We start from the raw sequence: 57081 nt of genomic DNA, 5'->3' as shown, positions 1-57081 counted from the left end.
GTCGGCGCCGGCGGGGCCGGTCGCCTCGGGGGACGGGGGGTGGGGGCTCTGGGGGGCGTCGGCCTCGGTGGCGGCGGCCTCGGCGGTGGCGGGCTCGGTCGCGGCGGCCTCGGCGGTGGCGGGCTCGGTCGCGGCGGCCTCGGCGATGTCGGCCTCGGTCGCGGCGGCCTCGGCGATGTCGGCCTCCGCCTCCGCCTCCGCCTCCGCGACTGCGGCGCGGCCGGAGCCGGTGCCGTGCTGGAGCGCCTGCCAGCGGGCGGCCGCCTGCTCGGGCGTCCGCACCGGGCGGACGGCGCCGGGCGCGGGTGCCGCGGCACCGTCGGCGGGCGAGGGCTGCGCGGGCACCGGCCGACGCCGGCGGCGGCTGGGCAGTCCGGTGCCGTCGTCCGGCGCGGCGGGCTCGTCCGGCACCGCCCGCACCGGCGGGACGGCGTGCACCGACGGTCCGTCGAACGGGCGCGGCGGGTCCGACGGGCCCGGCAGGTCCGGCACCGGGGGGACGACATGGATCGCCGGGACACCCTCGCGGGCGCGTCCGCCCGCGGTGGGAGCCGGACCGGCCGGACCGGCGCCGGACCGCAGCGGCAGCGGGGTGAGCACCGACAGCGGCTGCTCCTCGTCCACCACCGTCAGCAGCCCGGCCGGGATCCGGACCAGGGCGCGCATCCCCCCGTACGGGGAGGGCTCGACGTGGCAGGAGAAGCCGTACTGCCGGGCCAGCTTGCCGACCACCGCGAACCCGGTCCGCGGCGGGTTGCCCAGCTCGGTGAGCAGCACGTCGGACGGGCCTGCCAGCAGTCGGCGGGCCCGGCGGAGCTGGTCCTCCTCCATCCCGATGCCGCTGTCGTCGACGATCACCAGCGCGCCCCGGCCGCCCTGCTGGAGGGTGACCGGGACGTCCGTCTCGGGGTGCGAGTAGGCGGTGGCGTTGGCGAGCAGTTCGGCGACCGCGATGGCCACCGGCTCGGCGGCCCGGGCCACCACGGCCAGCCGGCCCTCGCGCAGGTGGTTGGCCACCTTGATGCGGGCGTAGCCGGGCACCCGGGAGAGCGCGCCGACCACCACCTCGGCGAGCGGCGAGTCGGTGCGGGCCAGGCCCGGCCAGGCCTCGCAGAGCACGGCGACGGTCTGGATCCGGCGCAGCGCGACCTCGTTGCGGAAGTCGACCTCCAGCAGCCGGGGGTCGTCGTTGTCGTCCTGGAGCTGCTGGACCAGGCTCTGGATCTGGTAGAGCAGGGTCTGGATCTTGGAGGTGGCACCGCGCATCGCGGAGCGGGCGGCGGCGTCGACGCGCTCCCGCTCCTCGGTGACGGCGGCGGAGGCCGCGTCCAGGACGGCCTGCAGGGCCTGCACGGCGGCCGGGCCGACGGCGGCGGCGTCGAGCGGCCGGGCGATCGGCGCGTTGGGGTGGCTCAGCCGCAGGGCGGCGGCGGCCACCCGCTCGGTGGCGAGGTGGCCGATCTCCGCCAGCAGGGCGGCGACGCCGGCCTCGGCCGCCGCGGCGCGCTGCTCGGCGGCCTCGGCCCGGTGGTCGGCCTCGGCCGTGCGCTGTCCGGCCTCGGCGGCCCGGTTCTCCGCCCGGTGGGCGCGGTCCTCGGCGGCCAGCGCGCGGTCGGCCGCGCCGCTGGCCTCGACGGCCGCCTGCCGTGCCTCGGCCGCGGCCTCGCGGGCCTGCTGCTCGGCCCGGGCGGTCTGCCCCTCGGCGGCGCGGGCGCGTTCGGCGGCCAGGCCCGAGGCGGCCTCGGCGGCGTCGGCCCGGGCCACCGCGCGCGAGCGACCGCGCGCCAGGAGCGCGGCGGCCACGAGCGCGGCGAGCGCGATCAGCGCCAGGGCCGGTACCAGGAACTGCGTCATCGACGTCCTCGGAGTTTCCTTGTACGAAGAACGGGCTCGGTCGGGTTGCCGCCGGCCGGCTGCCGCGGGCCGGGGCTCAGGTGCCGTGGGTCAGGTGTCGTGGGTCAGGTGTCGTGGGTCGGGGCTCAGGCCGTGGTCGGGGCTCAGGCCGTGGCGGGGCTGTCCGCGCGCGGGCGGGGCGCCCGGCGGTCGGCGTCCTCGTCGATCTCACGGGCCACCAGCGCCACCTGGTTCATCGCTTCCAGGATGTTCGGCACCTCGTTGCCGTCCAGGTGCCGGTACTCGGCGGCGACGGTGAGCACCAGCCGCTCGGGCAGGCCGAGTTCGGGGTACCGCTGCTCGGCGATGATCCGGCGGGCCGCGTCCAGCGCGGTGAGCCCGGCGGTGTGCAGGGCGTGGGTGCGCTCGCGGACGTGACCGAGGTAGGCGATGTGCTCGTGGACGCCCGGGCGGTCGAGCACCGGTCCGTGGCCGGGCACGATGATCCGGGCGCCGGTGGCCAGGATCCGCTCGCAGGCGGCGATGACGTTCTCCAGCGGACCGGCCCAGTGCGAGGGGTGGTCGCCGGGCTGGGCGGCGGTCGAGCCGAAGATCACGTCACCGGTGAACACCGCGCGCTGGTGCGGGAGGTGGACGATGAGGTCGCCGCCGGTGTGGGCGGCGGGCAGGCCGGTGATCTGCACCGGGTACTCCCCCACCCGCAGTTCCAGTTCGCCCCGGAAGACGGTGTCCGGGTGGACGGGATCGGTCCCGGACCAGTCGAACTGCCCGAAGTGGCGCCGGAGGTAGTCGCCGAGCGGCGAGTCCGGGTCGCTCCCGGTGACCAGCGCGTGGGTCTGCTGGGGCGTCGGCTCCCAGTGGATGTGCTCCAGCGCCTCGCGGGTGGCGATCACCTCGGCGTCCGGCAGCACGCCCGCGCCCCAGAGGTGGTCGCCGTTGGCGTGGGTGACGACGATCCGGTCGACGTCCACGCCGTCGGCCAGCCGCTTGCGGCTCTCGGCGAGGAACTCGGCGGCCAGCGAGGGGTCGTAGGGGGTGTCGATCCACAACGCGGTCCGTTGCCCGGCGAGCAGTCCGCAGTTGGCCAGTCCCCAGCCCCGCTTCGGCGGGAGCCAGACGTACAGGTCCTCGGCAATCGCGCTCACGTTCGCACGGTTGATCGTCATGGGCGCGATTATGCCGATGATGTGACAGCGGTGGAGCGAAACCCTGGCGTTTTCGGCCATTCCCCGACCCGGACTCTCCCGTCCCGCCCCTTTCCTCCCGGTTCGCCGCCCGCGGCCGTTCCGGGATCCGGTCAGCGCGTGCCCGGGCGGACGGCCGACGCCCGGTCAGCCGGACGGCAGGACGCGGCAGACCTCCACCGTCACGTCCACGGTGTCCAGGCCGATCACCCGGCCCTCGACGGCGACGAATCCCTTCTCCCCCGAGCGGAACAGCACGGCCAGCGGGGACTGCCGCCCGGCCGCCGCGAGCGCCTCCACCGCCATCGCCGAGCCGAAGGCGAAGACCCCGCAGAGCACCACGCAGGGCGCCTGCCGGGAGGTCCGGGTGACGAACACGAAGCCGTGGTCGCGGACGAGTTCGTCGGCCGCGTTGTACTGCGCCTCGAAGGCCATCCCGCCCCAGCGGGCCCGGGCCGCCTGCGGGTGCTCCAGGCTGAAGTCCGGGAAGGCGGTGGCCAGGACGCCCGCCGAGTAGGCGTTCACGCTCGGCCCGCCGACCGAGAAGGTCGGCATCCGCGGGTCCTGCGCGCCCGCGGTGACCAGCTCGATGGTGGCCTTGCGGTTGATCTTCCGCAGCAGGTCGGTGAGTTCGGCGATGGCCCGCGCCTCGGCCATCGGCATGAACAGCACGTTCCGGGGCCCCCGACTGGTGAGCCGGCAGCCGTCCTTGGCGTAGGCGAACTCGCCCACGTCGATACTCGGGGTGACTATCTGCACCCGGCTGTACGGGCCCAGCAGCGCGCGCAGGAAGCCGTAGCGCAGGAAGAGCCGGGTCCGGGCGAGCGACCGTGCCGCGAGAAAGCCGATCACGGCCGGAACGAACCCGACCAGGATCTGGAGCAGGATCTCCATGGCACCCCCGCGATGACTCGGGCACGAACTGTCGGCGCCGATGTGATGCCCCGTAGAGCCCCGGGAACTCCCGAGCCGGGCCGAGACCCGGCGCCCGCGCCCGGCCGCGCACCCGATTCACCCGTCCGGCTCAGTCCGCCGGCCCGGCGAGCGTCACTCTCCGTCGTCCCCGGCCGGGACGGGGTCCGCCCCCGGCCGGGACCGGCCCCCGTCAGCCGTCCAGGCGCTTGATGAACTTCCGCTCGCTCGCGCAGCGTTCGTAGCCCAGCCAGGCGTTGATCGCCAGCATCGGCGCATTGGTCGCGTCGTTCGAGGTGTACGCGTGCCGCAGACCGGCCTCCCGGGCCAGGCGCAGCGACTCCAGCTTGGCGAGCTTGGCCAGCCCCCGGCCGCGGAAGTCCCGGTGGCAGGCGGTGAACGCCGACCAGTACCGGTCCGCGCCGTCCGTGTGGACGGCGGTGAACGCGGCCGGCCGGCCGTCGACCGCGGCCACGACGCTCAGCGCGGCGTCGAAGGCCGGGCGGTGCCACTCGCCCGCCAGCCACTCGTCGTAGTCGGCGGCGTCCATCACGACCTCGCCCGGCTCGTCCCGGATCGCGTCCGCCTCGACCAGGAACACCGGGTGCGGGTCGGCCGCCCAGGCGCCCGCCGGGCGCAGCTCGACGCCGGCCGGCAGCGGCGGGGCCTCCGGCAGCGGACGGGCGAGGTCCCGGGCGCCGAAGTGGGCGATCCGCCCCTCGGCGAAGCCCCGGGCCGCGGCGAAGGCGCGCGGACCGGGCTCCTCGTCCACCCAGCTGTGCAGTTCGACCACGCCGTGCGCGGCGAGGTGCCGCTCGGCGGCGGCCAGCAGCGCGGTGAAGGCGCCGCGCCGCCGGTACTCGGGCAGGACACTGCCGTTGGCGTGGCCGACGCCGGTCGTGGTGGTCCCGGTCACCACCCCGCAGCGGACCGAGCCGACCACCCGGCCGTCCAGCTCCGCGACGAAGGTGCGGTAGTGGCCCTTCGTCTGCTGGGCGTTCAGCCAGACGAACATCTCGGGCGCCTCGACCAGGTGTTCACGCCCGGCCCGGTGGGCGGCCGCCACGGCATCGGCGTCCTCGGGGCGGAAGTCACGAATCCTCAGCGGTGTCATAGCTGCGTCACAGTAGCCACCATCGGTCCGCCTGCGAACCCGTTTTCCACCGCAACCCTCCCCACCAGCGGCGATGCGGGAAATTCGGGCCGAGAACGCGGATTGACTCAACGCCAAGCTCAAGTAATGCTCTGAGATGACCGGCCGAGGCTTGGCAGCCGCACAGTCCGGGGACATGCTCAGCACCACAGCCCGGTGGCCCTGGCGACGAGGCCCGCGCCGACCGACGGCTTTCCACCCAGCCCTCCGAAGGGGGCGCACCGATGACTTCCCCCGCCCTGCGGACCGCTCCGCAGCCGCCCGCAACGACGACGGGCACCACGACCGGCACCACCACTGGCACCGGCACCGGCACCGGCACCGGCACCACCGCAACCGCGCGCCGGCTCGGCGTCGGCCTCGGCTGGCGCAGCGAGATCGACACCGTGGTCGAGCGGCAGCCCGGCCTGGACTGGGTCGAGGTCGTCGCCGAGAACATCTGCGACGGCCACCTCCCCGCATCCCTGCGGATCCTGCTCGACCGGGGCCTCACCGTGGTCCCGCACGGTGTCGGGCTCGGCCTCGGCGGCGCCGACCGGCCCGACCCGGCCCGGCTGGCCAAGCTCGCCGGGACGGCCGCGCTGCTCCGCTCCCCGGTGGTCACCGAGCACCTGGCGTTCGTCCGGGCCGGCGGCCTGGAGGCCGGCCACCTGCTGCCGGTGCCGCGCTCGCGCGACGCCCTGCGGGTGGTCGCCGAGAACGTGCGGATCGCCCAGGACCAGCTGCCGGTGCCGCTGGCACTGGAGAACATCGCCGCCCAGCTGGCCTGGCCGGACGACGAGCTGACCGAGGGGCAGTTCCTGGCCGAGCTGGTCGAGCGGACCGGGGTCCGGCTGCTGATCGACGTCGCCAATCTGCACACCAACCGGGTCAACCTCGGCATCGACCCGGCCGCCGAACTGGACCGGCTGCCGCTGGAGGCGCTCGCCTACGTGCACGTCGCGGGCGGCACCATGGTCGACGGTGTCTGGCACGACACCCACGCCCACCCGGTCACCGAACCGGTGCTGGAGGTGCTGGCCGAACTGTGCGCCAGGGTCGCGCCGCCCGGGGTGCTGCTGGAGCGCGACGCCGCGTTCCCGCCGCCGGCCGAGCTGGCGGCCGAACTCGACGCCGTCCGGCGGGTGCTGGAGGGCGGCCGGTGACCGCCGCCCTCGGCGCGGACACCGCCGTGTCCGGCACCGACACCACGTCCGGCACCGACTCCGCTCCCGGCACCGACACCGCTCCCGCCACCGACACCGCTTCCGCCACCGACGCCGCGCGGGCCCGGCTGGCGGCCCGGCAGACCGAACTGCTCACCGCCCTGGTGGCCGGCGGCCCGGTGCCGCCCGGCTTCGACCCGGCGCAGGTGCGCGCCCAGGCGACCGGCCTGGCCGCCAAGCGACGCGACACCGCCGCCAAGGTGGCCCCGGACCTGCCCCGCCTGCTCGGCGCGCAGTACGGGCCGCTGTTCCTCGCCTACGCCCGCAGCCGTCCGCAGACCGGCGGCTACCGCGCCGACGCCCGGGCCTTCGCCGAATGGGCGCTCACCGAGCGCCCGGAACCGTCCGAGGACCAGCGGCGGGCCCTGGAACGCTGGCTCCACCCGGCGCCCGAGGAACGGTCCGAACGCCGGCCCGGCCCGCTCGCCCGCCTGCGCCACGCCCTGCGGCCCGGCCGGGACGCCTGAGCCCCGCACCCGCGCCCGCACTCGTAACCGCACCACTTCCTCAGCACCCGTGCCCGTCCGCCCCGACGCCGCGCCCACCCGGGCCGCGCGTCCGTCCGGACCGCACGCCGGAACCGCCCCACCACCGCCCCACGACGGCGCCACGCGCGCCCGAACCATGTCTCACCACCCGGGGGAACCACTCATGTGGCACAACACCTACTACCTCGTGCCCGGCGTCCTGCTGGCCGCCACCGCGCTCCTCGCCTGGCAGGCCAAGCAGGCCGCACGGCGCGTCAGCAACCCCAAGGGCCTGCCCGGCCGCGGCATCGCCCTGCTCGAAGCCGCCTTCCTGGCCGGGGGCCCGGGCCGGGTCTTCGACACCGCCCTGGTCCGGATGCACCGGCGCGGCCACATCGTGGTCAGCCGCTCCCGACTGGTCACGCTGACCGCGACCGAGCCCGCCGACGAGGTCGACGGCGCGATCGTCGACGCGATCGGCCCGTCCCGCAGCCGGGACCTCGACTCGCTGCGCGTCGCGGTGATGCGCGCGCCCGCCGTCCAGGCCATCGGCGACGCCCTGGCCGCCCGGGGACTGCTGCGCAACCCGGAGCGGCTGCGCCGGGCCCGGACCGCGCACCGGAGGATCTGGCTCGCCCTGGCGGTCACCGCGGTGTTCGCCGTCGCCGCCCCGCTGCTGGACTCCGACGAGCCCGGCAGCGACCACGCCGCACTCTGGATCCCGCTGCTGCTGCTCGTCCTCGGCCTGGTCTCGCTGCTGGTCACCCGGCCGCCCAAGGGCCGGGTCACCCCGGCCGGGCGCCGCCAGCTCGGGCTGATGGACACCGGCAAGCCCTGGCAGCCGCACCACGGCGCGTTCGTGAGCGGCGCCGACGCCGTCCTGCTCGGCGCCGTCGCGATCGGCGGCCTGGCCCTGCTCGGTGCCGACGGCCTCGGCGACGCGGAACTGCACGAGGCGATGCTCGCCGCGGCGGCCGCCGACCAGTCGGCCCGGGCCGTCGCCGCCTCCACCGGCACCGGCTCCTCGTCCTCCGGCTCCTCCTGCTCGACCGGCCCCACCGCCTGGTGCGGCTCCTCCTCCGACTCCTCGGACTCCTCCGGTTCCTCGGGTTCGGGCTGCGGCAGCTCCTTCAGCTGCTCCTCCGGCTCCTCCGGCTCCAGCTGCTCCTCGGGCTCCTCCGGCTGCGGCTCCTCCTCGGGCTCCAGCTGCGGCGGTGGCTCCAGCTGCGGCGGCGGCGGGGGCTGCGGATCCTGAGCCCCGACCGGAGCCGACGGCCCACCGGACGTCACAGTTCGGTATCGCGCTCCGGGAAGGCGTTCCGCGTGCGGCGCGGCCGGGACTACAACAACCCCATGTGGTTGCTCTTCCTCCTCCCGGCCTGCGTCGCCGCGGTGCTCTCCTGCGTCCGGCTCGTCCGGACGACCGCCACCGCCGACGCGCTGTCCGGTCAGGAGGGCCCCCGGCCGTCCGAGGCGGTCGGGATCGGGCTGTACGAGACGGCGTACCTGGCCGGCGGACCGGACCGGGTGGTCGAACTCGCGCTCGTCCTGATGGCCTCCCGGGGGCGGCTGCACCTCGCCCACACCGGCTGGACCACGGTCGTCGACCCGCGCGGCCGCAGCCGGCTGGAGCGCGCGGTGATCGCCACCGTCGGCCCCGAGGGCCAGTGCCGCACCGACGACCTGCGGCTGGCGATGGCCGCGCACCCCACCGTGCTGGAGATCGGCAGCCGGCTCTCGCTCGCCGGACTGGCCACCCCGGCGACCGTGCGGCGGCACACCGTGCTGGTGGTCCGGCAGGTCCGGCAGGCGCTGCTGCTCTCAGTCGTCCTGCTCGCCGTGGCGCTGGTCGTCGGCGGCCTGGCCGACGGTGACGTGCTGACCCCGCTGGCCTGGTTCTCGCTGCCGCTGGTGCTCACCTCGGGCACCCTGCTGATGGCCCGGGTCGACGTCTACCCGTACACCCGCTGGGCCTCGCCGATCGGCCAGGAGGTGCTCCGCGAGGTCCGCCCGCCGCGCCAGCACGGCCTCACCGACGACGACGAGCGCGAACTGCTCACCGCCGTCGCGATGAACGGCCCCGCCGTCCTCCCCGACGCCCGGCTGCGCGCCGCCCTGCGCCGCCACTGACACGCCGAAGGGCCCCGTCCGGTACGGACGGGGCCCTTCGCGGCCGGGCTCAGACCAGGCCGTTGAGCAGCTCGGCGACCGGCTTGCGGCGGCCGGTGAAGAACGGCACCTCCTCGCGGACGTGCAGCCGGGCCCGGGACGGGCGCAGGTCGCGCATCAGGTCCACGATCCGGTGCAGCTCGTCCGCCTCGAAGGCGAGCAGCCACTCGTAGTCGCCCAGCGCGAACGAGGCGACCGTGTTGGCCCGCACGTCGGGGTAGCCGCGCGCCATCTGGCCGTGCTCGGCGAGCATCGCGCGCCGCTCGGCGTCCGGCAGCAGGTACCACTCGTAGGAGCGCACGAACGGGTACACGCAGACGTAGTCGCGCGGGCGCTCGTCGGCGAGGAACGCCGGGATGTGCGACTTGTTGAACTCCGCCGGGCGGTGCAGCGCCATGTTCGACCAGACCGGCTCCAGCTGCCGGCCCAGGCCGGTGCGGCGGAAGCGGTTGTACGCCTCCTGGAGGTCGTCCGAGTCGGCGGCGTGCCACCACACCAGGATGTCGGCGTCCGCGCGCAGACCGGACACGTCGTAGGTGCCGCGCACCGTGACGTCCTTGGCGTCCAGCTGGGCGAACAGCTCCTCGACCTCGGTGACCAGGCCGGTGCGGTCCTCGGGCAGCGCGCCCTTGAGCTTGAACACCGACCACATGGTGTAGCGGATGACCTGGTTCAGGTCCCGCGCCTTCAACTTGGCGGGCTGCTCGGCGGCCTGCTGCTCAGCGGTCTCAGTCATGCGCCCATTGTCCTCTCGGTGACGTTCGCCCCGGCCAGCGGGGTCAGTACTCGGTCGAGCGCGGCGACGGCCGCCCGGGCGCTCGCGACGCACGCCGGGATGCCCACGCCGTCGTACGCGGCCCCGCACAGGGCCAGCGCTCCCACCCGGTCCGCCGCCGCCCGGATCCGGGCCACCCGGTCCAGGTGGCCGACCGGGTACTGCGGCAGTCCGGCCCGCCACCGGGTGACGGCGGTGTCGTACGGACGGGCGGTCAGACCGATCGCCTCACCCAGGTCGGCCAGCGAGCGGGCGACCAGTTCCTCGTCCGCCAGCTCCAACGGCTCCTCCTCGCGCAGCCGGCCCAGCGAGGTGCGCAGCACGAAGGTGTCCGGCGCGGACCGCTCCAGCCAGCCCCACTTGTTGGAGGAGAAGGTGGACGCCTTGATCCGGCGGCCGTCCACGGGCGGGACGAGGAAGCCGCTGCCGGCCGGTGTGCGCGCCAGGTCGGCGCGGCGGAAGGCCAGGGTGACCAGCGCCATCCCGGCGTACTCCACGGTGTCCAGTTCGGCGGCCGCGGCGGGCGCGTCGGCGCGCAGCAGCCGGGCGGCGGCCGGCGCGGGCACGGCCAGCACGACGGCGTCCGCGGCGAGCACCTCGCCGTCGCCGGTGGTCACCCGCCAGCCGTCGGAGGTGCGGCGCAGCTCCGTCACCGCAGTCCGGGTGCGCAGCTCGACGCCGGCCCCGGCGCAGGCCGCGGCGACCGCCTCCGGCAGGGTGCCGAGACCGCCGCGCAGGCCCTGGAACACGGGGGTGCCGACGGTCGTCGGCCGGGTGGCCAGCCGGTGCACACCCTCGACCAGCGATCCGCCGCCGCGGGCGACCGGCAGCAGCGCGGGCACGGCGGCGCGCAGCGAGATCTCGTCGCTGCGCCCGGCGTAGACACCGCCGAGCAGCGGTTCCACCAGCCGGTCCACGACCTCGCGGCCGAGCCGGTCGGCGACGTAGCGGCCGATCGCGACATCGTCCGCGACCGCCTCCCCGACCACCTCGTGCCGGGCCCGCTCCAGCCCCTCGGGGCTCAGCACACCGGACTCCGCCAGCGCGGCGAGGTCGCCGGGGACACCCATCACCTGTCCGCCGGGCAGCGGCCGCAGCGCGCCCCTGGTCCAGATCGCGGCCTTGGCGGTGGTCGGCGGCTCCAACTGCTCAGCGAGCCCGACGGCCCGCGCCAGCTCGACCGCCTCCGGCCGCCGGGCGAGCATCGACTCCGCCCCGAGGTCCACCCGGACCCCGCCGACCTCGCCGCCCCACAGCTTCCCGCCCAGCCGCTCCGACGCCTCCAACAGCGTCACCCGCGCCCGCGCCGGCTCCCCCGCACCCCCACCGACCACGGCGGCCGCGGTCAGCCCCGCGATCCCGCCGCCGATCACCACGACATGTGCTTGCGCCATGCCCCGCAGTCTCGCAGGTCTTTACACCTTTGCCTCAATCCGCCCGCTTCCGCCGATTGCGGGCGGGCACGAGCCCGTCCAGGTCGATGTCGACGGGGAACGGCACCGGTCGCTCCAGCCGCTTGCGGAAGATCCCGGCCGCGACGTAGGCGGACGTCGGGCGGTCCAGTTCGTGGACGTGGACCACCGGCAGGCCGTCCTCCTCCTCGACCACCCAGTAGTGCGGGATGCCGGCCTCGGCATACTTCCGCTGCTTGACCGTGCGGTTCCGGTGCGCCGACTCGGGGGACACGACCTCGACGACGAGCGTCACGTCGGCGGCGTCGAACCAGGTCCGGTCGGGGTCGTACTCGACCGCCGCGACCATCAGGTCCGGCTCGGGACGGTTCCGCCGGTCGAGCCTGATCGTCATCTCCCGCTCGGCCAGGAGGCCGTCCGGGACCAGTTCCTCCAGGACCGCCGTCAGCGCCGTAACAGCCCGGCTGTGCCACGAACGCTGCGGGGACATCCTGAAGACCAGTGCGCCGTCGATCAGTTCGGCGTGCGGCGGCGCCTGTGGCAGGTGGTCGAGGTCCTCGGCGAACCAGCCCTCGACGCGGGGCAGGTGCAAGCGGTCCGGCAACTCACTCATGGGCCCGACCGTAGGGGCTCCGGAGCGGCTGCGGGGCGGTCGGGCCCGCACAGTCCGCAGGTGTACCGACGGCTGGGCGCCTTGTCCTGGTCGCGGCCGAGACGTGATCGAGCTGCGACCTCCCGGGCGGGTCCGGAGCGGGGCGGGGTCCGTCGAAATGGTGTGGGTGCCCCGGGAGGGGGTGCCGGGAAGCATCGGACGGCGGGGAGGGCTCGATCGTGGGACGAGGACGAGGACGGCGGAGAGCGGGGGACATGTCGGCGGTCGCCCCGGCGCAGGCCGCCGCCGGGGAGGCGGCCAAGGGTGAGGCCGCCGTCGGGGAGGCGGCCAAGGGTGAGGCCGCCGCCGGGGCGCCGGGGGTGGCCTCGGTGGCGCCCAAGGCGCCGCCGGCCGGGCAGGCGAGTGCGGCGCCGGTGGTGGACGCGCGGCAGATCGCGTACTCGGCGCAGCTGACGGTGCGGGCGGCGCGGGTGGACCAGGCGCTGGCGAGGGCGCGCGAGCTGGCCCTCGCGGCGGGCGGCTACGTGGCGAGCGAGACGACGAGCGGCCGGGCCTCGGCGGGCGGGCCCGGCGGGCCGCTGAGGCCGGAGGACCGTCCCTCGCCCGGACCGCAGAGCGGGCAGATCACGGTGAAGGTGCCCTCGGCGGCGTTCCAGCAGACGCTGGACCAGCTGGCCGGGCTCGGCGAGGTGGTCTCCCGGCGCAGCCAGGCGGAGGACCTCACCCAGCAGGTCGCGGACGTCAACAGCCGGCTGCAGAGCCAGCAGACGAGCGTGGACCGGGTGCGTGCGCTGATGGCGCAGGCGAAGACGCTGGCCGAGATCGTCAGCATGGAGAGCGAGCTGAGCCGCCGGGAGGCGGACCTGGAGTCGCTGCAGAAGCAGGTGAAGGAGCTGTCGGCGCGGACCTCGCTGTCCACCGTCGCACTGGACGTGCGGGAGCAGACGGAGCCCGTCCACGACGTGCCGGACGCGCCGAAGCAGGAGGACGGCTTCTGGGCCTCGGTCGGTTCGGCGCTGGGCGGCGGCTGGCACGTGCTGGCCGTGATCGTGCGCGGGATCTTCGTGGCGCTGGCCGCCGTGCTGCCGTTCCTGCTGGTGGCCGCGCCGGTGGCGGCGGTGCTGTGGGTGCTGCGCCGGCGGCGGAAGCCGGTCCCGGCTCCGGCGCAGGAGGACGAGGACCGCGCGGAGGAGGACGAGGAAGAAGAGGAACCCTCGCACTGATCGGGGTCCGACGGTGGCGACCCCCTCAGGAGGGGGCCGCCACCGGACGGCGGGTCAGCGGGCGCTGGCCTCGTGCACGAAGGCGACCAGGCGGCTGAGCGCGTCCGGGTCCATGCTGGGCATGACGCCGTGGCCGAGGTTGAAGATGTGGCCGCTGCTGCCGAGCGCCTGGGCGGCGTGCAGCACCTCGCGGGCCTTGGTCTCGACGGCCCTGGTGGGCGCGAACAGCACCGCCGGGTCGAGGTTGCCCTGGAGGCCCTTGCCGGGGCCGACCCGCTCGGCGGCGACGTTCAGCGGCACCCGCCAGTCGACACCGACCACGTCCGCGCCGGCCTGGCCCATGAGGCCCAGCAGCTCGCCGGTGCCGACGCCGAAGTGGATCCGCGGCACGCCGTACCCGGCCACCGCGTCGAACACCTTGGTGCTGGCCGGCATCACCGAGCGGCGGTAGTCGTCCGGCGCGAGCGCGCCGACCCAGGAGTCGAACAGCTGGATCGCCGAGGCGCCGGCCTCGATCTGCACCTTGAGGAAGGCGGCGGTGATCCCGGCCAGCCGGTCGAGCAGGGCGGCCCACAGGTCGGGCGCGCCGTACATCATGGCCTTGGTGTTCTCGTGGTTCTTGGACGGCCCGCCCTCGATCAGGTAGCTGGCGAGCGTGTAGGGGGCGCCGGCGAAGCCGATCAGCGGGGTCGGGCCGAGCTCGTCGACGAGCAGGCCGACGGCCTCGGTGATGTAGGGGACGTCGTCCGGCTCCAGCGGGCGCAGCCGCTCCAGGTCGGCGAAGCTGCGGATCGGGTCGGCGATGACCGGGCCGATGCCGGGCTTGATGTCGACGTCGATGCCGATCGCCCGGAGCGGCACCACGATGTCGCTGAAGAAGATCGCCGCGTCCACCTTGTGCCGGCGCACCGGCTGGAGGGTGATCTCCTTGACCAGCTCGGGCCGCATGCAGGACTCCAGCATGGGGATGCCCTCGCGGACCTTCAGGTACTCGGGCAGCGAGCGGCCCGCCTGGCGCATGAACCACACCGGGGTGTGCGGTACCGGCTCGTGCCGGCAGGCGCGCAGGAACGCCGAGTCGTACGCGGCGCCGCGGCGCGCGTCGGGCTGCTGACCGGGGGTGGCGCCGGTCGGGGGGACTGCCGTCGTCTCGCTCACGCTCCAAATCTTCGCACGCGGCCCGGACCCGCCCGTCCCGGTGGTCCCGTCGCTTCCTCCAGGATCCGAACACGGATCCGAACAAGGATCCGGTCGGGGCTGCGGAGGAGGATCCGGCCGGAGATCTGGCCGGATTGCCGCCCCGGCGCGCCGCGCGGGCAGAAGTTACGGCGATTACCCGGGTTTTCGACCTAGTCTTCGGGTCATGGCAGCGGTCGGAGGGCACCCCGCGCAGGGTGGCGGAGCAGGTGGCGGAGCAGGTCGGGAGGCGGCGCCGAGTGAGTTCCGGGCCGCCGTGGAGGCGTTCTCCGGTGCCCGGCTGCGCCCCGAGCTCGTCCTCTCCCCCGCCCCGGCCCCCCGCCGGCTGGCGCCGTACTCCTTCGCGCTGACCGCCACCGTCGAGGTCGACGGCGAGGAGCTGGCCGACGGCCGGCTGGTGCTGCTGCACGACCCGGCCGGGCAGGAAGCCTGGAACGGGGACTTCCGTGTGGTCACCATGACCCGGGCGGAGCTGGAGCCGGAGATGGCCGGCGACCCGATGCTCTCCGAGGTCGGCTGGGCCTGGCTGCTGGACGCGCTGCAGGCGCACGGCGCCGGGTACGCGGAGCCCTCGGGCACGGTGTCGCTCTGCGCCTCGCACTACTTCGGCGGGCTGGCTGAGCGCGCGTCGTCCACCGAGATCGAGATCAGGGCGTCCTGGACGCCGGCCGACGGCCGCTTCGAGCGGCACCTGGCGGCCTGGGGGGACCTGCTCTGCATCAGCGCGGGTCTGCCGCCCGCGGCCGCGGCGCCGCACACGCCGGCCGACGTCACGTCACTCGGTGGAGTGGTCCCGATGCCCGCCAGGCGACGTCCGCGCTCGCACTGAGGAGTGGCGCCGCCGCGGCGTCATCACCGGACGCGATGCCACCCCCAGGGCTGACGGAGTGTGACTTCGGTGCGGCTCTCCGTCAATAAAGCGGTCGAATCCGACTGCTTCGCGTCGAGTCTGATCGATTTTGTGCGATTTCCAGGCATGTCGCAATCAGTCACCTGCGCGATTTGTCCGTATTGTTACTCACTAGATCGTGATCTTTCGCTAAAGCCGGGCACGGATGCTGCCGAAGCAGACTGTGACCCTTTCCGAACGCGGAACACTCCGACCGCCCCCTCGGGGTTCCGTCCGCCACTCCCGCAGGAGGCCTGGTGTCGGTCCTTCTTGAGCACCCCGCAAACGTGGTCGCCTACCGCCCGACCAAGCCCACCGCCATGGTGGTCATCGCCGATCCCCGCGTCCGAAACACCGTCACCCGTCACCTCTGGGCGCTCGGCGTCCGGGACGTGATCGAGGTGTCCTCGATCGCCGAGGCCCGCCCCCGGGTCTCCACCCCGCGCGACATCTGTGTCGCCGACGTCCACCTCCCCGACGGCTCGGGGCTGACCATCCTCGCCGAGACCCGGGCCGCCGGCTGGCCCAACGGGCTGGCGCTCTCCGCGGCCGACGACATCGGCGCCGTCCGCAGCGCGCTGGCGGGCGGGGTCAAGGGTTACGTCGTGACCGGTACCCGCACCAATGTCGCCATGCCGGGCCGCCCGGGCCTGCCGCTCGGCGCCGCCGGGCTGGCCGGCCGGATGCGGCGCCCCGGGATGCCCGGCATGCCGGGTGCGGCCGGGGCTCCCGGCGGTGCGCCCGGTGCCCACGGCGCGCCGGGCGCCCAGCAGACCGCCTACCGCGAGCTGTCCGGCCGTGAGGTCGAGGTGCTGCGGCTGGTGGCCGAGGGCCAGTCGAACAAGGCGATCGGCGTGGCGATGGGCCTCTCGGCGCTCACCGTGAAGAGCCACCTCGCCCGGATCGCCCGCAAGCTCGGCACCGGCGACCGCGCCGGCATGGTCGCGGTCGCGCTGCGCACCGGCATCATCCACTGAGCCCCGGCGCCGCTGCGGCGGCCCAGGAGGAACGTTTCCTCCCGGGTCGCCGCGCACCGCGGCCGGGAATGCCCTGCGGGGCCCGTCCGGAGAGCCTCGGACGGGCCCCTTCATCGGTCTGACCAGTCCGACAACACTCCCGGTCGCGGGGTCCGTCGTACCCTTGGTAGGTGACCGACGCCGTAGCAGCCATCCCAGAAGAAGCAGCCCCGGTCCCGCTCCTCGAACCGAAGGAGGGGATCCCTCCGGTCGTGGCGGACGAGCGGGCGCTGGCCGACACCGTCGCCGCCTTCGCCGCGGGATCCGGACCGGTCGCCGTCGACGCCGAGCGGGCCTCCGGCTACCGCTACGGCCAGCGGGCGTACCTCATCCAGCTTCGCCGCGCGGGCGCCGGGACCGCGCTGATCGACCCGATCGCCTGCCCCGACCTCAGCGGGCTGGGCGCGGCCCTCGCGGACACCGAATGGGTGGTGCACGCCGCCACCCAGGACCTGCCCTGCTTGGCCGAGGTCGGCATGAGACCCCAGCGACTGTTCGACACCGAGCTGGCCGGCCGGATCGCCGGCTTCGCCCGGGTCGGCCTCGGACCGATGACCGAGAGCGTGCTCGGGCTGAGCCTGGCCAAGGAGCACTCGGCGGTGGACTGGTCCACCCGTCCGCTGCCCGAGCCGTGGCTGCGCTACGCCGCTCTGGACGTCGAGGTGCTGGTCGAGCTGCGCGACGCACTCGAACAGGAGCTGGACGCCCAGGGCAAGCTCGACTGGGCCCTGGAGGAGTTCGCGGCGATCGCCGCCGCCCCCCGCCCGGCCCCGCGGACCGACCCGTGGCGCCGCACCTCGCAGCTGCACAAGGTCCGCCGGCGCCGCCAGCTGGCCGTGGTGCGCGAACTGTGGCTGGCCCGCGACCGGACGGCGCAGGAGCGGGACGTCTCGCCGGGCCGGGTGCTCTCGGACGCCGCGATCGTCAACGCCGCGCTGGCCATGCCGCTGAACATCGCCGCGCTGCAGGGCGTCCAGGGCTTCGGGCCCCGGGTGCACCGGCGCCAGCTGGAGCAGTGGCTGGCCGCCGTCCAGCGCGGGCGGGAGGTGCCGGAGAACCAGCTGCCGCCGGCCGCCGCACCGCACGACGGCCCGCCGCCGCCGCGCGCCTGGGCCGAGAAGGACCCGGTGGCGGCCGCCCGGCTGAGCGGGGCGCGCGCCGCGGTCGCCGAGCTGGCCGAGCGGCACCACCTGCCGGCCGAGAACCTGATCACCCCGGACCTGGTCCGCCGGGTCTCCTGGGAGCCGCCGGCCGACGCCTCGGCCGCGAACGTGGCCGCCGCGCTGCGGCGGCTCGGGGCCCGGCAGTGGCAGGTGGACCTGGTCGCCCCGACGCTGGCCGCCGCCTTCGCCGACGCGGCCAAGGCCGGGGCCGACGCCAAGGCCGACGCCAAGGCAAGTACAGCCGCCCAGCAGGGCTGAGCGGGAAGAAGCGGAGAAGGGGATGTCACCCGGAGCGGGCGGCATCCCCTTCGTCGTACCCGGACGACGAAGGGAGGGCGCTCCCGCCGCCCGGGGCCCGCGACCGGCGTGAGGGCGGCTCCCGCCGCCGCGGCGGGCGGGTGAACCAGGGAGTGGGCGACAACACATCCGGTGTTGCGGCTTCCGGGCCTGGGCAGGGTGGTTACCGGCGGGTAGCATGGCCGTGGGCGGCGCCGCCCGCGTCCATTCGTGCGACGGCTCGCGGCAGCCTGCCCACTGAACCGTTGGTCCCTGGGAGGAGAGCCCCCGTGCCTCGTACCGCGAGGGACGTCGTCTTCGTCGATGGCGTCCGCACCCCGTTCGGCAAGGCAGGCCCGAAGGGCATCTACCACGAGACCCGTGCCGACGACCTCGTCGTCAAGTGCATCCGGGAGCTCGTGCGTCGTAACCCGAACCTGCCCGTCGAGCGCATCGACGAGGTCGCGATCGCGGCCACCACGCAGATCGGCGACCAGGGTCTGACGATCGGCCGCACCGCAGCACTGCTGTCGGGCCTGCCGAAGTCCGTCCCCGGCTACGCGATCGACCGCATGTGCGCCGGCGCGCTGACCGCCGTGACCACCACCGCCGGCGGCATCGCCTTCGGCGCCTACGACGTGGTCGTGGCCGGTGGCGTCGAGCACATGGGCCGCCACCCGATGGGCGAGGGCGTCGACCCGAACCCGCGCTTCGTCTCCGAGAAGCTCGTCGACGAGTCCGCCCTGTTCATGGGGATGACCGCGGAGAACCTGCACGACCGGTTCCCGCACATCACCAAGGAGCGCTGCGACGCCTACGCCGTGCGCTCGCAGGAGAAGGCCGCCAAGGCGTACGCCAACGGCGACATCCAGCCCGACCTGGTGCCGATCTCGATCCGCAACACCAACCCCGAGGTCGGCGAAACCGGCTGGGGCCTGGCCACCGCGGACGAGCCGATGCGCCCGGGCACCACGATGGAGAGCCTGGCCGGTCTCAAGACCCCGTTCCGCCCGCACGGCAACATCACCGCGGGCAACTCGGCCGGTCTGAACGACGGCGCCACCGCCTCGCTGCTGGCCGCCGAGGACGTCGCCGAGGAGCTCGGCCTCCCGGTCCGGATGCGCCTGGTCTCCTACGCCTTCGTCGGCGTCGAGCCCGAGGTCATGGGCATCGGCCCGGTGCCGGCCACCGAGAAGGCGCTGGCCAAGGCCGGTCTGACCATCGAGGACATCGGCGCGTTCGAGGTCAACGAGGCCTTCGCCGTGCAGGTCCTGGCGTTCCTGGACCACTACGGCATCGCCGACGACGACGAGCGCGTCAACCCGTTCGGCGGCGCGATCGCGTTCGGCCACCCGCTGGCCTCCTCGGGCGTGCGCCTGATGAACCAGCTGGCCCGCCGCTTCGAGCAGCGCCCGGACGTCCGCTACGGCCTCACCACGATGTGCATCGGCTTCGGCATGGGCGCCACCATCGTCTGGGAGAACCCGCACTTCGAGGGTGGTAAGTGAGCATGAGCACCACGACTGAGCTGCTGACCCGCGGCGCCGAGCTCTTCCCCGGCGAGGTCGTCACGACCGCGCACGTCCGCCACCTGGACCTGCCGCTGCAGGCCGGCCGGCTGGCCCTGATCACCCTGGACAACGGCTTCGACCACACCAAGCCGACCACCTTCGGCCCGGGCTCGCTGCTCAAGCTGAGCGAGGCGCTGGACCAGGTCGAGGCGGAGGCCGCCGAGGGCACGATCGTCGGCGCCGCGATCACCGGCAAGCCGTTCATCTTCGCGGTCGGCGCCGACCTCAAGGGCGTCGAGCTGCTCCAGGAGCACGCGGACGCGCTCGCCATCGGCAAGGGCGGCCACGAGGTCTTCAAGCGAATCGCCGCGCTGCCCGTCCCGACCTTCGCCTTCTACAACGGCGCGGCCATGGGCGGCGGCGTCGAGGTCGGCCTGCACTGCGACTACCGCACGGTGTCGGCGGGCGTCCCGGCGTTCTCGCTGCCCGAGGTCTTCCTCGGCCTCGTCCCCGGCTGGGGCGGCTGCAGCATCCTGCCGAACCTGATCGGCCCGGCCAAGGCCGTCAAGGTGATCATCGAGAACTCGATGGCGCAGAACAAGCAGCTCAAGGGCAAGGACGTGTTCGAGCTGGGGATCGCCGACGCGATCTTCGAGCCGGCCGACTTCCTGGAGCAGTCGCTGCTCTGGGCGGCCAAGGTCCTCAAGGGCGACGTGGCCGTCGAGCGCGAGGCGATCGACCGCGGCAAGGCCTGGGACGACGCCGTCGCCTGGGGCCGGCTGGTCGCCGACGCCAAGGTGCACGGGGCGGCCCCGGCCGCGTACCGGGCGCTGGACATCATCGCCCAGGTCAAGGACCAGGACCTCCAGGCCGGCTTCGACGCCGAGGACACGGCCCTGGCCGACCTCATCATGGGCGGCGAGCTGCGCAGCGGCATCTACGCCTTCAACCTGGTGCAGCGCCGGGCCAAGCGCCCGGTCGGCGCGCCGGACAAGTCGCTGGCCCGCCCGGTCTCCAAGGTCGGCGTCGTCGGCGCCGGTCTGATGGCCTCGCAGCTGGCGCTGCTGTTCGCGCGCCGGCTGGAGGTGCCGGTGGTCCTCACCGACATCGACCAGGAGCGCGTCGACAAGGGCGTCGGCTACGTCCACGCCGAGATCGACAAGCTGCTCGGCAAGGGCCGCATCGGCAAGGACAAGGCCAACCGCCTCAAGGGCCTGGTCTCCGGCTCGCTCGACAAGGCCGCCGCCTTCGGTGACGCGGACTTCGTGATCGAGGCCGTGTTCGAGGAGATGGGCGTCAAGCAGACCGTCTTCGCGGACCTGGAGAACGTGGTCTCGCCGACCTGTGTGCTGGCGACCAACACCTCCTCGCTCTCGGTCACCGAGATGGCCTCGAAGCTGAAGCACCCCGAGCGGGTCGTCGGCTTCCACTTCTTCAACCCGGTCGCGATCCTGCCGCTGCTGGAGATCGTCCGCGGCGAGAAGACCGACGACGTCTCGCTGGCCACCGCCTTCGGCGTCTCGAAGAAGCTGAAGAAGACCGCGGTGCTCTGCAAGGACGCCCCGGCGTTCGTGGTGAACCGGATCCTGACCCGCTTCATGGGCGAGATCCAGAGCATCATCGACGAGGGCACCCCGATCGCCACCGTCGAGAAGGGCGTCGAGCCGCTCGGCCTGCCGATGTCCCCGATCGTGCTGCTGGAGCTGGTCGGCCCGGCCATCGCCCTGCACGTCTCGGAGACCCTGCACGGCGCGTTCCCGGAGCGGTTCACCGTCTCCGAGAACCTCGGCCGGGTGGTCAAGGCCGGCAAGCGCGGCTTCTACACCTGGGTGGACGGCCAGCAGGTCCTCGACCCCGAGGTGCTGGAGCTGCTCACCTTCGGCGACACCGTGCTGACCGAGGAGCAGGTGCTGGGCCGCGCCCTGGAGGCCGTCGCCCAGGAGATCGGTCTGATGCTGGAGGAGGGTGTCGTCGCCGAGGCGCAGGACATCGACCTCTGCATGATCACCGGCGCCGGCTGGCCCTTCCACCTGGGCGGGATCACCCCGTACCTGGACCGTGAGGGCGTCTCGGAGCGCGTGAACGGCAAGCGCTTCCTCGCCCCGGGCCTGGCCTCCGTGCCCGCCTGAGGATGACGCGGAGGGCCCCGGTGACCTTGATGGTCACCGGGGCCCTCTGTCGTCCGCCGCGGCCCGTACGGAGGCCGTTGCGGGCCTTCCGGCGGGTACCCCGGGTGGGGCGTCGTCAGCGCTTGAGGCGGTAGACGACGGTGTCGGCGAAGACGCCGACCATCTCGTAGTGGGTGTCCAGCAGGTTCTCGATCTTCGGGATCATGCCCGGCTGGTACGGCGCGAGGCCGGAGTCGTCGACGACCACCTCGGGCAGGCCCTTGGCGATCTCCTGGTCGAAGGTCTGCCAGGCGTTGGCCATCGAGAACTGCTCGCCGACGTTGGGGCTGCCGTCCTTGCCGCCGCTGTAGTTGGTCAGGAAGCCGGCCGTGAGGTACCGGGTGGCGGGCTTGCGGTCGGCGAGCCAGTACAGCTCCGGGTGCATGCCCCAGACCAGCACGGTGTCCTTGGGCGTGGTCTGCGCGGCGACGGCGGTGGCGACCTCGGTGGTGCGGTCCAGCCGCTCCCCCGGCCAGGCCAGCGCCAGGCCCCAGAAGACGGTGGCGGCCGCCGTGGTGTACACCAGCACCGGCTTCCAGCGGACCGCCGAGGTGGCGACCGCCCCGGTGCCCAGCAGCACCAGCGGGGGCATCAGCTGGAGGTAGTAGTGGCCGAAGAAGTGGAAGCCGACGCTGACCGCGACGACCGAGGAGAGCAGCCACATCCACAGGTCGGTGGTGGAGCCGTGCTCCTCGCCGGCGACCGGCAGCGGGCGGTGCCGGTACTTCAGCCACAGTCTCCGGCCGACCGGCAGCAGGAAGCCGAGCCCGGCGCCGATCAGGATCGCCGAGTTGCCGAGCGCCCGCCCGACCATCTGCAGCCAGGCGCCGCCGGAGGTGGCGTAGTCGCCGCTGCCGGTGACCACCCAGAACAGGAAGCCCTTGGGTTTGGTCAGGATCACCGCGACCAGCGCTATCGGCAGGGTGAAGCCGAAGCCGATCTTGAACAGGGCGGGGATCCAGCGGACGCCGCGCTGCCGGGCGTCCTGGAAGAGCATCCAGAGCACCGGCAGCAGCACCGCGCCGCCGGTCTGCTTGGTCAGCGAGCAGAGCGCCACCGCGATGCCGGCGGCCAGCCAGCGGCGGCGTTCGGCGTAGCGGAAGGCGGCCACCATGGCGGGCAGCATGAAGACCTCGAAGGTCGCCGCCTGGGTGTCCTCCGGGGACAGCCCGATCGAGACCAGCAGGTAGAGCAGTCCGGCGCCGGCGCCGGCCCGGTTGCCCCAGCGGCCGCGGGCGATCGAGGCCAGCAGGATCGCGGTGACCAGGTGGGCGGCCACCGCGAGGGTGCGCAGCGGCCAGAGCGAGGCGGAGCCGAAGACCGTGAAGCAGGCCTGGTAGAGCCAGGGCAGCAGCGGGGGCTTGCGGTCCACCACGGTGTCGTAGAGCACGCCGCCGTCGGCCAGCATCCGGGCCTGGGTGGCCAGGAAGCCCTCGTCGGGGCTCCAGACCGGGCGGACGAAGGACGGCAGGTGGGTGAGCAGGGCGACCAGGGCCAGCAACGGCACCAGTCGCGACCAGTAGCCGGTCTTCACCCGCTCCCAGCCGTCGGCCGGGGGTACCCCCAAGGGCAGGCGCTCGGTGAGCGCGGTCAAGCGGGATCGGGTGGGGGTCGGCACGGATGACAACCTACCGGGCGGAATCGGCACGGGCAGCGCCGGTCCCGCCTTTGGTGCGATTATCGGCCTCACTGTTGCAGAGCTGTCGCAGAGCCGGACCGGAGGACCGCCGTCCGGGGCTCTCCCCCGGACGGCGGTACTCACGCGGCGGAGCGGTCAGGCCTCGACGGTGGCGACGTCCAGCCGGGAGACCAGGGCGGTCACCTGCCGGGCGATGTCCGGGGCGGTGAGGCCGATCTCGGCGAGGATCTCCGGGCGCGAGGCGTGGTCCAGGAACTCCTGCGGGATGCCGAAGTCACGCAGCGGCAGGTCCACGTCCGCGTCCCGCAGCGCCTGGGCGATCGCCGTGCCGACGCCGCCGACCCGGCCGTTGTCCTCGACCGTGACGACCACCCGGTGCTCGGCGGCCAGGCCGGGCAGCGCCGGGTCGACCGGCTTGACCCAGCGCGGGTCCACCACGGTGGAGCTGATGCCCTGGGCGGCCAGCAGGTCGGCCACCTCCAGGCACATCGGGGCGAGCGCGCCGACCGAGACGATCAGCACATCGGCCCGGTGGCCGTCCTCGGCCTCGCCGAGGGAGTCGGGCACGGCGGCGCGCAGGACGTCCATGCCGCCGACCGTGGCGACCGCCGGGACGGCCTCGCCGACCGAGCCCTTGGAGTAGCGGACCACCGTCGGGGCGTCCTTGACCTCGACGGCCTCGCGCAGCTGGGCGCGGACCTGGTCGGCGTCGCGCGGGGCGGCGAGCCGCAGGCCGGGGACGACCTGGAGGATCGACATGTCCCACATGCCGTTGTGCGAGGCGCCGTCGGTGCCGGTGACGCCGGAGCGGTCCAGCACGAAGGTGACGCCCAGCTTGTGCAGGGCGACGTCCATCAGGACCTGGTCGAAGGCGCGGTTGAGGAAGGTCGCGTAGACCGCGAAGACCGGGTGCAGTCCGCCGGTGGCCAGGCCGGCCGCGCTGGTGACGGCGTGCTGCTCGGCGATGCCCACGTCGAAGATCCGGTCCGGGAAGGCCTCGGCGAACGGGGCCAGGCCCACCGGGTGGAGCATCGCGGCGGTGATGCCGACGATGTCCTCGCGCTCGTGGCCGAGCGCCACCATCTCCTCGGCGAAGACCGAGGTCCAGTCCTTGCCGGAGCTCTTGATCGGCAGGCCGGTCTCCGGGTGGATGACGCCGACCGCGTGGAAGCGGTCCTCGTCGTTGTTCTCGGCGGCGTGGTAGCCGCGGCCCTTCTCGGTGAGGCAGTGCACGATCACCGGGCCGCCGAAGCCGCGCGCCTTGGTGAGCGCGGACTCCAGGGCGGTGAGGTCGTGGCCGTCGATCGGGCCGATGTACTTGAGGCCGAGGTCCTCGAACATGCCCTGCGGGGCGATGAAGTCCTTCAGGCCCTTCTTGGCGCCGTGCAGGGTCTCGAAGAGCTGCTGGCCGACCACCGGGGTGCGCTGCAGCGCGTCCTTGCCCCAGGACAGGAAGCGCTCGTAGCCCTGGGTGGTGCGCAGCGTGGCGAGGTGGTTGGCGAGGCCGCCGATGGTCGGCGAGTAGGAGCGCTCGTTGTCGTTGACGACGATGACGACCGGGCGGTCGGTGGCGTCGGCGATGTTGTTGAGCGCCTCCCAGGCCATGCCGCCGGTGAGCGCACCGTCGCCGATCACGGCGACCACCGGGTCCTGCTTGCCCAGCAGCTGGTTGGCCTTGGCCAGGCCGTCGGCGTAGGAGAGCACGGTGGAGGCGTGCGAGTTCTCGATCACGTCGTGCTCGGACTCGGCGCGCGAGGGGTAGCCGGACAGGCCGCCCTTCGTCCGCAGCCCCGAGAAGTCCTGGCGGCCGGTGAGCAGCTTGTGGACGTAGCTCTGGTGGCCGGTGTCGAACAGGATGCGGTCGCGCGGGGAGTCGAACACCTTGTGCAGCGCGATGGTGAGCTCCACCACGCCGAGGTTCGGGCCCAGGTGGCCTCCCGTCTTGGAGACCTCGGTCACCAGGAAGGTCCGGATCTCCTGGGCCAGTGCGGCCAGCTGTCCGGGCGTGAGCCGGTCGAGATCGCGCGGTCCCCGAATTCGGGTCAGCAGGGCCACCCGTTCCTCCTCGTTCGTGTTCGCGGACCGGAGGTCCGACGGGCGTCGCTGCCCGGTGTCGACCGGTCGAGTCTAATGTCCGCCCACCGGACGCCGGGCGGGGCGTCCGGTCCCGACGGCCGGTACGCGCCAACCACCTCGGCGGTCACTCTTTCGGGTGAACGTGGAAAACCGGCGTGTCGTTGCACCCGGCCGGGACGGCCCCGGGGCTCAGGGGCGGGCGACGGCGAGCGCGCTGGAGTCCCCCGCCTCGCTCATGACCAGGGCGAGCGCGCCCAGGACCTCGGCCCGGCCGCCCAGGGTACCGGGGACCACCGACAGCTGGCGGGCGGCGCTGGGGATCGCGTAGCGGGCCACCGAATCGCGGATCGGCGCGAGCACCAGCTCGCCGGCGTCCGCGAGCTCGCCGCCGAGGATCACCCGGCGCGGGTTGAGCAGGTTGCAGAGGGTGGCCACCCCGGTGCCGATCTGCCGGCCCGCGTCGGCGATCACCCGGCGGCAGCCGAGGTCGCCCTGGTGGGCCAGCTCGACCACCCGGGTCAGGCTGAGCTCGGCACCGAGGGTCGGGGTGAGCAGGTTCAGCAGGTAGCGGGAGCCGACGAAGGTCTCCAGGCAGCCCCGGTTGCCGCAGCGGCAGACCGGGCCCGCCTCGTCCAGGGTGATGTGGCCGATCTCGCCCGCGGTGCCGCCCGGGCCCCGGTAGATCTGCCCGTTGACCACCAGGCCCGCGCCGACGCCGCTGGCCACCTTGATGTAGGCGAGGTCGCTCAGGCCCCGGCCGGCGCCCCAGACCAGCTCGCCGAGGGCGCCGAGGTTGGCGTCGTTGTCGACGTGCACCGGCATGCCGAGGCGCTCGGCCAGCTCGCGGCCGGGGGCGATGCCGGTCCAGCCGGGCAGGATCGCGGTGGAGCCCAGTGCCCCGGTCTCCACGTCGATCGGGCCGGGCACGCCCAGGCCCACGCCGATCACCTTGTCCGGGCGGAAGCCGGCCTCCGCGAGCAGCCGCTCGACCAGGGCCTCGGCCCGGTCGAAGCCCTGCGCGGCCGAGACGTCGACGTCCATCGGGGCGCTCTCCTCGGCGAGGACCCGGTGGGCGAGGTTGCCGACCGCGACCCGCAGATGGGTGTGGCCGAAATCGATCCCCACCACGATGCCGGCGTCACCGCTGAGCGAGACACTGCGGGCGCGCCGTCCGCCGGAGGAGGTGTCGGCCACCACGACGGTGCCGCTCTCCTTCAGTTCTCGGACGATGTTGGACACCGTGGCCGCCGAGAGGCCGGTCCCTCGGGCGATCTCGGCCTGGGTCAGCGAGCCGGCCATCCGCACCGCGCGGAGCACCCGCTCCAGGTTGGCCCGGTGCAGCGAGGACTGCGAGCCCGGAGTGTCCGTCGACATGATCCACCCTCCCAAGGGGGCCGGGGACCCCTCCGCCGGGTGTCCCCTTTCAACTCCTGAAGCCTAGGGCCTGAATCCCGGTGAAGGCACGGGGGAGAGTCGGCGAAGAGCAGGTGAGGGAAGAAGGACCGCCGGGCGCGGGGGCGGAGCGGCGGCGGGCCGGCGAACCGGCCCCGGCCCAGGTCGGCGGGGCGGGCCGAGGGTTGACAGCACCGCAGGTCGGCGCGGGGGCGGCCGGGAGCTACGGTTCCGGCGCCGGTCCGAAAACCGATCCCCCGTACGATGGTGCCCAATCTCACCCGTCCCGGCGGCCGCGGATGCGCGCCGCTCCCGGGACGATTCCAGACATGACGGGGCATCAGATGGCAGGGGATCACCCTACACCGGGGGCTGGCGAAGCTTCCGGCAGCGGTCCGGACAACCGGGGCGTCTCTCTCGGACGCCCGGCGGGCGGCGTCGACCCGGCGGCCGTGGCCGACCAGCAGACACAGCTCGACGGGGCCGCGGTCCCCGGTCAGGCCGCACCGCAGGCACCGGCCGCGCCGCCCGCACCGCCGGCCGGGGCACCGGGGGCCGCCGGGGCGTACGCGTACGCGCCCACCGCCCCCGCCTTCCCCTCGCAGGGCCCGGCGGGAGCCCCGCCGCAGGCCCCGCCGGTGGGCCCGTACGACCCCTCCCCCGGCCAGCCGCAGTTCGGCGCCCCGGCCGCGGGCCAGCAGTACGGGTACACCGCCCCGCCCGCCGACGCCGGCGCGGCCGGCTACGGCTACCCGCAGCAGGGCGGCGGCTACGGCTACCCGGGCGCCCCGGCTCCCGTGGCCCCGCCGAAGCGCAACCCGGTGATGGTCTGGGGCGGCATCATCGGCGGTGTGCTGGCGATCGCCATCGTCGCCGCGCTGATCGTGCTGTTCACCGACGACAACAAGAAGAAGGACGACCAGCCGACCGCCTCCGGCGGCACCACCGGCCAGGTCACCGGCGGGCCCAGCGGGGACGCCACCGCCACCGGCGGGACGGTCACCGCGCCGGCCACCGGCGGCGGCACCGGCGGCGCGACCACCGGCGGCGGTGGCGGCGGCAAGGCCGGCGCCTACAACCCGGCCTGGGCGGCCGACAAGCCGGCCAGCTCGGTCAGCGGCTCGACCCGGATGCTCGCCATCTGGGGCGCCGAGAAGGTCGCGGTGCGCGCCGACACCACCGGCATCCGCGCCGTCAACACCTCGGACGGCAAGGAGGCCTGGAACATCCCGGTGCCCTCCGGCGCCAAGGAGTTCTGCTCCGCCTCGTACAGCGCCAACTCCAAGCACATCGCCGCGATCGCGCTGAACACCGGTGACAGCGACTGCTCCACCATCGCCGCGGTCGACCTCACCACCGGCAAGCTGAGCTGGACCGTCAAGGTCGGGCAGAGCCGGATGAGCTCCCCCACCCTGACCGTCACCGACAAGGTGGTCGGCATCGGCGCCAACACGGCCGCCGCGGTCAACATCGCCGACGGCTCCGCGGCCTGGTCGTTCCAGCCGCGCGAGAAGGACTGCAGCGTCTACGGCACCGTCGCCGGCGCCCAGATCGTGGTCACCGACCGCTGCTACGGCCTCAACACCACCGTCAAGTCGCAGCTGGTCATCGTCGAGACGGACACCGGCAAGGTCGCCTCGCCGGCGCCGATCACCCTGGCCGGCAGCATCGAGCGGGTCGACAAGGTGCTCTCCGAGCAGCCGCTCGTGGTCGCGATGTCCAGCGGCCCGAACGGCGACTACGTGATGCCGTTCGACAAGACCAACAAGGCCGGCACCCAGATGCCCGTCAAGGAGCCCGGCTACGACAGCCTGCGGCTCAGCGGCCTGGGCGACGCCATCACCCAGAGCGTGGTCAGCGGCACCACCCTGTACGTGCAGACCAACCCGACCAAGCCCTCGGTCAACGCCTACGACCTGAACACCGGCAAGCGGATCTGGTCGACCGACGGCAAGGCCAAGGACGGCCTGCGGCTGGTCTCCGGCACGGACAAGGAGGGCAAGGTCCGGGTCGTCATGGACATGGGCTACGGCACCGACGCCAAGCTGGCGACGCTCGCCCCCGCCGACGGCGCCGTGAGCGAGCTCGGCACCATCGCGCTCGGCAAGGACTCCTCCTCCTTCAGCATCAGCCTGAGCAGCAACGAGTTCGTGCTGAACTCGGACGGCGCGCTGTACGGGTTCTCCCGCAGCAGCATGGACCCGCCGGTGTTCAAGTTCGTCAAGAAGTAACGGCACCCCCGGGCGGGGTGGTGCGGGCCCGACCGGCCCGCACCACCCCGCCCGCGGCGTACCCGGGAGTATTCCGCCGGAGGCCGCGGGCGGACATGGCAGGATGCCAGGCATCAGCCCGACAAAGGAGTCCTGCGAGTGCCCGGCACCAATCTGACCCGTGACGAGGCCCGCACCCGGGCCGACCTGCTGCACGTGGACGCGTACGAGATCGAGCTCGACCTGAGCTCGGCCCGAGAGGGGGGCACGTTCCGGTCCACGACCGTGGTCCGGTTCACCGCCACCACCCCCGGCGCGGCCACCTTCATCGACCTGGTCGCCCCGAGCGTCGAGGAGATCGTCCTCAACGGCGTACGGATCGACAACAGCGCCTTCGCCGACAGCCGGATCGCGCTGCCGGACCTCGCCGCCGAGAACGAGCTGCGGGTGGTCGCCGACTGCGCCTACACCAACACCGGTGAGGGCCTGCACCTGTTCGTCGACCCGGTCGACGGCGAGACCTACCTGTACACCCAGTTCGAGGTGCCGGACGCCCGCCGGGTCTTCGCCTCCTTCGAGCAGCCCGACCTCAAGGCCGCGTTCGCCTTCACCGTGACCGCGCCCGCCAGCTGGGTCGTGGTCTCCAACTCGCCCACCCCCGAGCCGGAGGGCGAGGGCGACACCCGGGTCTGGCGCTTCGCGCCGACCGGCCGGATCTCCTCGTACATCACCGCGCTCGTCGCCGGCCCCTACGTCGGGGTCTTCGACAGCTACGAGAACGGCGAGCAGAAGGTGCCGCTGGGCATCTACTGCCGGCCCTCGCTGCGCGAGTTCCTGGACCCCGAGGCGATCTTCGAGGTCACCAAGCAGGGCTTCGACTACTTCCAGGAGAAGTTCGACTTCCCCTACCCGTTCGCCAAGTACGACCAGCTGTTCGTGCCGGAGTTCAACGCCGGCGCGATGGAGAACGCGGGCGCCGTCACCCTGCGCGACCAGTACGTGTTCCGGTCCAAGGTGACCGACGCCGCGTACGAGGCCCGCGCCGCGACGATCCTGCACGAGCTCGCCCACATGTGGTTCGGCGACCTCGTCACCATGGAGTGGTGGAACGACCTCTGGCTGAACGAGTCGTTCGCCACCTACGCCGAGGCGGTCTGCCAGGCCGAGGCGCCCGGCTCCCGGTGGCCCAACTCCTGGACCACCTTCGCCAACCAGATGAAGACCTGGGCGTACCGGCAGGACCAGCTGCCGTCCACCCACCCGATCATGGCCGAGATCAACGACCTGGAGGACGTCCAGGTCAACTTCGACGGCATCACCTACGCCAAGGGCGCCTCGGTGCTCAAGCAGCTGGTGGCCTACGTCGGCCAGGACGCCTTCTTCGAGGGCGTGCGCGCCTACTTCAAGCAGCACGCCTGGGGCAACACCCGGCTCGGCGACCTGCTCGGCGCCCTGGAGAAGGCCAGCGGCCGCGACCTCAAGTCCTGGTCCGCCGCCTGGCTGGAGACCGCCGGCATCAATGTGCTGCGCCCCGCGCTGACCCTCAACACGGACGGCGAGATCGAGTCCTTCGCCGTGCTCCAGAGCGCCCCGGCGCTCCCGGCCGGCGCCAAGGGCGAGGCCGTGCTGCGCCCGCACCGGATCGCCGTCGGCCTGTACGAGCTCAACGACGGCGCGCTGGTGCGCACCGACCGGATCGAGCTGGACGTCAACGGCCCGCGCACCGAGGTGCCGGAGCTGGTCGGCCGCCACCGCCCCGCGGTGATCCTGCTCAACGACGACGACCTCACCTACGCCAAGGTCCGCCTCGACGAGGACTCGCTGGCCGTCGTCACCGAGAACCTCGGCGGCTTCACCGAGGCGCTGCCGCGCGCGCTGTGCTGGGCCTCCGCCTGGGACATGACCCGCGACGGCGAGCTGGCCGCCCGCGACTACCTGACGCTCGCCCTCTCCGGCCTGCCCCGGGAGAGCGACATCGGCGTGGTCCAGTCGGTGCAGCGGCAGGTCAAGCTCGCGCTCGACGTCTACGCCGACCCGGACTGGCGCGAGCAGGGCCTGGCCCGCTGGGCCGAGGCCGCCGAGCAGGCGCTGCGCGACGCCGAGCCGGGCAGCGACCACCAGCTGGCCTGGGCCCGGGTGCTCGGCTCCGTCGCCCGGACCGACGGTCAGCTCGACCTGCTGACCGGGCTGCTGGACGGCGGCACCGTGATCCCCGGCCTGGCCGTGGACACCGAGCTGCGCTGGGTCCTGCTGGGCCGCCTCGCCGCGACCGGCCGGGCCGACGAGGCCGCGATCGAGGCCGAACTCGCCCGCGACAACACCGCGGCCGGCCAGGAGCACGCGGCCAGCTGCCGGGCGGCCCGCCCGACGGCCGAGGCCAAGGCGGCGGCCTGGGCCTCCGTGGTCGACTCGGACGAGCTCACCAACTACGTGCAGGCGGCGGTGATCGGCGGCTTCCAGCAGGCCGACCAGCGCGAGCTGCTGGCGCCGTACTCGGAGAAGTACTTCGCCGCGGTGAAGGGCGTCTGGGAGAGCCGCAGCCACGAGATCTCGCAGCAGATCATCGGCGGCCTGTACCCGGCGCTGCTGATCGGGCAGGGCACGCTGGACGCCACCGACGCCTGGCTGACCGCCGCGGAGCCGGCGCCGGCGCTGCGCCGTCAGATCGTCGAGGCGCGGGCCGGGGTGGAGCGGGCGCTCAAGGCGCAGGCCGTCGACCGGGCCGCCGGGGAGCGCTGACACCGGCGGGGTGCGTCCCCCTCCCGCGCGGAGGGGGACGCACCCCGTGCGGGGTCGCACCTCCCGCAGGAACGGAAACGCCCGAGGGGGCGCCGGACATCGTCCGGCGCCCCCTCGGGGTCTGTGCTGGGCTCCGTGGTGGAGGGCCCTCGGCTACTTCTTCTTGTCCTTGTTGCCGTACGGCATCGCGGCCAGGCCGCCGATGATCACGAAGGCCGCGATCGGGAGCAGCACGTACAGGCCGAGGGTCTGGGCGACGCTCAGGCCGCTACCCGGGTCGTCGCCGTCGTCCCGGGTGAGGGCCATGGCGGGCGACGACAGCAGCATCATCAGCGTGACCGTTGCGGTGACCGCGCCGGCTCGCAAAGCGTTCCTCTTGTCCACGGTGCCAACTTACCCGTGACTTACGCCGAGCCGCTCGGCGGGGTCGGCCTTTCGGGAGCCGGTCCGGGCCCGGCGGCCGGTCGGGCGCCCACGGAGCGCAGCAGGTCGGCGAGGGTCCGCGCGTCCGGGGCGGCCGCCAGGCCGTCCAGGGTGACCGGGCGCCCGGAGCCGTCCGCGACCGGCAGCCGCCAGTTCGGGTACTGGTCCCAGGTGCCGGGCAGGTTCTGCGGGCGCGGGTCGCCGACCACGTCCGGCAGCCAGACGCCGACCAGCTCGGCCGGGGTGTCGGCCAGGAACCGGTAGAGCACGGCCGCCGACAGCGGCTCGTCCCCGGCCAGGAGGCCCAGCCGGAGCAGCTCGGCCCGCCAGTCGGCCAGCTCGGCGGCCGCCTCCGCCTGCTCCTCGCCGAGCGCGCGGGAGAGCAGGCCGAGCCGGTGGCGCAGCTCCACGTGCTCGCCGGAGAGCCGGGCCGCGGTGGACGGCAGGTCGTGCGTGGTCAGGGTGGCCAGGCTGCCCGGGCGCCAGCGCCCCGGGGGCAGGATCGCGCCCCCGCCCTGCCAGTCCCGCTCGAACCAGAGCACCGAGGTGCCCAGCACACCGCGCTCCGCCAGTTCCTCGCGCACCCCGGGCTCGACGGTGCCGAGGTCCTCGCCGACCACGGCGGCGCCGGCCCGGTGGGCCTCCAGGGCGAGCACCGCGAGCATCGCCTCCGCGTCGTAGCGGACGTAGACGCCCTCGGTCGGGGCGTGCCCGGCCGGGACCCACCAGAGCCGGAACAGGCCCATCACATGGTCGATCCGCAGGGCGCCGGCGTGCCGGGCGGCGGAGCGGATCAGCTCGGCGAAGGGCGCGTAGCCGACGGCGGCCAGCGCGTCCGGGCGCCAGGGCGGCAGGCCCCAGTCCTGGCCGTGCGCGTTGAAGGCGTCCGGCGGCGCGCCGACCGAGATCCCGGCGGCCAGGACGTCCTGGAGCGCCCAGGCGTCGGCGCCGTCCGGGTGGACGCCGACCGCGAGGTCGTGCACCAGGCCGACCGGCATGCCGGCGGTGCGGGCCGCCTGCTGGGCGCGGCCGAGCTGGCGGTCGACCTGCCAGGCGAGCCAGCGGTGGAAGGCGACCCGGTCGGCGAGTTCCTCGGCCTCGTGCCGGACGTGCGGGGAGTCGGGGTGGCGCAGGCCCTTCGGCCAGTGGTGGTGGTCGGCGCCGTGGCGCTCGGCCAGGGCGTTCCAGACCGCGTACCGCTCCAGCCACTCCCCCTCGCGGGCCCGGTAGGCGTCGAACGCGGCCGTGCGGACGGTGCCGTGCCCGTCCGCGTACCGGCGGTACGCGCCGTGCAGGAGCTCCAGGGCGCGGCGCTTGAGGGCCCAGACCTCGTCACGGTCGATCAGGCCGTCGTGGACCAGCACCTCGGCGCGCAGCCGGGCGGCGCGGGCCAGCAGCTCGTCGGCCTCGGCGCGCTCCTCGCCGGCCAGGTAGGCGTACTCGGGCACCTCCTCGATCCGCAGGTGGACCGGGTCGGCGAAGCGCCGGGAGGAGGGGCGGTAGGGGGACGGGTCGGAGGGCGTGGAGGGCAGGGCCGCGTGCAGCGGGTTGATCTGGACGAAGCCCGCGCCGAGGGAGCCCGCCCAGGTGGCGAGGTCCGCCAGGTCGGCGAGGTCGCCCATGCCCCAGGAGCGGTCGGAGAGGACGGAGTACAGCTGGGCGAGGAAGCCCCAGCCCCGGCCGGGGAGGGCGGGGAGGCGGTCGGGGGCGACGATCAGGTGCGCGGTGGCGGTGCGGTCCGCGGCCTCGGCGTGCAGGGTGTGCCGGCCGGGCGGGAGGTCGGCGGGCAGCCAGTGGGCGTGGCCGTTCGGGAGCCGCCATCGTTCGCCCTGCTCCAGGACGACGGTGAGCCGGGTGTCGGCGGGGAGGTCGAGCGCGGTGCGGCGGCCGGCCCGGGCGACCACGGTCGGGGGCAGCAGGCGGACCCGCTGCTCCGCCCGGTGGCGGGCGAGGGCCTCGCGGGCGGCGTCGGGGGTGGCGGCGGCCACGCCGAGCGCGGCGAGGACGGCGGCCAGGGTGCGGGCGCCGGCCGGCACCCCGCCGGGGCCGTGGCGGGTGTCCACCCCGTGGGCCTGCGCCAGCGCCACCAGCTCGGGCGGCGGCGGGGGCGCGTCCTGGGCCGGCACCTCCAGTGCGTCGGCTCCGTCACGGTCGAGATAAGCGGCCACTCGCGGCTCCTGCGATGTCTCGGCAACGCCCAGTCAGGACAGGCACAGTCCTACCCGGGTGACGCCCCGGTGACCCGGCGCGACACGACCGGGACTGGAACCGGGAGTCGACAGCAGCACCACGCACGCCGGGTCCAGGAGCACCACGCGCGGGTGAGTCTTTGACCCCGACCCCGCACGGACCGCGAGCGAGCCGAAGGGGCGCGCCGGTGCCGAAAGGGTGGGGGCACCTCCCGGCCGGAGGCTGGGGGAAAGCGAGGAGGCCGCGAGATGGGGGCACCCCCGGCCGAAGGCTGGGGGAGAGCGGCATTGGAGCGCCGACCGTCGGCACCGGACGAAAGCGCCCCGGAGGCGAGCCGAGCCCAAAAAAGGGCAGTTCACGAAGGGTTGCAGTCGCGGGTAAATCGGACAAAGTCGGCATACCCGTCGACGACGTTGACACCGTCAAACAGAGCTGGTGGGCTGTGCCGCGATGTGGTTCCGGCCTGGCTAGGAGGCTCCTGTGCAAGCCCGAGTGTCCGAGGTGGCCGGCCGGCGGTTCCGTCAGCAGCTGGAGCAGAGCCCGGCGCTGCGCGAGGTGCTCCAGCACCCGACGGCGATCGCGGCCCGCCGGGCCACCGCACGGACGTGCCGTCAACTGGCACCCAGGACGGCCGACCGGCTGATCGCCGACCTCAAGGGCACCTCGCCGCTGCTGCCTTCGGTCCGGGCCGAGCGCGCCCTGTCCGCCCGCCCGGGGGCGCCGAGCCGGCGGACCCTCCAGGTGGCGGCCACCCTGTCGGCGGCCGCCGTGGTCGGCGGTCTGCTGGTGAGCGGCCCGGCCGCGTACGCCGTGGCGCCCGGGTACACGCCGGGTCCGGATGTGGTGAGCACCGCGAGCGGTACACCGCAGACCCCGCTCGGCAGTCTGGGCGACCCCCAGGTGTTCCCGCGTCCGCAGGAGCAGCGCGTGGCCGGGAAGCCGGTCACCGTGCCTGGCGCCGTCGCCCTGGTGACCGCGGCGAACGCGGACCCCGGCGCGGTGGCCGCGGTGCGGGAGGTCCTCGGCATCGCCGGCGCGACCGCCGTGACCACGCTGCCGCAGCCGGCACCGCCGGTGGCCGGCTCGCTGGTGGTGTACGTCGGCGGACCCGCCGAGGGCGCGGGCGGCGACACCGACCGGATCCTGCGCGAACTCGCCGTGGCGGCCGGCGGCAAGGACACCGCCGCGCCCACCACCGCCGGGCTGCCGTCCGGCGGCCATGTGCTGGCGGCCGGTCAGCTGCCGGTGGCCGGCGGCGGCAGCTACGGCGCGGTGGTGCTGGCCGGCGCCGACGCGGCCGGCACCTTCTACGCCGCGCAGTCGCTGCGCCAGCTGCTGGCGGCCGTCCCGGCGGAGCAGGGCCAGGCGCCCGGTGCGGCCGGCCTCGGGCTGCCCGGGATCGTGCTGCGCGACTGGCCGTCCGGCGCGCCGGTGCGCGGGACCGCCGAGGCGTTCTACGGCACCCCGTGGACGCAGCAGCAGCGGCTCGACCAGCTGGACTTCCTCGGCCGGTCGAAGCAGAACTTCTACCTCTACGCGCCGGGCGACGACCCGTACCGGCTGGCCCGCTGGCGGGACGCCTACCCGCAGGAGCGGGAGAACGACCTGCGCGCGCTGGGCGCCCGCGCCGCACGCAACCATGTCACCCTCGGTTACGCGATCGACCCCGGGCAGTCCTTCTGCTTCAGTTCCGGGAAGGACGCGGACGCCCTGGTCGCCAAGCTGGACGGGCTGCGCAGGCTCGGCTTCTCGGCGTTCCAGCTGCAGTTCCTGGACGTGTCCTACGAGGAGTGGCACTGCTCCGACGACCGGTCCAAGTACGGCACCGGCCCGGCCGCGGCCGCGAAGGCGCAGGCGGAGCTGACCGCCAAGGTGCAGGACCGGCTGATCGCGCGGAACCCGGGCCTGGCGCCGCTGTCGGTCGTCCCCACCGAGTACCACCAGCAGGGCTCCAGCCCGTACCGGACGGCGCTGGCCGCCGCGCTGCCCTCCGGCGTGCAGGTGGCCTGGAGCGGCGTCGGGGTGATCCCGGAGCGGATCACCGGCACGCAGGTCGCGGACACCGGTGGCCTGTACGGGCACCCGCTGGTCACCATGGACAACTACCCGGTCAACGACGCCACCCCGGACCGGCTCTTCCTGGGCGCCTACACCGGCCGGGACAGCGAGGTGGCGACCAGGTCGGCCGTCATGCTGACCGGTGCGATGCGGCAGCCGGTGGCCTCCCGGATCGCGCTATCCACGGCCGGCGACTTCGCCTGGAACCCGGCCGCCTACAAGCCGGAGGACTCCTGGCGGGCGGCGCTGCGCTCGCTGGCCGGTCCGACCGGCGCGACGGCCACTCCGACCGGGGAGACCCTGGCCGCGGTCACCGCGCTGGCCGGGAACAGCGTCTCCTCGCCGCTGGCCAAGCAGGAGTCCGGCTATCTGCTGCCGCTGATGGACCGGTTCTGGGCGTCCGCCGAGCCGACCTCGGGGGCGGCGCCGGACCTGGCGCGGCTGATCGAGTCGGCCGCCCCGCTGCGGGAGGCGTTCACCGCGATGGCCGGCGCCCAGCAGACCCTGGCCGCCGCCCAGGCCACCGCCCCGCTGGCCGCCGAGGCCGCGTCCTGGCTGGCGCCGCTGCGCGACTTCGGGCTGGCCGGGCAGTCCGCCCTGGACATGCTGCTGGCCCAGCGCGGCGGCGACGGCGGGGCGGCCTGGAAGGCCCGGGTGGAGCTGACCAAGCTGCGCGAGCAGCTCGGCCAGAGCCCGGCGACGGTCGGCGCGGGCGTGCTCGGCCCGTTCCTGGAGCGGGCGCTGCAGGCGGCCGACACCTGGGCCGGGGTGCAGAGCGGCGGCATCACCGCGACCACCACCCTGGGCACCGCGCACGACCACCTGCCGGCGCTGATGGCCGACGGCGTCGCCGACACCTTCTACTGGAGCTCGGCGCCGCCGCAGCAGGGCGACTCGGTCGGCCTGGACCTCGGCGGCGGGCGCCCGGTCGGCACTGTCACCGTGCTGATGGGCTCCTGGGGCAGCGGCCCGGACGGGCAGAGCGCGCAGGACGACTACATCCGGGACGGCGTGCTGGAGTACTCCACCGGGGAGGGCGGCTGGAAGAAGCTGGCCTCGGTGAAGAACCAGAAGTCCGTCTCGGCCCAGGTGCCGGCCGGGACGGTGGTCCGGGCGGTACGACTGCGGGCCACCGCCGCGCAGAAGACCGCAGTCGCGGTGCGGGAGTTCTCGGTGACGGCGCCGGACGAGCTGCCGGCCAGTGTCTCCGGCGGCCCGGCCGCGCTGCCCGGTTCCTCGGCCGCCGCCGTGCTGGACGGCAACCCGGACACCGCCTACCGGGCGGCCACCGCGCCGACCGCGCAGGACGAGCCGCTGACGGTCGAGCTGGGCGCCGCCCGGCCGCTGGACCGGCTGACCGTGCTCACCGACCCGGGGGTGCGGGCCTCGGCGACCGTCGCGGTGCGGCACCCGGACGGCACCTGGACCGAGATCGGCACCGTGCAGCCGGGGTGGAACGAGCTCGCGGCCGGCGGTCTGCCCGCCGACGCGTTCCGGCTGGCCTGGAAGCCGGGCGGGGAGCCGCCCGTGGTCAACCAGGTGATCCCCTGGTACGCGGACGCCCCGGCGGCCCGGCTGAGCCTGGCCGACGCCTCGGTGGACGCGGTGACCGGGGAGGCCGTGCCGGTGCAGGCCCGGGTCACCGTCGAGGCCGGCCGGCCGGAGGGGGTCACCGGGGAGCTGCGCACCGAGGTGCCGGCCGTCGCCAAGGGGCTGACCGTGGCGCCGGTGACCGGGGTGAGTGTGCCGCGCGGCGGCAAGGTCGGCGTGCCACTGCTGGTCACCGCCGGGCCGGAGACGCCGTCCGGGACGTACCAGGTGCCGGTGGTGTTCGTGGCCGGCCAGACCACGGTCCGCCAGGTGCTCCAGGTGCATGTCGTGCCGCCGACCGGCGGTCCCGATCTGGCGATCACCGCGCAGGCCACCTCCTCGGGCGACGAGACTCCGAACTTCCCGGCCTCGGCGGTGGCCGACCAGGACCCGAAGAGCCGCTGGTCCTCGCCGGCGGCGGACGACGCCTGGGTGCAGCTGGAGCTGCCGAAGGCGACCCACCTGGGCTCGGCGGTGCTGCACTGGCAGGCCGCGTACGCCGCCGCTTACAAGATCCAGTCCTCGGCGGACGGGCGTTCCTGGACCACGGTCGCGACCGCCGGGGACGGCAGGGGCGGCAACGAGACGGTGCGCTTCGACGCGCCGGGCGCGAAGTTCCTGCGGATCCAGGGCGTGGCCAGGGCGACCAAGTACGGCTACTCGCTCTGGGGCGTCGAGCTGTACGCCGTCGCCCCGGTGGACGGCCAGGTGGCGCCTCCGGTGACGCCTCCGGTCACCCCGCCGGTGACGCCGCCGACCGGGCAGCCGGGCGGCGGCCAGCAGTCGGGCGGCCAGACCGACGGTCCGGGGGGCGGGACGGCGACCACGCCGCCGGCCGTGCCGACGCCCTCGGCCTCCCCGACCGGGCCGACCCCCTCCCCGACCGCCACCGGCGCGGGTGGCGGTGCCGGTGCCGGTGCCGGCACTCCGAGCGGCAGTCCGACCGGTTCGCGGCCGAAGCCCTAGCTGTTCCGTCCCGTCGCGGGCGCCGAACGGCGGGCCGCCGTCCGTCCCGCACGAGGGCGAACGGCGGGCCGCCGCGCTCCCCGGTGCGGGGTGCGCGGCGGCCCATGAGGCGTACCGGGAATATGACGGGCAAGCCCTTGTGGTGCGGACTCAGGCGGAGAGCGGTTCCGAGTGCTCACCGCGGCGGACGGGGGCGGGGTGGCCGGCGTGGGCCCGGCCGAGTGGGACCGGGTGGGCCGGGTCGGTATGGTCGTGGTGTTCGTACTCGCCCCACTGCGGGGCGCGCAGCTGGTCGTTCCCGCCGTACGGCTCCAGGTAGGGCCGCCAGCGCGGGTCCTTGATCCCGGTGCCGATGATCCGCCAGGCCAGGCCGCTGGGCGGCGCGGGTGGTCGTTTCATCCGCCAGCCGAGTTCGGTGAGGTGGCGGTCGGCCTTGGTGTGGTTGCAGCGGCGGCAGGCCGCCACCACGTTGTCCCAGCGGTGCTGGCCTCCCCGGCTGCGCGGGATGACGTGGTCGACGCTGGTGGCGGCGGCCCCGCAGTAGACACAACGACCGTGGTCGCGGGCGAACAGCGCCCGGCGGGTGAGCGGGACCGGCCCGCAGAACGGGACCCGGACGAAGCGGGTCAGTCGGACGACGGACGGCGCCGGAAGGGCGCTGGTGGCGCTGTGCAGAGTGACCCCCGAGTCCTCCAGGCTGACCGCCTTGTGATTGAGGACGAGGATGAGTGCGCGGCGCATCGATACGACGCCGAGTGGCTCGTAGGACGCGTTGAGGACCAGGACATGCGGCACGGATGCCTCCTTGGACGCCTGCGGCGCGTGGCTCGCGCCGGGACGAGCGGTTCGATCACGCAACGGGTGCGTGATCCACCCCAGTGTCGCCTTACGCCTTTGTACGGCGCCACCACTCCTGTGTAACGGACCGGATGTGAACTCCGGGTGTGGGTTCTGTCATACCCGGTATGCCCGGGGGAAGCGCGAGTTGCACTCCGGTGCCCCTCCGGGGTGTCGCCGGGGCGCCGACGGGCTGTCGCTGGGCCAGGTGGAGCAGCGCGGAACGCGGCGTGCGGGGGCGTTGACGGGGCGTCCGGACGGGTGCGCACGCCCTGCGGCGGGCCGGGCCGGCCCGTTCGGCGTGTCAAGCCCGCGGTCGGACGGCGGCTAGGGTAGGCGGACGGTCCGCAGGCCAGGGGCGTGCCAACCCCGGGTGGGCACTGCGGCGGCGGACCGGGTCACGACCCCTGCAGGAAGGTCCCGCACGTGTTCCGCTCCGGTGCCGCCGGCCTCCTCGCCGACGCGTCCACCACGACGCCGGCCTCGACGCCCGCGCCGTCCCCGACTCCCACGGCCCCGGAGTTGCCGGACCTCAGAATCCCGACCAGCGCGCAGGAGGTTTCCGACACCACCCGGCAGGCCGCCAGCTGGTTCGACTCGCACTGGCAGGACTGGCTGGCGAGCGGCGTCCGGATCGTCTTCATCATCGTGCTGGCCCTGGTGCTGCGGGCGATGGTGCGCAAGGTGATCACCCAGCTGATAACGCGGATGGTGCGGCCGGGCGAGAACGAGGACGAGCCCAGCCGGCTGGGCGGGCTGCTGGCCAACACCGGGGTGGTCAACCCCGAGCGGCGCCAGCAGCGGGCCGAGGCGATCGGCTCGGTGCTGCGCAGCGTCGCGTCCTTCTCGATCCTGGGCACGGCGGCGCTGATGGTGCTGTCCGCGCTCGGGGTGAACCTGGCGCCGCTGCTGGCGAGCGCCGGTGTGGCCGGTGTGGCGATCGGTTTCGGCGCCCGCAACCTGGTCACCGACTTCCTCTCCGGGGTCTTCATGATCATGGAGGACCAGTACGGCGTCGGCGACGAGATCGACACCGGGGTGGCCACCGGCACGGTGCTGGAGGTCGGCCTGCGGGTGACCAAGCTGCGCGGCGCGGGTGGCGAGATCTGGTACATCCGCAACGGCGAGGTGAAGCGCATCGCCAATATGAGCCAGGGCTGGTCGACCGCCTCGGTGGACGTCCAGGTCGGCTACAAGGAGGACCTGGAGCGGGTCGAGGCGCTGATCAAGGACACCGCGGAGACGCTGGCCAAGGAGTCGCCGTTCGACGAGCTGGTCTGGGCGCCGTTCTCGGTGCTGGGCGTGGAGTCGGTCGCGGCGGACTCGGTGGTGCTGCGGGTCGAGGCGCGGACCGCCCCCGGCAAGTCGCTGAGTGTGGGGCGGGCGCTGCGCCAGCGGCTCAAGGAGGTCTTCGACGAGGCCGGGATCAAGGTCAAGGAGGAGGTCGCGCCGGCCGTCGCCGCGGGCGCGGCCGCCGGGACGGCCGCCGCGATGGTGCTGAGCACCGCTGCGGCGCCGGCGCCGGGCACCGACCCGGCCCCGCCGTCCGCGCTGGCCGACCCGTCCTCGGCGGGCTACAAGGCGGCGACGCCGATCCCGGCCCCACCGTCCGCACCGGTCGACCCGACCAGGGCTCCCTGACCTCGGCGCAACGCCACCTGGGCCCCGTCCCCGAGCCGCTCGGGGACGGGGCTCCGCACTGCCCGGGGGCGGGGTGTCAGGCCCTCGGTGCCGCTGCCGCGGCACCGTCGAGCAGCAGTTCGACCCGGTCCAGTGCCGCCTGCGTCGACTCGACCAGCTCGGTGTTCCCCTTGGCGATCCGCAGCCTCAGAGCTTCTTGCAGATGGCTCCTGGCCCCTGCGAGATCTCCTCGCTCCATCAGGTGCTTGCCGGTGTGCTGGAGCGCGAAGTCGAGGAGTTCCGGGTGCCGGCTGCGCGCGGTGTTCAGCGCGCTGCGGTAGAGCGCGTCCGCCGCCTGCACGTCACCGGCGTAGCGGTGCGCGTCCGCCAGGTTGAGCCCGGTGGCGACGACCGCTCCGGTGCTGCCGATCGCCGTGGCGAGGTCGAGCGACTGCCTGAGGAACGTGCGGGCGTCCTCATGGTGGCCCAGGCACATCTCGCCGAGGCCGATCCATCTCGTCAGGACCCGAGTACGCGCGGGGTCGGTCTCCTCGGGCAAGGCCCCCAGTTCCTCACGCAGTCGGCCGACCGCGGCGGCCAGCTCGTTCCGGTCGGTGGGGACCATACGCAGGCTGTCGTCCTGCGTGATGAGGTGCTGGAGCACTTGACCCTCCCTCGTTCGGTTCTGCTCAGCGTGGCACTGCGGCTCGTCGGTCTACTGACGCACATCGGCCCTACCGCGAATTCCGTCGCCGCTTCGGCCGCGCCGAAGCGGCGACGGGCGGGGTTTCGCAGTGCCCGGAGGCCGTCCGGTAACGAGTCGGCATCCTCCGTGCGAAGGGCCATTGACACTCTGCTGACGGGGCCCGTACGGTCCTGTCCCAAGCGACTGGAAAGTTTCCTAACAGTTCGCCGCTGGTCCGACCGGAATACCGGCCGCCCCGAGGAGGAGGATCGTCGCGTGACCAGAAGCCACACCAAGGCCCCCCTCGCCGGCACTCCCAGCCTGCTGCGGGCCATCAACGACCGCGCCGCGCTCGAACTGCTGCTGGCGAACGGACCGCTCTCCCGCACCCAGATCGGCACTCTCACCGGGCTCTCCAAGCCGACCGCCTCCCAGCTGCTGGCCCGGCTGGAGGCGGCCGGGCTGGTGCTGCCGGTGGGGACCACGGCCGGCGGGCCGGGGCCCAACGCGCAGCTTTACCAGGTGAATCCCGCCGCCGGTTACGTCGCCGGACTGGACGTCACCAACAGCCATGTCCGGGTCGCGGTCGCCGACATCAGCGGCGCCACGCTCTCCGAGCACGTCGTCCCCACCAAGGGCTGGCAGGCCGCCGCGACCGTGCCCCGGGTGGCCGCCGCGGTCGCCGAGGCGGTCCGCGCCGCCGGGCTGGCCGAGGACGCACTGCACACCGTGGTGATCGGCGTCGGCGGCGCGCCCGACCCGGTCACCGGCAAGCTGCGGTACGCCTCGCACCTGCCCGGCTGGCACGCGCCCCGGCTGGTCGAGGGGCTGGCCGAGGCGATCGGCGCGCCGGTGACGATCGAGAACGACGTGAACCTCGCCGCCGTCGCGGAGCAGTCCTCCGGCGCGGCCGGCGGCTTCGAGGACTTCGTGCTGCTGTGGGCGGGCGAGGGCACCGGCGCCGCGATCGTGATCGCCGGCCGGCTGCACCGCGGCTTCACCGGCGGCGCCGGGGAGGTCGGCTACATGCCGGTGCCCGGCTCGCCGGTCCGGGACGTCCGCCGGCGCAACTCCGGCGGGTTCCAGGAACTGGTCGGCGCCCCCGCCGTCCGGGCCCTGGCCAAGGAGCACGGGTTCGCCGCGCCGACCGCCGAGGAGGCGGTCGCCCGGGCCCTCGCCACCCCGGGCACGGGGGACGCCTTCCTCACCGAACTGGCCGTCCGGCTGGCCGTCGGCCTGGCCGTGATCGTCGCCGTCGTCGACCCCCGACTGGTGGTGCTCTCCGGCGGGGTCCCGACCGCCGGCGGCGAACGGCTGCGGGCCCTGGTCGAGGAGGAGCTGGCCAGGATCTCGCCCGCCCGGCCCGAGGTCCGGGGCAGCGCGCTGACCGGCTCACCCGTCCTGATCGGCGCGCTGGCCCGCGCGCTGGCCGCCGCCCGCGAGGCGGTCTTCTCGACCCACTGACGTCCGACACACTGCCCGACGCACCGCCCCAGGCCCGACGCACAGCCTGCACCGCTCGACCCTGCACCCACCTCTCCCCATCCCGAACGCGGGACCCGAGGCAATGACGCCTGCCCGCGGCACCCCCAGGAGGACCTCGAAGTGCAATCCACCACCTCCCCCGCCCGCAGAAGCCGCCGGACGCTCGCCGCGGTCACCGGCAGCGCCGTCCTCGCCCTGCTCGCCACCGCCTGCACCGGCAGCAGCGACGGCGGCGGCAGCGACGACTCCGCCAGTGGCAAGGACGTCACGATCACCTTCTGGCACGGCTGGAGCCAGGACTCCGAGGTGAAGGCGATCAACGACAACATCGCCGCCTTCGAGAAGGCCCACCCCAACATCCACGTCAAGGCCGTCGGCAACATCGCCGACGACAAGGTCAACCAGGCCCTGCGGGCCGGCGGCGACGACGCCCCCGACGTGGTGTCCTCCTTCACCACCAACAACGTCGGCATGTTCTGTTCGACCAAGGCCTTCGTCGACCTCAAGCCGCTGCTGGCCAAGGACGGCATCGACGCCGCCAAGACCTTCCCGGCCGCGATGCTCAACTACACGCAGTTCCAGGGCAACCAGTGCTCCCTGCCGCTGCTCGGCGACGCCTTCGGCCTGTACTACAACAAGAAGGCCTTCGCCGACGCGGGCATCGCCGCCCCGCCGAAGACCTTCACCGAGTTCGCCGAGGTCGCCAACAAGCTCACCGTCCCCGAGGGCGACGGCTACAAGCAGCTCGGCTTCATGCCGCTCTACCACGGCTACGAGTCGACCACCGAGCACTTCCTCGGCCAGTACGGCCCCACCTACTTCGACCCCGCCGGCAAGTCCACCGTCGCCACCGACCCGAAGGTCGCCGCGATGATGAAGTGGCAGAAGAGCATGGTCGACAAGCTCGGCGGCTACGACAAGCTGGAGAAGTACCGCGCCACCTTCGGCGAGGAGTTCAGCGCCAAGAACCCGTTCCACACCGGCCAGGTCGCGATGGCCATCGACGGCGAGTGGCGCACCGCCTCGCTCGCCACCGACAAGCCGGACTTCGAGTGGGCCACCGCCCCGTTCCCGGTGCCGGACGACCAGCAGGACACCTACGGCCGCGGCTACCAGACCGGCACCATCGTCGGCATCGCCAGCACCAGCAAGAAGCAGGCCGCCGCCTGGGAGTTCGTGAAGTTCCTGACCACCGACACCGACGCGGTCGTCTCCTTCGCCAACGCGATCCACAACGTGCCGAGCACCTTCGCCGCGCTGGAGTCGCCGAAGCTGATCGCCGACGAGAACTTCAAGACCTTCGTGAACATCGCCAAGCACGCCAGCTCCGGCACCACGCCGGCCGTGGTCAACGGCGGCGGCTACCTGGTCTCCGTGCAGAACCTCGGCTACGACTACGAGTCCGGCAAGCAGACCGACCTCACGGCCGGCCTCACCGCCACCGCCAAGGAGATCGACGCCGCCATCGCCCAGGCCAAGTAGCGCGCACCCCGCACGCCCGGCCCGTCCTCGGAGCTCCCATGTCACTCGCGTCCGCCACCCGCAAGGGGGCCGGAGCGACCGCCCCGGCGGCCCGCACCCTCGCCTTCCTCTCCCCCTGGCTGATCGGCTTCAGCGTCTTCTTCCTGTACCCGCTGATCTCGACGATCTACTTCTCGTTCACCAAGTACAACGGCTTCGGCTCGCCCACCTTCACCGGCCTGAAGAACTGGGACTACGTCTTCAACGACCTCCCGGCGTTCTGGCAGGGCCTGCGCAACACCCTGTGGCTGGTCGTCGTCATGGTGAGCCTGCGGGTGGCGTTCGGTCTCGGCATCGGGATGCTGATCACCAAGATCAAGTCCGGGGTCGGCTTCTTCCGGACCGCCTTCTACCTGCCGTACCTGGCCCCGCCGGTGGCTGCCACCGTCGCCTTCGCCTTCCTGCTCAACCCCGGCACCGGCCCGGTGAACCACTTCCTCGGCGAGATCGGGCTGCCGCAGCCCGGCTGGTTCGCCGACCCGAACTGGTCGAAGCCCGCGCTCACCCTGCTCGCCATGTGGGGCGTCGGCGACCTGATGGTCATCTTCATGGCGTCCCTGCTGGACGTCCCGAAGGAGCAGTACGAGGCCGCCGAGCTCGACGGGGCCGGCCCGTTCCAGCGGTTCCGCTACGTCACCCTGCCGAACATCTCGCCGATCATCATGTTCGCGGTGGTCACCGGCGTCATCCAGACCATGCAGTACTACACGCAGGCCTTCGTCGCCGGGAGGGTCGCCGCCGGCAACGCGGGCAACTCCGGCCAGCAGTTCGAGCCCGGCTACCCGAACGGCTCCACCTGGACCCTGCCGCAGATGGTCTACAACCTCGGCTTCCAGCGCTTCAACTACGGCGCGGCGTGCGTCGTGGCCCTGGTGCTGTTCGTCATCTCGATGGCCGTGACCTCGGTGCTGATGCGCCGCAAGTCCGGCTTCATGGCCAGCGACGACTAGCGGCCCAGTGAGGACACGATCATGACTCTCAGCTCGACCCTCCCCTCCGAGGCACCCGGGAAGCGGACCGGCCGGGGCGTCACCCGCGGCCCCGTCACCGCCGCCGAGCGGGTCGCCCGCCGGCGCGCGCTGCTCAACTGGGTGGCCGTCCACTCGCTGGCGATCGCCGCCGGCCTCTTCTTCCTGCTGCCGTTCGTCTTCGTCTTCCTCACCTCGGTGATGACCGACAGCCAGGCACTCACCACCGACTACTGGCCCACCTCCTGGAACTGGGGCAACTACGGCAAGGTCTGGAACACCCCCGGCTTCCTCACCTGGTGGCGCAACACCCTGCTCTACGCGCTCGCCGGCACCCTGCTGACCGTCGTCTCCAGCCTGCCGGTCGCCTACGCCCTCGCGAAGTTCCGCTTCCGCGGCCGCAACCTGGCGATGATGGCGGTCATCTCGATGATGATGCTGCCGCCGCAGGTCACCATCATCCCGATGTACCTGTTCTGGGCGAAGCAGCTGGGCCTCGGCGGCTCGCTCTGGCCGCTGATCATCCCGATGGCCTTCGGCGACGCCTTCTCGATCTTCCTGCTGCGGCAGTTCCTGCTGACCATCCCCAAGGAGTACATCGAGGCGGCCCGGATCGACGGCTGCGGCGAACTGCGCACCCTGCTGCGGGTGGTCCTGCCGATGGCCAAGCCGGCCATCGCCGCCGTCGCGCTGTTCCAGTTCTTCTACTGCTGGAACGACTACTTCGGCCCGCAGATCTACGCCAGCAGCAACCACGACGCCTGGACCCTCTCCTACGGACTGGAGTCCTTCAAGGGCGCCCACCACACCAACTGGAACCTCACCATGGCCGCCACCCTGCTGGTGATGGCCCCGGTGATCGTCCTCTTCTTCTTCGCACAGAAGGCCTTCATCGAAGGCGTGACACTGACAGGGGTCAAGGGCTGATGTCCGCACTCAAACTGGCCATCATCGGCGGCGGTTCGACGTACACCCCGGAGCTGATCGACGGCTTCGCCAGGCTCCGCGACACCCTGCCGATCGGCGAACTCGTCCTCGTCGACCCGGCCGCCGACCGGCTGGAGCTGATCGGCGGGCTGGCCCGGCGGATCTTCGCCAAGCAGGGCCACGGCGCGGTCGTCACCACGACCACCGACATCGAGGCCGGCGGCGCGGACGCCGACGCGGTGCTGCTGCAGCTGCGGGTCGGCGGACAGGCCGCCCGCAACCAGGACGAGACCTGGCCGCTGGAGTGCGGTTGCGTCGGCCAGGAGACCACCGGCGCGGGCGGCCTCGCCAAGGCGCTGCGCACCGTCCCGGTGGTGCTCGACATCGCCGAGAAGGTCCGGCGGGCCAACCCGGACGCCTGGATCGTCGACTTCACCAACCCGGTCGGCATCGTCACCCGCGCGCTGCGGGAGGCCGGCCACAAGGCCGTCGGCCTGTGCAACGTGGCGATCGGCTTCCAGCGCCGCTTCGCCAAGCACCTCGGCGTCGACCCGGAGCTGGTCCGGCTCGACCACGTCGGCCTGAACCACCTCAGCTGGGAGCGCGGCGTCACCCTGCTGGACGCGCCCGGCGCGACCGGCGGCCGGGAGGTGCTGCCGGAGCTGCTGGCCGGTTTCGGCAAGGAGATCGCCGACGACATCCGGCTGCCGCAGCGGGTGGTCGAGCGGCTCGGCGTCGTGCCGTCCTACTACCTGCGGTACTTCTACCAGCACGACCTGGTGGTGGAGGAGCTGAAGGTCAAGGGCTCCCGGGCCGCCGAGGTCGCCGAGATCGAGCGGCAGCTGCTGGAGCTGTACGCCGACCCGGCCCTCGACACCAAGCCGGAGCTGCTCGACCGGCGCGGCGGCGCGTTCTACTCCGAGGCCGCGGTGCAGCTCATCGCCGCGCTGCTGGGCACCGGCGGCGGGACCTCGGTGCAGGTGGTGAACACCCGCAACGACGGAGTGCTGCCGTTCCTGCCCGACGACGCCGTGATCGAGGTGCCGGCCGAGGTCGACGCGGCGGGCGTGCGCCCGCTGCCGCAGCGCCCGCTGGAGCCGCTGTACGCCGGCCTGGTCGCCGCCGTCACCTCCTACGAGCACCTGGCCCTGGACGCCGCCCTGCGCGGCGGTCGCGACCGGGTCTTCGACGCACTGCTCGCCCACCCGCTGGTCGGCCAGATCGAACTCGCCGACCGGCTCACGGACCGGCTGCTCGCCCACAACCGCGAGCACCTCGCCTGGGCCTGACCCGCCCGGCCTCCGCGCCGGTCCCGTCCCGGCGCCGGACGGGCCCCCGGACCCCCGGCCCGCACCCCGTGGGGGGAGTGCGGGCCGGGCCACCGGCGGCCCGGCGGCCCGGCGGACGCCGGAAGGAGAAGCCATCCCCGGCCGGGAAAGACCCCCGGCCGGGCCACGTACGACGAGCCGCGGGGACCCGATGACCCACCAGCCCGAACCACACCTGCCCGGCGTCCTCGCCATCGACGCCGGCAACTCCAAGACCGACGTCGCCCTCGTCGGCGCCGACGGCCGTGTCCTCGGCTCCGCCCGGGGCGGCGGCTTCACACCGCAGAAGACCGGTGGCGTCGCCGCCGTGGCCGGCCTCGCCCCGCTGGTCGAGGAGGCCGCCGCGGCCGCCGGGCTGACCGGCTGGACCGGCCCGCTGACCAGCCACGTCAGCGCCTGCCTGGCCAACGCCGACCTCCCGGTCGAGGAGGAGGGCCTGCGCGTGGCGCTGGAGTCCCACCCCTGGGGCGTCAGCAACACCGTGGTCAACGACACCTTCGGCCTGCTGCGGGCCGGCACCGACGGCCCGCGCGGGGTCGCCGTCGTCTGCGGCGCCGGCATCAACTGCGTCGGACTGCTGCCGGACGGCCGCACCGCCCGCTTCCCCGCCCTCGGCGAACTCACCGGCGACTGGGGCGGCGGCTCCGGCCTGGCCGTCAGCAGCATGTGGCACGCGGTCCGCGCGGAGGACGGGCGCGGCGGGCCGACCGCGCTCGCGCCCGCGATCGCCGAGCACTTCGGCCTGCCCAGCGCCGTCGCCGTCGCCGAGGCCGTCCACCTCGGGCACCTGCCGTTCGCCCGGCTGCACGAGATCGTGCGGGTGCTGTTCGCGGTCGCCGGGGAGGGCGACCGGGCGGCGCTGGAGCTGATCGACCGGCAGGCCGACGAGATCGCCCGGCTCGCGCTGGTCGCCCTGCGCCGCCTCGACCTGCTGGACACGCCGACCCCGGTGGTGCTCGGCGGCGGAGTGCTGGCCGCCCGGCAGTCGCTGCTGCTGGACAACCTGACCGCCCGCCTGGCGCGGGAGGCGCCGCTCGCGGAGCCCCGGGTGGTCGTCGCGCCGCCGGTGCTGGGCGCGGTCCTGCTCGGCCTGGACCACCTGCGGGCCGGGCCGCAGGCGCAGGAGCGGGCGCGGCGGGCCTACGACCCGGCGCACCCGGTGGCCGCGTAGCCGCGCTCGCCCGCTCCCCGTCCTCCGCTCCCCCGCTCTCCGCCCTCTGTCCTCCGCCCCCGCCGGGCCCGCACGCCCGGCGGGGGCGGTCGTGCGTCCGGGACGGAAACAGTGGGGGGCGGTGGCCGGCGGGGACGGTGGAGCGGGAGCGCCACCCCGACAGCACTTTGCAAAGTGCTGTCGGGACTTTGCAAAGTGCTCCGGGGCGGCGGTGGCAGCAAAGCGGAACCGGTCGGACGGATTCCACGTGTACGCGGGTGTCTCGTCCGGTCACGTTCCTGGAAGACTCATCCCCATGACCGCGCCCCGCCGCCTCCTCCTCGCCGTGCTGCTCTGCTGCGCCGTCACCACCGGCCTGTCCGCCTGCACCCCGATCGACGAGGACCCGACACTGGCGATGTCCTCGGACGAGGTCGGCGACACCTACGACGCCGAGGACACCGACGACCTCGAAGACCCCGGGGAGGGCGGCTACCCGGACACCGAGGAGTACTGGTCGGCCCCCGAGGCCGGGGCCGACCTCGACCTCGCCTCCCCCGCCGTCTCCCCCACGGCTTGCGCGACCGGGGCCGGGCACCGGGTGGTCAAGGTCCTCGACGTCCGGGACGGCCGGCTGAGCGTCCGCCCGGTGCCGCCCGGCTGCCACCCCGACGCCGAACCGGTCGACCTCGCCCTGGCGGCACACGCCACCGCCACCCTGGTCGACCTCCCGCACGACGAGCCGGCCAAGGAGGTCCAGCTGCCCGTCCTCCTGGACCACCTCGACACCTGTCTGTCCGGCGGCGAGCCCGAGCTCCCCTACGCCTGCTACGGCGACACCTACGACCTGGTCGTGGACGCCCGCGGCCGGATCACCCGGATCCGGGAGCTGCGGGCGTCCTCCTGAGCCGTCCCGAGTCGTCCCGCGCGGGCGGCGGGACCGGCCCTTTTCGACGGCGCGGCTTGACCTCACGTGCGGTTGAGGTTGTCGGATGGTTCGTGACCGGTCCGAGCCACGCGGTCGATGCCCAGTCAGCGGCGTGGTCCTGGACCGGTCCCGGGGGCCGCCTCCGATCCTGCGATCGTGCCAGGAGGCGGCCCCCTCTCCCGTCCCCCCGGCCCGAGCGGTCCACCGCATCCCGGCCACCGCATCCGGTCTGCCGAATCCGGTCGACAGGAGCGGCGCGGGTGGCGCAGAGTCAGGACGCATGACGGATCTCGCCGGACTCCCGCCGCTCCCCGCCCGCTACCGGTCCGCGCCGGCGGCCGTCGCCGACGCCCCCGCCGTCGCCCGGCTGGTCGCCGCCTGCGAGCGCGACCTGCTCGGCCGCACCGAGAGCGCGCCGGGCGAGGTCGCCGCCGACCTCGCGCACCCCGGCCTCGACCCCGCCCGGGACGCCCTGCTGGTGCGGGACGGCCGCGGCGAGGTGGCCGGCTGGGCGTGGGTGCGCGGCGGACGGCGGAGCCGGGTGGACGTCCACCCCGGGCACCGGGGCGCCGGGTTGGGCGGGTGGCTGCTCGACTGGACCGAGGAACGGGCCCGGCGGGCGGGCGGGGAACGGCTCGCGCAGGCCGTGGAGGACGGCGACCGGGCCGCCGTGGGGCTGCTGCGCTCGCGCGGCTATCTGCCGTTCGTCTCCCAGTGGCAGCTGGGGATCGCCCTGCCCGCCGCTCCGGTCGCGGCCGCGCCGCCGCCCGGGGTCTCCGTGCGGCCGTTCCGCCCGGGCGACGAGCGGGCGGCGCACCGGATGACCGAGGACGCGTTCGACGAGTGGCAGGTGCGGCGCAGTCCCTACGAGGAGTGGGCGCCGCGGACGGTCGGGCACGACTCGTTCGCGCCCGCGCTCTCCCGGGTGGCCTTCGCCGGCGGGGAGATGGTGGGCGCGGCGCTGGCCCTGGACGTGCCGGGCTGCGGCGAGGGCCATGTCGAGCGGCTGGCCGTCCGCGCCGACCACCGGCACCGGGGGATCGCGCGGCTGCTGCTCGGCGAGGTGTTCGGCGCGTTCCACCGGCACGGCCGCGAGCGGTGCACCCTGTGGACGCACTCGGAGACCGGCGCGCTGCCGCTGTACGAGCGGTTGGGGATGACGGTCCGGCGCACCTCGTCGATGTACGGCAAGGCCCTCGGCGGCTAGGGCCGGTCTCTGGACGGGCCGCCGCCCCGGCCCCGCCGTTCGGGCGGGGCCGGGGCGGCGGCGGGGTGCTCAGGCCGTGCCGCGGCGGCGGCGCCGGAGCCGGCCGAGGGCGGCGACGCCGCCCGCGAGCGCGAGGGCCACGATCGAACCTCCCGCGAGCAGGGGCGTGCGGGAGGACGGTTCGGCCGGCCGGCCGTCGGCCCCGTAGCCGCTGGACATGCCCCGGGTGTCGTACTCGGTACCGGGCAGCTTGTCGGCGTAGCGGGCCTTGACCAGCTTCTGGTAGTCGGCCAGCGGCACCGCCGACTTGCCGTCGAGCCCTTCCCTGGCCTGGTCGTTGAGCGGCTCCACGGTGGTGAGCGTCAGCCGGTACCAGCCGCGGATCTGCGGCTCGGTGAAGACCAGGGAGCCGGGCGTCGCGCTGCCCGCGTACCCGGCGTCGCTGTCGCCGTCCCGCACCCCCGCCAGGTGCCAGCCGCCGCCCTCGGTCGGGGCGAGCAGCACGGTGGCGGTGCGGTCGTTGACGGCGCCGCCGAGGGCGGAGACCAGGTGGCTCAGCCGGACTGCCGCGGTGGGGACCGGCAGCGCCGTGCCCGCGACGAAGTCCGGGGTGATCTCGTGCACCGCGAGCGGGTCCTTGAGCGTGAACGCGGGCAGGCCGGCGCACGGTTCGGCCGTGTCGGGGACCGTCACCACGGTGTCGGACCCGGTCTCGGACCCGGCCCCGGGCAGCGGGGTGGCGAGGAAGCGGCAGACGGCGTCGTGGACGCCGACCGACCGCACCACGTCCAGGGCGGCCTGGTAGTCGGGGATGTCGACGGCCCGGGCCGGGCCGGCGGCGGACAGCAGCACGGACGCGCCCAGGACCAGGGCGAGCGGCAGCCGGGCGAGCGGGGTGAGCCGGGTGGGCCGGGTGGCATTCCGGCCGACGGGGACAGCTCGGTCACTCATGTGTCGTCCTCCTTCTCTGTCTTCTCGGTCTAGCCGGAGATGCCGGTGCGGGAGTGCGTCCACCGGAACGAGCTGTTGTTGACGTAGTCGTTGTAGTTCCACCAGGTGTAGGTGGTGGTGTCCGGCCACGGGTCGCCGACGGCGATGGTGCTGTTCGAGGTGTCGAAGCCGTAGACGACGTTCATGTGGCCCCCGCCGGTCTTCCAGCCGATCCGGGCGCCGAGCGGCCGGGCGGCCTTGACGTCGGTGGTGACCTCGGCGAACGACGCCGCGCGGCCGAGGCCGGTACCGATGTTGGCCATGCCCAGGCTGTACCAGGCGTTGGCCATGTCCTCGAGCCTGGCGGGCTGGTTGTCGCAGCTCGGCCCGCCGCTGTACTGGGAGGCACGGGAACAGAAGTCCGCCTGCGTGGTGCCGTATCCCTGGAACTTGGCGATGGTGAGCCCGGAGGCCGACCAGCACCACTGGGTCTTCTCCTGCTTCAGCATGGTGATCTGGTCGTAGGCGGACTCCGCCCGGGCCGTACCGCCGGCGGCCAGGAGGACCGCCGAGGCCGCGAGTGCCAAAGCCGGTCCGGTGACGGTGTATCTGAATCTGCTCATGTCCCTGCCTTCCCATGGGGCGTGGGCTGCCCAGCGCCATGACAGCGCGGACCACGGCCGTTCACCGGACGGCTCGTCGGAGGCAGGGCCAAAGGAGTTGTTAGCCGTATAAGATCCGGATGGCTTGAATCATTCGTAGCCGTAGGGTCCTTGGGGCACGTGGGTGTCACGGTGCCGGCCGACCCGTCGACAACTCCCGGAGTCACCATCCCCATGCGCCGACCCGTCCGCCCTGCCGGCGTCGCCACCTCTGCCACCACCGCCACCACTGCCGCCGCCGGTGCCGCTGCCGCGCTGCTGCTGCTCACCGGCTGCAGCGGCGGGAACCTGTCCGCCCCGGCCGCCCCGCCTGCCGCGGCCACCCCGGTCGCCACGTCCACCGCCGTCGGCACCCCCACCGCGAGGCCCGAGGTCGACCCGGCCGCGGCCGTGGCGAGGGCGGGCAAGGAGCCGTACGCCGTCTCGGTCCGGTCGACGATCGAGATCGACGGGGAGGTGTTCATGGACATCACCTCGCGACAGAACCACAACACCCTGTACACCGGCCGGCAGGAACGTCACATCGGCGGCAGAACGACGGAGATCGTCGTCACCGCCGACGCCGAGTACCACCGTGTCGGCGGCCCGTCCGGCACCTGGACCAGAAGCTCGCTGCGATTCAACGACACCGCGGAGTACGACCTCGCGGGCTACGCCCCGGTCCTGCTCTCCCTCGGCCCGGAAGCCCGCAAGGGCGTGGAGACCCGCGACGGCGTTCTCGTCCACCACCTCGGCGGACATCTGGACCTCGACCGGCTCGGCCAGGTCTCCGCGCGGGCGCGCTCCGACGCGGAGTCCGAAGGCGCCACGGGCATCGACCTCGACCAGTGGATCGACGTCGACGGCCGCACCCGCTACGCCGAGAAGCGCTGGACCGAGGGCGGGACGACGGCCCTGGTCACGATGGCGTTCAGCGACTACGGCCCGCCCGAGGTCTTCGACTCCCCGATAGTGAACGGGGCCTGACGCGTCGGCACCGCCGGGCGGGGGGCCGTCCGGCGGTGCCGTGCCGGGGCGTTCCGAGTCAGCCGTCCGCGCCCAGCCGGGCCGCGATCGGGGCGGGCAGCGGGTACGGGCGCTCGGGCGGGAGGAGTCGCTGGGCCTGGGCCGCCCGGCCGCCCTGGACGAGGGCGGCGATCTTCCGGGCCTGCGGGGTGAGGTCGGTGATGCCGGTGATCCACTCCTCGGCGAAGGTCCGGACCAGGGTGCGGCCCACGCCCACCTGGATGCTGTAGTGGTTGAGCGCGGCGCCCCGCAGCGAGCGCTCCGGGTCCCACTGGACGTGCACCTCGGCGCGGGCGAGCTCCGCCGGGTCGGCGGTGGTCAGGACGGCGCGGCGCAGGGCCTCCTCCCAGCCGGCGCGGGTGATCCGGACGGCGAGCACGCGTTCCTGGCCGGGCTTGCGCGCCCAGTTGCTGCGGTGCATCAACCAGGCGAACGAGGGCTTGATCCAGGTCATCCGGCCGAAGGAGAACGGCGGTACGAACCGCTGGGCGGCGAGCGCGGGTTCGGCGACGGCGGGGGCGTACGCCTGGTAGAGGGTGATGGTGGTGGCGTCGAAGTCGGCCCGGATCCCGTGCTGCTGCTGCATGGCGCACGACTCTGCCAGCGGCACGGTGGGCGGAGCGACCGGTTTTCGACCGGGCCGCCGCGCCCGGGCCGCCGCGGACCCGGGCCGATCCACCGGACAAAACAGGAGGTGCGGAGCAGGAAGTCGACCGGACCGACTTCCTGCTCCGCACCTTCTGCTCCGCACCTCCTGCTCCGGGACGGGCCGGGTGTGCCTCAGAGCGGGCGGCCCCCGTCGCGCGGGGCGGTCGGGTGGCCGAAGCGGAACAGTGGGTCGGCGGTGTCGAAGGGGACGTCCTCGCGGGCGGCGTCGACGGCCGCGTCGGAGCGCGGGAGGTCGAAGGGGAGGGTGCCGGTCATCGGGGTGCGGCCGAGGACGGCGTCCAGGACGATGTCGTCGGCGGCGCCGAACTCGCCGACCAGCAGGGCCGCGTGGGGTGCCAGCGGGGTGAGGACGGCGGGGCGCTCCAGCTGGGCGACGAGCGCCGTGGGCAGTGCCCGGGCCAGCTCCGCCAGCCGGGCCGCCTCGGCCGGTTCGAACTCCAGCGAGCCGGAGTGGAAGGCCTGCTCCAGCAGCCCCTCGCGCTGCTCGTAGGGCGTGGCGAGGCGGACCACCGCGAGGTCGGCGTCCTCGGGCCGGTCGACGACGGTGCCGTAGCGGGCGGCCACGGCCGGGTCGACGCCCTCGACGTAGAGGCGGGGTCCGGTGAGCGGGCGGCCGGAGAGGTGGACCAGCGAGCGGGCCTGGAGCTCACGGCCCAGGGTGCGGCCCTCGGGCGCGCCGACCAGTTCGACGGCGGCCTCGACGTCCACGTAGGGGTCGTCGAACAGGCCGAGGCGGAACTTGTCGCGCAGGATGCGGCGGACGGACTCGTCGAGGCGTGCCTCGGTGACGGCGCCGGAGCGGAGCACGCCGAGGATCAGTTCCGGGTCGGTCTCGCCGCCGAGCTGGTCGGCCCCGGCGTGCAGGGTCAGCGCCACCTGCTCCGGCACGGACAGCTCCTCGACGCCCCAGTGGCGCGGCGGCAGGCTGACGATGCCGGGGACGTCCATGCCGGTGATGGCGTTGAAGTCGGTGCAGACCACACCGTCGAAGCCGTACTTGCCGCGCAGCAGACCGGTGATGACGTCGTGGTTGAAGTTGGCGCCGACCTCGGCCAGGCCGCTGCCGGAGGGGATCGCGTAGGCGGGCATGATCTGCGCGGTGCCGGCCTCGAACGCGGCCTCGAAGGGGCGCAGGTGCCGGTCGAGCGCGCCGCCCGGGTAGACCAGCCGGTGGCCGGCCGCGAAGTGCGAGTCCTCGCCCTTGAACTGCGGGCCGCCGCCGGGGAAGTGCTTGGTCATGCAGGCGACGCTGTCCGGGCCGATCGGCCCGCCCTGGAGGCCGCGGATGTAGGCGGCGATGATCCGGGAGGCGCGGTCCGGGTCCTCGCCGAAGGTGCCGCTGATCCGGGCCCAGCGCGGTTCGGTGGCGAGGTCGGCCATCGGGTGGATGGCGACCCGGATGCCGACGGCCCGCAGTTCGCGGCCGATCAGCGCGGCGTACCGCTCGACGAGTTCCGGGTCGTCGGTGGCGGCCAGCCCGATCGGCTCGGGGCCGGTGGAGAAGCCGCCGCCGGTGAAGGCGGTGGCCGGGTTGGCGGTGAAGCCGTGCCGGGGGTCGGAGGCGAGGGTGACCGGGATGCCGAGGCGGGCGGCGGCGGCGAGGTCCTGGACGTGGTTGTTCCACTCGGCCATGGCGCGGGCGTCGGGGACGGCCATCATGGCGAAGGCGGTGAGGCCGCGTTCGGCGATCAGGTGCTCGCCGGAGGGGAAGGGGCCCTGGTTGCCGGGGAGCATCCGGCCGTGGAGCATCAGGGCGGCCTTCTCCGCCTGGGTCATCCGGGCCAGGAGGTCCTCGACGCGTTCCTCGACGGGCAGCCGCGGGTCCTCGTAGGGCTCCATGGTGCCGTTGTGGTTGAGGTCGCGGAACGGCGTGCCGTCGGTGTGGTGCAGCAGCGCCGGGCGGCTCGCGGCGCTCACGCGGTCACCCCGGCGGCGGCCTTGGCGCGGAAGGCCGCGACGGTCCCGGCGTCCACGCCGCAGTGGGCGAGGAAGCCCTCGGTGCCGCCGTAGCGGCTGCCGATCAGCTCCAGGAAGGCCGCCATCGCGCCGGCCGGGGCCTCCAGCAGCGGGCGGGGGACGACCAGGGTGCCGTTCTCGTAGTCGTTCAGCGCGGCCCGGTTGCGCTCGGCCAGGCCCTCGAAGATCTGGGTCAGGGCCGCGCCGGTGCGGGCGTAGTCGGCGACGATCTCCTCGGTGGGCACGCCGAGCAGGTCGAGCAGCAGGGCGGTGAGGAGTCCGGTGCGGTCCTTGCCGGCGGCGCAGTGCAGCAGCACGCCGCCGGGGCGGGCGGCGGCCTCGACGGCGAGCTTGACGGCCTCGGGGGCGGACTCGGCCATCAGCAGGTAGAAGGCGCCGAGGTCGGCGTCGGTGGTCATGGCCCGCATGGCGGCCTCCAGCGCGCCGCTGGTGGGCTGGATGCGGGCGGCGACCACCTCGACACCGTCGGCCGCCGACACCGCCCAGTCGTCGTCCCGGACCTCGGCGTCGCCGCGCAGGTCGACGATCGTGCGGACGCCGGCGGTGCGCAGCTGGGCAGAGATGCCGGCGTTGTCGTTGGGGAACGGCTGGGCGGAGCGGTACAGGGCGCCGGGGCGGATCCAGCGGCCGGCGGGGTCGGCGAGGGTGGCGGGGTCGCGGAAGTTGACCAGGGGCATGGGGGGGGCCTCTCGGGGGGGGCGGGCTGGGGGGA

General features: G+C 74.1%; 41 protein-coding genes and 1 pseudogene. 22 read left to right on the top strand and 20 right to left on the bottom strand.

Annotated elements, in window-relative coordinates; all coding sequences use genetic code 11:
- The 4 genes from ADK60_RS24055 to ADK60_RS24040 all read right to left on the bottom strand — a co-directional run.
- On the bottom strand, positions 1-1854 hold a 1854-nt coding region (locus tag ADK60_RS24055), incomplete at its 3' end, for an ATP-binding protein (protein WP_063783248.1).
- Between the two features lie 143 nt (positions 1855-1997).
- On the bottom strand, positions 1998-3020 hold the full coding sequence (locus ADK60_RS24050) for an MBL fold metallo-hydrolase (RefSeq protein WP_053648829.1): 1023 nt from the start codon (positions 3018-3020) through the stop codon (positions 1998-2000).
- A gap of 165 nt (positions 3021-3185) precedes the next feature.
- The gene (locus ADK60_RS24045) at positions 3186-3932 is read right to left on the bottom strand and encodes a hypothetical protein (RefSeq protein ID WP_045939913.1); all 747 of its coding nucleotides are present in this window, start codon (positions 3930-3932) and stop codon (positions 3186-3188) included.
- A gap of 211 nt (positions 3933-4143) precedes the next feature.
- A complete protein-coding gene (locus ADK60_RS24040; protein ID WP_063783247.1) occupies positions 4144-5064 on the bottom strand; it encodes a GNAT family N-acetyltransferase in 921 nt (306 codons plus the stop codon).
- Positions 5065-5480: 416 nt separating this feature from the next.
- Here ADK60_RS24040 and ADK60_RS45835 point away from each other — a divergent pair.
- From ADK60_RS45835 to ADK60_RS24020, 3 genes and pseudogenes are all read left to right on the top strand, one after another.
- A pseudogene (locus tag ADK60_RS45835) lies at positions 5481-6775 on the top strand (MbnB/TglH/ChrH family RiPP precursor modification enzyme).
- A 184-nt stretch (positions 6776-6959) separates the two neighbouring features.
- Positions 6960-8030 (top strand): TIGR04222 domain-containing membrane protein, encoded by a 1071-nt coding sequence (locus tag ADK60_RS24025; RefSeq protein ID WP_053648822.1) that lies wholly within the window; start codon positions 6960-6962, stop codon positions 8028-8030.
- A gap of 68 nt (positions 8031-8098) precedes the next feature.
- Positions 8099-8905, top strand: coding sequence for a TIGR04222 domain-containing membrane protein (locus ADK60_RS24020; RefSeq protein ID WP_234371230.1), 807 nt, complete (start codon positions 8099-8101; stop codon positions 8903-8905).
- 49 nt (positions 8906-8954) lie between these two features.
- On the opposite strand, the gene hemQ is transcribed toward ADK60_RS24020, so the two are convergent.
- From hemQ to ADK60_RS24005, 3 genes are read right to left on the bottom strand one after another with little or no spacing between them, the layout of a single operon-like run.
- Entirely contained in the window at positions 8955-9680 is a 726-nt protein-coding gene (gene hemQ, locus ADK60_RS24015; protein ID WP_053648820.1) for a hydrogen peroxide-dependent heme synthase, read from the bottom strand.
- A complete protein-coding gene (gene hemG, locus ADK60_RS24010; RefSeq protein ID WP_053648817.1) occupies positions 9677-11113 on the bottom strand; it encodes a protoporphyrinogen oxidase in 1437 nt (478 codons plus the stop codon). The genes hemQ and hemG overlap by 4 nt, the downstream gene beginning before the upstream one ends.
- A 34-nt stretch (positions 11114-11147) precedes the next feature.
- On the bottom strand, positions 11148-11744 hold the full coding sequence (locus ADK60_RS24005; protein WP_053648815.1) for a Uma2 family endonuclease: 597 nt from the start codon (positions 11742-11744) through the stop codon (positions 11148-11150).
- A gap of 254 nt (positions 11745-11998) precedes the next feature.
- Here ADK60_RS24005 and ADK60_RS24000 point away from each other — a divergent pair, with 254 nt between their 5' ends.
- Complete coding sequence (locus ADK60_RS24000) at positions 11999-12967, top strand: DUF4349 domain-containing protein (RefSeq protein WP_053648813.1); 969 nt, start codon at positions 11999-12001, stop codon at positions 12965-12967.
- A 54-nt stretch (positions 12968-13021) separates the two neighbouring features.
- On the opposite strand, the gene hemE is transcribed toward ADK60_RS24000, so the two are convergent.
- Positions 13022-14035 carry a uroporphyrinogen decarboxylase gene (gene hemE, locus ADK60_RS23995; RefSeq protein ID WP_234325962.1) on the bottom strand — a complete coding sequence of 338 codons (1014 nt, stop codon included), beginning with the start codon at positions 14033-14035 and terminating at the stop codon, positions 13022-13024.
- Positions 14036-14330: 295 nt separating this feature from the next.
- On the opposite strand from hemE, the gene ADK60_RS23990 reads away from it, so the two are divergent.
- From ADK60_RS23990 to ADK60_RS23970, 5 genes are all read left to right on the top strand, one after another.
- On the top strand, positions 14331-14993 hold the full coding sequence (locus ADK60_RS23990; RefSeq protein ID WP_079008650.1) for a DUF3000 domain-containing protein: 663 nt from the start codon (positions 14331-14333) through the stop codon (positions 14991-14993).
- A gap of 317 nt (positions 14994-15310) precedes the next feature.
- Positions 15311-16030, top strand: coding sequence for a response regulator transcription factor (locus ADK60_RS23985; RefSeq protein WP_045939925.1), 720 nt, complete (start codon positions 15311-15313; stop codon positions 16028-16030).
- A gap of 170 nt (positions 16031-16200) precedes the next feature.
- A complete protein-coding gene (locus ADK60_RS23980) occupies positions 16201-17490 on the top strand; it encodes a ribonuclease D (protein WP_053648809.1) in 1290 nt (429 codons plus the stop codon).
- Positions 17491-17798: 308 nt separating this feature from the next.
- Entirely contained in the window at positions 17799-19016 is a 1218-nt protein-coding gene (locus ADK60_RS23975; protein ID WP_045939926.1) for a thiolase family protein, read from the top strand.
- A gap of 2 nt (positions 19017-19018) precedes the next feature.
- The gene (locus tag ADK60_RS23970; protein WP_053648808.1) at positions 19019-21148 is read left to right on the top strand and encodes a 3-hydroxyacyl-CoA dehydrogenase NAD-binding domain-containing protein; all 2130 of its coding nucleotides are present in this window, start codon (positions 19019-19021) and stop codon (positions 21146-21148) included.
- A gap of 115 nt (positions 21149-21263) precedes the next feature.
- Here the strand turns inward: ADK60_RS23970 and ADK60_RS23965 are convergent, their stop codons facing one another.
- The 3 genes from ADK60_RS23965 to ADK60_RS23955 form a co-directional block, all read right to left on the bottom strand.
- The gene (locus tag ADK60_RS23965) at positions 21264-22781 is read right to left on the bottom strand and encodes an ArnT family glycosyltransferase (protein ID WP_231978539.1); all 1518 of its coding nucleotides are present in this window, start codon (positions 22779-22781) and stop codon (positions 21264-21266) included.
- 180 nt (positions 22782-22961) lie between these two features.
- Positions 22962-24881: a 1-deoxy-D-xylulose-5-phosphate synthase gene (gene dxs / locus ADK60_RS23960; RefSeq protein WP_053648806.1), complete on the bottom strand. Its 1920-nt coding sequence runs from the start codon at positions 24879-24881 to the stop codon at positions 22962-22964.
- A 210-nt stretch (positions 24882-25091) separates the two neighbouring features.
- The gene (locus ADK60_RS23955) at positions 25092-26276 is read right to left on the bottom strand and encodes an ROK family transcriptional regulator (protein ID WP_045943607.1); all 1185 of its coding nucleotides are present in this window, start codon (positions 26274-26276) and stop codon (positions 25092-25094) included.
- Between the two features lie 470 nt (positions 26277-26746).
- Between ADK60_RS23955 and ADK60_RS23950 the strand changes: the two genes are divergently transcribed.
- Complete coding sequence (locus tag ADK60_RS23950; protein ID WP_053648804.1) at positions 26747-28525, top strand: outer membrane protein assembly factor BamB family protein; 1779 nt, start codon at positions 26747-26749, stop codon at positions 28523-28525.
- 138 nt (positions 28526-28663) lie between these two features.
- Entirely contained in the window at positions 28664-31243 is a 2580-nt protein-coding gene (gene pepN, locus ADK60_RS23945; RefSeq protein WP_053648802.1) for an aminopeptidase N, read from the top strand.
- Between the two features lie 153 nt (positions 31244-31396).
- Here the strand turns inward: pepN and ADK60_RS23940 are convergent, their stop codons facing one another.
- Together ADK60_RS23940 and malQ are read right to left on the bottom strand one after the other, a co-directional pair.
- On the bottom strand, positions 31397-31627 hold the full coding sequence (locus ADK60_RS23940; RefSeq protein ID WP_030395011.1) for a hypothetical protein: 231 nt from the start codon (positions 31625-31627) through the stop codon (positions 31397-31399).
- Positions 31628-31647: 20 nt separating this feature from the next.
- A complete protein-coding gene (gene malQ, locus ADK60_RS23935; RefSeq protein ID WP_063783246.1) occupies positions 31648-33834 on the bottom strand; it encodes a 4-alpha-glucanotransferase in 2187 nt (728 codons plus the stop codon).
- A gap of 502 nt (positions 33835-34336) precedes the next feature.
- On the opposite strand from malQ, the gene ADK60_RS23930 reads away from it, so the two are divergent.
- Entirely contained in the window at positions 34337-38470 is a 4134-nt protein-coding gene (locus ADK60_RS23930; RefSeq protein WP_234371229.1) for a glycoside hydrolase family 84 protein, read from the top strand.
- A gap of 150 nt (positions 38471-38620) precedes the next feature.
- Here the strand turns inward: ADK60_RS23930 and ADK60_RS23925 are convergent, their stop codons facing one another.
- Complete coding sequence (locus ADK60_RS23925; protein WP_045943600.1) at positions 38621-39265, bottom strand: HNH endonuclease; 645 nt, start codon at positions 39263-39265, stop codon at positions 38621-38623.
- Between the two features lie 468 nt (positions 39266-39733).
- On the opposite strand from ADK60_RS23925, the gene ADK60_RS23920 reads away from it, so the two are divergent.
- Positions 39734-40948 (top strand): mechanosensitive ion channel family protein, encoded by a 1215-nt coding sequence (locus tag ADK60_RS23920; protein WP_079008649.1) that lies wholly within the window; start codon positions 39734-39736, stop codon positions 40946-40948.
- A gap of 76 nt (positions 40949-41024) precedes the next feature.
- On the opposite strand, the gene ADK60_RS23915 is transcribed toward ADK60_RS23920, so the two are convergent.
- A complete protein-coding gene (locus ADK60_RS23915) occupies positions 41025-41591 on the bottom strand; it encodes a tetratricopeptide repeat protein (protein ID WP_053648798.1) in 567 nt (188 codons plus the stop codon).
- A gap of 297 nt (positions 41592-41888) precedes the next feature.
- Between ADK60_RS23915 and ADK60_RS23910 the strand changes: the two genes are divergently transcribed.
- The 8 genes from ADK60_RS23910 (at position 41889) to ADK60_RS23875 (ending at position 51126) form a co-directional block, all read left to right on the top strand.
- On the top strand, positions 41889-43076 hold the full coding sequence (locus ADK60_RS23910) for an ROK family transcriptional regulator (RefSeq protein WP_053648796.1): 1188 nt from the start codon (positions 41889-41891) through the stop codon (positions 43074-43076).
- A gap of 141 nt (positions 43077-43217) precedes the next feature.
- Positions 43218-44579 (top strand): ABC transporter substrate-binding protein, encoded by a 1362-nt coding sequence (locus ADK60_RS23905; protein ID WP_078897065.1) that lies wholly within the window; start codon positions 43218-43220, stop codon positions 44577-44579.
- Positions 44580-44617: 38 nt separating this feature from the next.
- Entirely contained in the window at positions 44618-45568 is a 951-nt protein-coding gene (locus ADK60_RS23900; RefSeq protein ID WP_030395018.1) for a carbohydrate ABC transporter permease, read from the top strand.
- Between the two features lie 21 nt (positions 45569-45589).
- Positions 45590-46513 (top strand): carbohydrate ABC transporter permease, encoded by a 924-nt coding sequence (locus ADK60_RS23895; protein WP_045943596.1) that lies wholly within the window; start codon positions 45590-45592, stop codon positions 46511-46513.
- The gene (locus ADK60_RS23890) at positions 46513-47802 is read left to right on the top strand and encodes a 6-phospho-beta-glucosidase (RefSeq protein ID WP_053648795.1); all 1290 of its coding nucleotides are present in this window, start codon (positions 46513-46515) and stop codon (positions 47800-47802) included. Before ADK60_RS23895 ends, ADK60_RS23890 begins: the two co-directional genes overlap by 1 nt.
- Before the next feature lie 190 nt (positions 47803-47992).
- Positions 47993-49012 carry an N-acetylglucosamine kinase gene (locus ADK60_RS23885; protein ID WP_053648793.1) on the top strand — a complete coding sequence of 340 codons (1020 nt, stop codon included), beginning with the start codon at positions 47993-47995 and terminating at the stop codon, positions 49010-49012.
- A gap of 295 nt (positions 49013-49307) precedes the next feature.
- A complete protein-coding gene (locus ADK60_RS23880; RefSeq protein WP_053648791.1) occupies positions 49308-49898 on the top strand; it encodes a hypothetical protein in 591 nt (196 codons plus the stop codon).
- Positions 49899-50199: 301 nt separating this feature from the next.
- Positions 50200-51126, top strand: coding sequence for a GNAT family N-acetyltransferase (locus ADK60_RS23875; RefSeq protein WP_053648788.1), 927 nt, complete (start codon positions 50200-50202; stop codon positions 51124-51126).
- A gap of 69 nt (positions 51127-51195) precedes the next feature.
- Here the strand turns inward: ADK60_RS23875 and ADK60_RS23870 are convergent, their stop codons facing one another.
- Positions 51196-52077, bottom strand: a complete 882-nt coding sequence (locus ADK60_RS23870) for a hypothetical protein (protein WP_053648786.1) — start codon at positions 52075-52077, stop codon at positions 51196-51198.
- Positions 52078-52106: 29 nt separating this feature from the next.
- Positions 52107-52679: a papain-like cysteine protease family protein gene (locus ADK60_RS23865; protein ID WP_045939685.1), complete on the bottom strand. Its 573-nt coding sequence runs from the start codon at positions 52677-52679 to the stop codon at positions 52107-52109.
- 213 nt (positions 52680-52892) lie between these two features.
- On the opposite strand from ADK60_RS23865, the gene ADK60_RS23860 reads away from it, so the two are divergent.
- The gene (locus tag ADK60_RS23860; protein WP_053648784.1) at positions 52893-53684 is read left to right on the top strand and encodes a hypothetical protein; all 792 of its coding nucleotides are present in this window, start codon (positions 52893-52895) and stop codon (positions 53682-53684) included.
- A gap of 58 nt (positions 53685-53742) precedes the next feature.
- On the opposite strand, the gene ADK60_RS23855 is transcribed toward ADK60_RS23860, so the two are convergent.
- The 3 genes from ADK60_RS23855 to ADK60_RS23845 form a co-directional block, all read right to left on the bottom strand.
- Positions 53743-54309 carry a DUF4291 domain-containing protein gene (locus ADK60_RS23855; protein ID WP_045939687.1) on the bottom strand — a complete coding sequence of 189 codons (567 nt, stop codon included), beginning with the start codon at positions 54307-54309 and terminating at the stop codon, positions 53743-53745.
- Between the two features lie 194 nt (positions 54310-54503).
- Positions 54504-56309: a glycoside hydrolase family 3 protein gene (locus ADK60_RS23850; RefSeq protein ID WP_353612682.1), complete on the bottom strand. Its 1806-nt coding sequence runs from the start codon at positions 56307-56309 to the stop codon at positions 54504-54506.
- Positions 56306-57046, bottom strand: coding sequence for a tyrosine-protein phosphatase (locus ADK60_RS23845; RefSeq protein WP_053648782.1), 741 nt, complete (start codon positions 57044-57046; stop codon positions 56306-56308). Before ADK60_RS23845 ends, ADK60_RS23850 begins: the two co-directional genes overlap by 4 nt.
- Between the last annotated feature and the right edge of the window lie 35 nt (positions 57047-57081).

This window comes from Streptomyces sp. XY431, from assembly GCF_001279805.1.
GTDB lineage: Bacteria > Actinomycetota > Actinomycetes > Streptomycetales > Streptomycetaceae > Kitasatospora > Kitasatospora purpeofusca.
Note: the sequence above shows the minus strand (reverse complement) of the source record. Positions and strands in the feature narration are given on the sequence as shown.

What these genes read in the sequence shown, in the direction of transcription:
- ADK60_RS23885 (WP_053648793.1), top strand. Translation starts at nt 47,993, where the DNA reads ATGACCCACCAGCCCGAACCACACCTGCCCGGCGTCCTCGCCATCGAC.
- ADK60_RS23990 (WP_079008650.1), top strand. Translation starts at nt 14,331, where the DNA reads ATGGCAGCGGTCGGAGGGCACCCCGCGCAGGGTGGCGGAGCAGGTGGC.
- hemG (WP_053648817.1), bottom strand. Translation starts at nt 11,113, where the DNA reads ATGGCGCAAGCACATGTCGTGGTGATCGGCGGCGGGATCGCGGGGCTG.
- ADK60_RS23895 (WP_045943596.1), top strand. Translation starts at nt 45,590, where the DNA reads ATGACTCTCAGCTCGACCCTCCCCTCCGAGGCACCCGGGAAGCGGACC.
- ADK60_RS23845 (WP_053648782.1), bottom strand. Translation starts at nt 57,046, where the DNA reads ATGCCCCTGGTCAACTTCCGCGACCCCGCCACCCTCGCCGACCCCGCC.
- ADK60_RS23970 (WP_053648808.1), top strand. Translation starts at nt 19,019, where the DNA reads ATGAGCACCACGACTGAGCTGCTGACCCGCGGCGCCGAGCTCTTCCCC.
- ADK60_RS23955 (WP_045943607.1), bottom strand. Translation starts at nt 26,276, where the DNA reads ATGTCGACGGACACTCCGGGCTCGCAGTCCTCGCTGCACCGGGCCAAC.
- ADK60_RS24050 (WP_053648829.1), bottom strand. Translation starts at nt 3,020, where the DNA reads ATGACGATCAACCGTGCGAACGTGAGCGCGATTGCCGAGGACCTGTAC.
- ADK60_RS23875 (WP_053648788.1), top strand. Translation starts at nt 50,200, where the DNA reads ATGACGGATCTCGCCGGACTCCCGCCGCTCCCCGCCCGCTACCGGTCC.
- ADK60_RS24005 (WP_053648815.1), bottom strand. Translation starts at nt 11,744, where the DNA reads ATGAGTGAGTTGCCGGACCGCTTGCACCTGCCCCGCGTCGAGGGCTGG.
- ADK60_RS23860 (WP_053648784.1), top strand. Translation starts at nt 52,893, where the DNA reads ATGCGCCGACCCGTCCGCCCTGCCGGCGTCGCCACCTCTGCCACCACC.
- ADK60_RS23900 (WP_030395018.1), top strand. Translation starts at nt 44,618, where the DNA reads ATGTCACTCGCGTCCGCCACCCGCAAGGGGGCCGGAGCGACCGCCCCG.
- ADK60_RS23880 (WP_053648791.1), top strand. Translation starts at nt 49,308, where the DNA reads ATGACCGCGCCCCGCCGCCTCCTCCTCGCCGTGCTGCTCTGCTGCGCC.
- ADK60_RS23890 (WP_053648795.1), top strand. Translation starts at nt 46,513, where the DNA reads ATGTCCGCACTCAAACTGGCCATCATCGGCGGCGGTTCGACGTACACC.
- ADK60_RS23870 (WP_053648786.1), bottom strand. Translation starts at nt 52,077, where the DNA reads ATGAGTGACCGAGCTGTCCCCGTCGGCCGGAATGCCACCCGGCCCACC.
- ADK60_RS24040 (WP_063783247.1), bottom strand. Translation starts at nt 5,064, where the DNA reads ATGACACCGCTGAGGATTCGTGACTTCCGCCCCGAGGACGCCGATGCC.
- ADK60_RS23865 (WP_045939685.1), bottom strand. Translation starts at nt 52,679, where the DNA reads ATGAGCAGATTCAGATACACCGTCACCGGACCGGCTTTGGCACTCGCG.
- hemQ (WP_053648820.1), bottom strand. Translation starts at nt 9,680, where the DNA reads ATGACTGAGACCGCTGAGCAGCAGGCCGCCGAGCAGCCCGCCAAGTTG.
- ADK60_RS24045 (WP_045939913.1), bottom strand. Translation starts at nt 3,932, where the DNA reads ATGGAGATCCTGCTCCAGATCCTGGTCGGGTTCGTTCCGGCCGTGATC.
- ADK60_RS24025 (WP_053648822.1), top strand. Translation starts at nt 6,960, where the DNA reads ATGTGGCACAACACCTACTACCTCGTGCCCGGCGTCCTGCTGGCCGCC.
- ADK60_RS24000 (WP_053648813.1), top strand. Translation starts at nt 11,999, where the DNA reads ATGTCGGCGGTCGCCCCGGCGCAGGCCGCCGCCGGGGAGGCGGCCAAG.
- ADK60_RS23855 (WP_045939687.1), bottom strand. Translation starts at nt 54,309, where the DNA reads ATGCAGCAGCAGCACGGGATCCGGGCCGACTTCGACGCCACCACCATC.